General features: G+C 63.6%; 53 protein-coding genes and 2 pseudogenes. 32 read left to right on the top strand and 23 right to left on the bottom strand.

Annotated features, from left to right (window positions below; translation table 11 throughout):
• The coding region (locus K675_RS0123570; RefSeq protein WP_017905933.1) for a lipocalin family protein at positions 1–709 on the top strand (709 nt) is incomplete at its 5' end.
• A gap of 65 nt (positions 710–774) precedes the next feature.
• Positions 775–1,563 (top strand): class I SAM-dependent methyltransferase, encoded by a 789-nt coding sequence (locus K675_RS0123565; RefSeq protein ID WP_017905932.1) that lies wholly within the window; start codon positions 775–777, stop codon positions 1,561–1,563.
• Between the two features lie 69 nt (positions 1,564–1,632).
• Here K675_RS0123565 and K675_RS0123560 read toward each other — a convergent pair whose 3' ends face one another.
• On the bottom strand, positions 1,633–2,517 hold the full coding sequence (locus tag K675_RS0123560; protein ID WP_017905931.1) for a helix-turn-helix transcriptional regulator: 885 nt from the start codon (positions 2,515–2,517) through the stop codon (positions 1,633–1,635).
• A gap of 279 nt (positions 2,518–2,796) precedes the next feature.
• Between K675_RS0123560 and K675_RS0123555 the strand changes: the two genes are divergently transcribed.
• The 12 genes from K675_RS0123555 to K675_RS0123500 all read left to right on the top strand — a co-directional run bounded on the left by K675_RS0123555 (position 2,797) and on the right by K675_RS0123500 (position 13,076).
• The gene (locus tag K675_RS0123555; RefSeq protein WP_026145484.1) at positions 2,797–2,991 is read left to right on the top strand and encodes a Flp family type IVb pilin; all 195 of its coding nucleotides are present in this window, start codon (positions 2,797–2,799) and stop codon (positions 2,989–2,991) included.
• A gap of 155 nt (positions 2,992–3,146) precedes the next feature.
• A complete protein-coding gene (locus K675_RS0123550; RefSeq protein WP_017905929.1) occupies positions 3,147–3,341 on the top strand; it encodes a Flp family type IVb pilin in 195 nt (64 codons plus the stop codon).
• A 27-nt stretch (positions 3,342–3,368) separates the two neighbouring features.
• Entirely contained in the window at positions 3,369–3,899 is a 531-nt protein-coding gene (locus K675_RS0123545) for an A24 family peptidase (protein WP_026145483.1), read from the top strand.
• Between the two features lie 2 nt (positions 3,900–3,901).
• Positions 3,902–5,230, top strand: coding sequence for an ATPase AAA (locus K675_RS0123540; RefSeq protein WP_017905927.1), 1,329 nt, complete (start codon positions 3,902–3,904; stop codon positions 5,228–5,230).
• A gap of 15 nt (positions 5,231–5,245) precedes the next feature.
• Positions 5,246–6,064 carry a Flp pilus assembly protein CpaB gene (gene cpaB / locus K675_RS0123535; RefSeq protein ID WP_017905926.1) on the top strand — a complete coding sequence of 273 codons (819 nt, stop codon included), beginning with the start codon at positions 5,246–5,248 and terminating at the stop codon, positions 6,062–6,064.
• Between the two features lie 57 nt (positions 6,065–6,121).
• Entirely contained in the window at positions 6,122–7,453 is a 1,332-nt protein-coding gene (locus tag K675_RS0123530) for a Tad domain-containing protein (RefSeq protein WP_026145482.1), read from the top strand.
• Between the two features lie 8 nt (positions 7,454–7,461).
• Positions 7,462–7,941: a TadE/TadG family type IV pilus assembly protein gene (locus K675_RS0123525; RefSeq protein ID WP_017905924.1), complete on the top strand. Its 480-nt coding sequence runs from the start codon at positions 7,462–7,464 to the stop codon at positions 7,939–7,941.
• On the top strand, positions 7,941–8,435 hold the full coding sequence (locus tag K675_RS0123520; protein ID WP_017905923.1) for a TadE/TadG family type IV pilus assembly protein: 495 nt from the start codon (positions 7,941–7,943) through the stop codon (positions 8,433–8,435). The genes K675_RS0123525 and K675_RS0123520 overlap by 1 nt, the downstream gene beginning before the upstream one ends.
• A complete protein-coding gene (locus K675_RS0123515; RefSeq protein ID WP_017905922.1) occupies positions 8,429–9,649 on the top strand; it encodes an AAA family ATPase in 1,221 nt (406 codons plus the stop codon). The genes K675_RS0123520 and K675_RS0123515 overlap by 7 nt, the downstream gene beginning before the upstream one ends.
• Before the next feature lie 3 nt (positions 9,650–9,652).
• Positions 9,653–11,095, top strand: coding sequence for a CpaF family protein (locus K675_RS0123510; RefSeq protein ID WP_017905921.1), 1,443 nt, complete (start codon positions 9,653–9,655; stop codon positions 11,093–11,095).
• Complete coding sequence (locus K675_RS0123505; RefSeq protein ID WP_017905920.1) at positions 11,092–12,078, top strand: type II secretion system F family protein; 987 nt, start codon at positions 11,092–11,094, stop codon at positions 12,076–12,078. The genes K675_RS0123510 and K675_RS0123505 overlap by 4 nt, the downstream gene beginning before the upstream one ends.
• A 29-nt stretch (positions 12,079–12,107) precedes the next feature.
• Positions 12,108–13,076, top strand: a complete 969-nt coding sequence (locus K675_RS0123500) for a type II secretion system F family protein (protein WP_017905919.1) — start codon at positions 12,108–12,110, stop codon at positions 13,074–13,076.
• Between the two features lie 50 nt (positions 13,077–13,126).
• On the opposite strand, the gene K675_RS0123495 is transcribed toward K675_RS0123500, so the two are convergent.
• The 5 genes from K675_RS0123495 to K675_RS0123475 form a co-directional block, all read right to left on the bottom strand.
• Positions 13,127–13,393: a DUF3613 domain-containing protein gene (locus K675_RS0123495; protein WP_017905918.1), complete on the bottom strand. Its 267-nt coding sequence runs from the start codon at positions 13,391–13,393 to the stop codon at positions 13,127–13,129.
• 15 nt (positions 13,394–13,408) lie between these two features.
• Positions 13,409–14,116, bottom strand: coding sequence for a tetratricopeptide repeat protein (locus tag K675_RS0123490; RefSeq protein ID WP_017905917.1), 708 nt, complete (start codon positions 14,114–14,116; stop codon positions 13,409–13,411).
• Positions 14,113–15,354, bottom strand: coding sequence for a type II and III secretion system protein family protein (locus K675_RS0123485; protein ID WP_026145481.1), 1,242 nt, complete (start codon positions 15,352–15,354; stop codon positions 14,113–14,115). Before K675_RS0123485 ends, K675_RS0123490 begins: the two co-directional genes overlap by 4 nt.
• Positions 15,355–15,641: 287 nt before the next feature.
• Positions 15,642–15,989: a DUF7079 family protein gene (locus K675_RS0123480; protein ID WP_017905915.1), complete on the bottom strand. Its 348-nt coding sequence runs from the start codon at positions 15,987–15,989 to the stop codon at positions 15,642–15,644.
• 47 nt (positions 15,990–16,036) lie between these two features.
• Complete coding sequence (locus K675_RS0123475; protein ID WP_017905914.1) at positions 16,037–16,591, bottom strand: ankyrin repeat domain-containing protein; 555 nt, start codon at positions 16,589–16,591, stop codon at positions 16,037–16,039.
• 183 nt (positions 16,592–16,774) lie between these two features.
• On the opposite strand from K675_RS0123475, the gene K675_RS0123470 reads away from it, so the two are divergent.
• Together K675_RS0123470 and K675_RS0123465 are read left to right on the top strand one after the other, a co-directional pair.
• Positions 16,775–17,275, top strand: a complete 501-nt coding sequence (locus K675_RS0123470; RefSeq protein WP_017905913.1) for a GNAT family N-acetyltransferase — start codon at positions 16,775–16,777, stop codon at positions 17,273–17,275.
• A gap of 165 nt (positions 17,276–17,440) precedes the next feature.
• Positions 17,441–18,655: an aldose 1-epimerase family protein gene (locus K675_RS0123465; protein WP_017905912.1), complete on the top strand. Its 1,215-nt coding sequence runs from the start codon at positions 17,441–17,443 to the stop codon at positions 18,653–18,655.
• A 60-nt stretch (positions 18,656–18,715) separates the two neighbouring features.
• Here K675_RS0123465 and K675_RS0123460 read toward each other — a convergent pair whose 3' ends face one another.
• Genes K675_RS0123460 through K675_RS33145 form a run of 3 tightly spaced genes read right to left on the bottom strand, consistent with a single transcriptional unit; the run spans position 18,716 to position 21,090 of the window.
• Positions 18,716–20,110, bottom strand: coding sequence for a sensor histidine kinase (locus K675_RS0123460; protein ID WP_026145480.1), 1,395 nt, complete (start codon positions 20,108–20,110; stop codon positions 18,716–18,718).
• The gene (locus tag K675_RS0123455) at positions 20,088–20,771 is read right to left on the bottom strand and encodes a response regulator transcription factor (RefSeq protein ID WP_017905910.1); all 684 of its coding nucleotides are present in this window, start codon (positions 20,769–20,771) and stop codon (positions 20,088–20,090) included. Before K675_RS0123455 ends, K675_RS0123460 begins: the two co-directional genes overlap by 23 nt.
• Before the next feature lie 22 nt (positions 20,772–20,793).
• Positions 20,794–21,090, bottom strand: a complete 297-nt coding sequence (locus tag K675_RS33145) for a hypothetical protein (RefSeq protein ID WP_157383978.1) — start codon at positions 21,088–21,090, stop codon at positions 20,794–20,796.
• On the opposite strand from K675_RS33145, the gene K675_RS0123450 reads away from it, so the two are divergent.
• Positions 21,085–22,704, top strand: coding sequence for a glucan biosynthesis protein D (locus K675_RS0123450; protein ID WP_026145479.1), 1,620 nt, complete (start codon positions 21,085–21,087; stop codon positions 22,702–22,704). The two genes, K675_RS33145 and K675_RS0123450, sit on opposite strands and share 6 nt — an antisense overlap.
• Before the next feature lie 149 nt (positions 22,705–22,853).
• Here the strand turns inward: K675_RS0123450 and msrA are convergent, their stop codons facing one another.
• From msrA to msrB, 3 genes are all read right to left on the bottom strand, one after another.
• Complete coding sequence (gene msrA, locus K675_RS0123445) at positions 22,854–23,579, bottom strand: peptide-methionine (S)-S-oxide reductase MsrA (protein ID WP_017905908.1); 726 nt, start codon at positions 23,577–23,579, stop codon at positions 22,854–22,856.
• 20 nt (positions 23,580–23,599) lie between these two features.
• On the bottom strand, positions 23,600–25,414 hold the full coding sequence (locus tag K675_RS0123440; RefSeq protein ID WP_017905907.1) for a cytochrome c biogenesis protein DipZ: 1,815 nt from the start codon (positions 25,412–25,414) through the stop codon (positions 23,600–23,602).
• A 221-nt stretch (positions 25,415–25,635) separates the two neighbouring features.
• Positions 25,636–26,151 (bottom strand): peptide-methionine (R)-S-oxide reductase MsrB, encoded by a 516-nt coding sequence (msrB, locus tag K675_RS0123435; protein ID WP_017905906.1) that lies wholly within the window; start codon positions 26,149–26,151, stop codon positions 25,636–25,638.
• Between the two features lie 175 nt (positions 26,152–26,326).
• On the opposite strand from msrB, the gene K675_RS0123430 reads away from it, so the two are divergent.
• Together K675_RS0123430 and K675_RS0123425 are read left to right on the top strand one after the other, a co-directional pair.
• On the top strand, positions 26,327–27,043 hold the full coding sequence (locus tag K675_RS0123430; RefSeq protein WP_017905905.1) for a response regulator transcription factor: 717 nt from the start codon (positions 26,327–26,329) through the stop codon (positions 27,041–27,043).
• Positions 27,040–28,503 (top strand): sensor histidine kinase, encoded by a 1,464-nt coding sequence (locus K675_RS0123425; RefSeq protein ID WP_017905904.1) that lies wholly within the window; start codon positions 27,040–27,042, stop codon positions 28,501–28,503. The genes K675_RS0123430 and K675_RS0123425 overlap by 4 nt, the downstream gene beginning before the upstream one ends.
• A gap of 87 nt (positions 28,504–28,590) precedes the next feature.
• Here K675_RS0123425 and K675_RS0123420 read toward each other — a convergent pair whose 3' ends face one another.
• Both K675_RS0123420 and K675_RS31295 read right to left on the bottom strand, forming a co-directional pair.
• Positions 28,591–29,721, bottom strand: coding sequence for a patatin-like phospholipase family protein (locus K675_RS0123420; protein WP_017905903.1), 1,131 nt, complete (start codon positions 29,719–29,721; stop codon positions 28,591–28,593).
• Between the two features lie 239 nt (positions 29,722–29,960).
• A pseudogene (locus K675_RS31295) lies at positions 29,961–30,443 on the bottom strand (DUF899 family protein); the annotation flags it as partial.
• Between the two features lie 239 nt (positions 30,444–30,682).
• Here K675_RS31295 and K675_RS0123410 point away from each other — a divergent pair.
• Complete coding sequence (locus K675_RS0123410) at positions 30,683–31,108, top strand: YciI family protein (protein ID WP_026145478.1); 426 nt, start codon at positions 30,683–30,685, stop codon at positions 31,106–31,108.
• A 23-nt stretch (positions 31,109–31,131) separates the two neighbouring features.
• Positions 31,132–31,539 (top strand): VOC family protein, encoded by a 408-nt coding sequence (locus K675_RS0123405; protein ID WP_017905900.1) that lies wholly within the window; start codon positions 31,132–31,134, stop codon positions 31,537–31,539.
• A 142-nt stretch (positions 31,540–31,681) separates the two neighbouring features.
• Here the strand turns inward: K675_RS0123405 and K675_RS0123400 are convergent, their stop codons facing one another.
• The 4 genes from K675_RS0123400 to K675_RS0123385 all read right to left on the bottom strand — a co-directional run bounded on the left by K675_RS0123400 (position 31,682) and on the right by K675_RS0123385 (position 35,220).
• A complete protein-coding gene (locus K675_RS0123400; protein ID WP_017905899.1) occupies positions 31,682–32,611 on the bottom strand; it encodes an alpha/beta hydrolase in 930 nt (309 codons plus the stop codon).
• A complete protein-coding gene (locus K675_RS0123395) occupies positions 32,608–33,555 on the bottom strand; it encodes a choline ABC transporter substrate-binding protein (protein ID WP_026145477.1) in 948 nt (315 codons plus the stop codon). Before K675_RS0123395 ends, K675_RS0123400 begins: the two co-directional genes overlap by 4 nt.
• Before the next feature lie 153 nt (positions 33,556–33,708).
• Positions 33,709–34,320 carry a LysE family translocator gene (locus tag K675_RS0123390; RefSeq protein ID WP_017905897.1) on the bottom strand — a complete coding sequence of 204 codons (612 nt, stop codon included), beginning with the start codon at positions 34,318–34,320 and terminating at the stop codon, positions 33,709–33,711.
• Between the two features lie 51 nt (positions 34,321–34,371).
• Positions 34,372–35,220 carry an AraC family transcriptional regulator gene (locus K675_RS0123385; protein ID WP_017905896.1) on the bottom strand — a complete coding sequence of 283 codons (849 nt, stop codon included), beginning with the start codon at positions 35,218–35,220 and terminating at the stop codon, positions 34,372–34,374.
• A gap of 482 nt (positions 35,221–35,702) precedes the next feature.
• On the opposite strand from K675_RS0123385, the gene K675_RS0123380 reads away from it, so the two are divergent.
• The 11 genes from K675_RS0123380 (at position 35,703) to K675_RS0123330 (ending at position 51,182) form a co-directional block, all read left to right on the top strand.
• Complete coding sequence (locus K675_RS0123380; RefSeq protein WP_017905895.1) at positions 35,703–37,151, top strand: serralysin family metalloprotease; 1,449 nt, start codon at positions 35,703–35,705, stop codon at positions 37,149–37,151.
• Positions 37,152–37,433: 282 nt separating this feature from the next.
• On the top strand, positions 37,434–38,891 hold the full coding sequence (locus K675_RS0123375; protein ID WP_017905894.1) for a M10 family metallopeptidase C-terminal domain-containing protein: 1,458 nt from the start codon (positions 37,434–37,436) through the stop codon (positions 38,889–38,891).
• 292 nt (positions 38,892–39,183) lie between these two features.
• A complete protein-coding gene (locus K675_RS0123370; RefSeq protein WP_026145476.1) occupies positions 39,184–40,659 on the top strand; it encodes a serralysin family metalloprotease in 1,476 nt (491 codons plus the stop codon).
• Between the two features lie 30 nt (positions 40,660–40,689).
• Entirely contained in the window at positions 40,690–42,048 is a 1,359-nt protein-coding gene (locus K675_RS0123365) for a serralysin family metalloprotease (protein ID WP_157383977.1), read from the top strand.
• A 142-nt stretch (positions 42,049–42,190) separates the two neighbouring features.
• Entirely contained in the window at positions 42,191–42,817 is a 627-nt protein-coding gene (locus tag K675_RS0123360) for a calcium-binding protein (protein ID WP_080635388.1), read from the top strand.
• Positions 42,818–42,886: 69 nt separating this feature from the next.
• Positions 42,887–44,293, top strand: coding sequence for a serralysin family metalloprotease (locus tag K675_RS0123355; RefSeq protein WP_017905890.1), 1,407 nt, complete (start codon positions 42,887–42,889; stop codon positions 44,291–44,293).
• A gap of 134 nt (positions 44,294–44,427) precedes the next feature.
• Entirely contained in the window at positions 44,428–44,739 is a 312-nt protein-coding gene (locus K675_RS0123350; RefSeq protein WP_017905889.1) for a protease inhibitor Inh/omp19 family protein, read from the top strand.
• Between the two features lie 80 nt (positions 44,740–44,819).
• Complete coding sequence (locus tag K675_RS0123345) at positions 44,820–46,610, top strand: type I secretion system permease/ATPase (protein WP_017905888.1); 1,791 nt, start codon at positions 44,820–44,822, stop codon at positions 46,608–46,610.
• Positions 46,607–47,935, top strand: a complete 1,329-nt coding sequence (locus tag K675_RS0123340) for an HlyD family type I secretion periplasmic adaptor subunit (protein WP_017905887.1) — start codon at positions 46,607–46,609, stop codon at positions 47,933–47,935. Before K675_RS0123345 ends, K675_RS0123340 begins: the two co-directional genes overlap by 4 nt.
• A gap of 1 nt (position 47,936) precedes the next feature.
• Entirely contained in the window at positions 47,937–49,295 is a 1,359-nt protein-coding gene (locus K675_RS0123335) for a TolC family outer membrane protein (RefSeq protein ID WP_017905886.1), read from the top strand.
• Between the two features lie 48 nt (positions 49,296–49,343).
• A complete protein-coding gene (locus K675_RS0123330; RefSeq protein ID WP_026145474.1) occupies positions 49,344–51,182 on the top strand; it encodes a polyurethane esterase in 1,839 nt (612 codons plus the stop codon).
• A 167-nt stretch (positions 51,183–51,349) separates the two neighbouring features.
• Here K675_RS0123330 and K675_RS0123325 read toward each other — a convergent pair whose 3' ends face one another.
• The 5 genes and pseudogenes from K675_RS0123325 to K675_RS0123305 form a co-directional block, all read right to left on the bottom strand.
• Positions 51,350–52,945: an ArnT family glycosyltransferase gene (locus K675_RS0123325; protein ID WP_017905884.1), complete on the bottom strand. Its 1,596-nt coding sequence runs from the start codon at positions 52,943–52,945 to the stop codon at positions 51,350–51,352.
• Between the two features lie 168 nt (positions 52,946–53,113).
• Positions 53,114–54,481, bottom strand: coding sequence for a UDP-glucose dehydrogenase family protein (locus K675_RS0123320; protein WP_017905883.1), 1,368 nt, complete (start codon positions 54,479–54,481; stop codon positions 53,114–53,116).
• On the bottom strand, positions 54,478–54,885 hold the full coding sequence (gene arnF, locus K675_RS0123315) for a 4-amino-4-deoxy-L-arabinose-phosphoundecaprenol flippase subunit ArnF (RefSeq protein WP_017905882.1): 408 nt from the start codon (positions 54,883–54,885) through the stop codon (positions 54,478–54,480). Before arnF ends, K675_RS0123320 begins: the two co-directional genes overlap by 4 nt.
• A complete protein-coding gene (arnE, locus tag K675_RS0123310; protein ID WP_017905881.1) occupies positions 54,882–55,226 on the bottom strand; it encodes a 4-amino-4-deoxy-L-arabinose-phosphoundecaprenol flippase subunit ArnE in 345 nt (114 codons plus the stop codon). Before arnE ends, arnF begins: the two co-directional genes overlap by 4 nt.
• A pseudogene (locus K675_RS0123305) lies at positions 55,223–55,953 on the bottom strand (lipid IV(A) 4-amino-4-deoxy-L-arabinosyltransferase); the annotation flags it as partial. The pseudogene K675_RS0123305 and the gene arnE, both read right to left, overlap by 4 nt.

Below are 55,953 nucleotides of genomic sequence, written 5' to 3'. Positions count from 1 at the left end.
CCGGGCCGGGGTCGGTACGGCTGGGGTCGAGGCCGAGCCGTTGCATGCCTGGATCGACAACTGGCAACTGCGCGGCCTCTCATCGACCAACCAGGGCTTGGGGCAGATGTTGCTGACGGCCCATGGCAGCGATTTCGGCTACCGGTTGCACCTCAGTAGCGATCGGCCGTTGGTCTTGCAGGGTGACCATGGCTATAGCCTGAAGTCCGGCAAGGGGCAGGCCTCGTGGTACTACAGCCAGCCGTATTTCCAGGTGAATGGCAGTCTGCAGGTCGACGGGCGTGAGGTACAGGTCAGCGGCCAGGCCTGGCTCGACCGCGAGTGGAGCAGCCAGCCGCTGGCAGCGGAGCAGTCCGGCTGGGACTGGTTTTCCCTGCACCTGACCGATGGCTCGAAGGTCATGCTGTTCCAGGTGCGACAGCAGGGCGGCGAGGCTTACCGGGCCGGGACCTGGATTGGGGCGGACGGCCAGGCGCAGGTGCTCAAGGGCGACGATATCGTGCTGACGCCAGGACGGCAGGCCCGCATCGCCGGGCGCCAGTTGCCGGTGGAGTGGCGGTTGGAGATTCCGAGCAGGCAGTTGCGCATCGAGACGAAGCCGTTGCGGGATGATGCGTGGATGGGTAACACCTTTTCCTATTGGGAGGGACCGATCAGCCTGAGTGGCAGCCAACAGGGCGTGGGGTATCTGGAGATGACCGGGTATTGAGGCCGCTTCCAGATGGCCAGGTTGATATTCGCCTGACGGCAGCGTGCCCATATAGAGGATGATTTATGAGCACTGAACAAATCCGCTTCAATGATGGTGCCTCGTACGAGAGGTACATGGGCAAATGGAGCCAACTGGCGGGTGAGGCGTTCCTTGACTGGATAGCCCCGACACCGGGCCAGCGCTGGCTGGATATCGGCTGTGGCAACGGGGCCTTCACCGAAATGCTGATCGGGCGCTGCGAGCCGGTGTCGGTGGACGGCGTGGATCCTTCCGAGGCACAACTGGCCTATGCACGTACGCGATCGGCGCTGGGCTCCACCACGTTCCTGCTGGGTGATGCGATGGCGCTGCCCTACGACGAGGACGCGTTCGACATTGCAGTGATGCCGCTGGTGATTTTCTTCGTTCCCGAGCCGGCCAAGGGCGTTGCCGAGATGGCGAGGGTCGTGCGCCCTGGCGGCGTCGTTGCCGCCTATGCCTGGGATATGTACGGCGGTGGCTTCCCCTATGAGGCGCTGTTGTCGGAGATCCGCGGGTTGGGCATCGCAGTGCCGAAACCGCCCAGTCCGGAGGCTTCGCGGGTCGAAGACATGCGCAATCTGTGGGCGGCGGCAGGGCTGGTTGATATCCAGACCCGGGCGATCGAGGTGAGCCGCACCTTTGCCGATTTCGACGATTTCTGGGCGACCGCACGCGGTGCGCCGAGTGTAGGGGCGACGCTCGCCAGGATGGCGGGAGAGGATCTGGCCTCGCTCAAGGCTCGGGTGCATGAGCGTCTGCCGGCAGATGCCGAGGGCCGTATCACCTATGGTGCCCGGGCGAATGCAGTGAAGGGGCGTGTTCCCGGTTAGTTGCCTGGGCGTCTCGACTGCCCCGGGGCGGCGCTGCCAGTCACGGCAAGCCAGGCTTCCCGTTCAGTCTCAACCTTCCATTTTCTGCGCACCGAGGCTCTGCACCAGGTTATCCAGTATTTCGGTGGTCGTGTTGTCCGGCGCCGGCTGTATTGCTGCGCGTGCTCCGAACTGGCGTGTCAGGCGATATTCGCTCGGCGTGCAGTTGACCAACTGCTTGAACGCGCGTGCGAAGTAGGAAGGGTCCTTGAAGCCGGCTTCGTAGCCGATGCTGGTGATGGGCATCTGGCTGTTGTCCAGCAGCTCCTTGGCGAACTCCATGCGCTTGTTCAGGATGTAGTCGGTGAAGCCGAGCCCGAAGGTTTCCTTGAACAGGCGGCTGAAGCGAAAGGTGGTCATGCCGCTGCGTGCGGCCAGTTCCTTCTGGTCGATGCTGTCGCGAAAGTGCTGGTCGATGTACAACGGGACATGGCTCAGCGCCTGGTGCTTCTGATGGTCTGCCGTCATCCGGATGCTGCCTGGCAAGGTCGGGGAATGGTCGATCCGCGGGGTCTTGCGCTGCTCGTTGGTCGCACGACGCAGCTCGTGGAGCTGTAGCACTGCGGCCAGATAGCGATCCCTTTCGGCAACGCTCAAGGGCAGTACCATGTATTCCCAGACACACGAACGCATGGCCCATACGGCCAGTTCCTCGGAGTGTTGCACGGTGAACATGGTGATCGGGATGGTAGGGGCCGTGTGTTTGATCTCCAGCAGCATTCTGAGGCCCGGGGTATCCGGGCGGTCGAAGTGGATGCAGATCATGTCGGCGTGCAGCTTGCCCGGGAAATCGTGCTCTTTCGCCACTGTGCAGTCGCAAGCCTGCTCGAACGGCCTGATGAGTTCGGGGGTGCTTCGATCATGGGTTCGATCGAACCACAGCAGTGATGGTTTTCGGCTCACCTTCGACGTCATGCGCTCTGCTCTGAGGTTCGTTCGGCCATCCAATGAACAGTATTGCCAAAGTGGCATCGCCTTTTCAGATTGAATCTCGATAAAAAAAGCTGACCTCCGTTCTCTCTGTTCTATGTCCCCGTTGGGCCCACGGGTACCTGAAGTGCCTGTCCGCAAAAAAGTCCTAGGGATACGCAAAATCCTCCTAACCCTCCTGCAAGTGCCCTGACTAATGTAGCCACAAGCAGTTTGAAAAGAGCTGCTTCTGGGTAATAACAACAAGCGAATGAGGTGTGCGAAATGAATCTTCAAACAATCAAGGCTTCGGTAATGAAGTTCGCCAAGGATGAAGATGGCCTGACCATTGTGGAATATGCAGTGGCCGGTGGTTTGATTACCGTGTTGGTGGCTGCCGCATTCGTTCTTCTGGGCGGTGCCGTGAACACCAAGATCAGAGCGCTGTGCCAGGCCGTCAACAACAACGTCGCGTGCTGACTCTCCCGACTCTTTGCCGGGGCGGCACGGTTGTTCGTGGAATAACCGGTGATAACTGTCTTTATTGAAGTACCAACGGGTAACTCGATGAACTTCGAACTTTCCCTGGCGATGCAAGTTGCGGGTTGCATGAATGCTCAAGTGAGGTGTGCAAAATGACACTGCAAACAATAAGAGCGGCGATACGCCAGTTCAGCGCGGATGAAAATGGCCTGACCATCGTCGAGTACGCAGTGGCCGGTGGGCTGATCACCGTCGCGGTGGCAGCGGCATTCACGCTGTTGGGTGGCGCGGTGAACACCAGGATCCTGGCGCTTTGCCAGGCGGTGAACAACAACGTTGCGTGCTAACGACCCATCCCATCCGGGAGACGCGCCATGTCCACGGAACCGCTGTTTTCTACTGTTTTGCTGATAGGACTGCTTGGCGTGGCGGTGGCGAGCGACCTGCTGCGCCACCGTATTCCCAACACGCTGGTCCTGTTGGGACTGGCCCTGGGATGGGTCGGTCAATTCCATGCAGGGGGTCTCGGCGGGTTAGGCGATGGCCTGTTGAGCGTGCTGATCTGTTTTGCCCTGTTCATACCCCTGTATGCAATGGGCGGCATGGCGGCCGGCGATGTCAAGTTGATGGCCATGGTCGGCGGTTTTCTGCCTTTCCATGATGCCTTGTGGGCGGCGTTGTTCAGCCTGATCGCGGGCGGCCTGTGCGGTTTGCTGCTCGTGCTGATTCGCGGCCAGTTGTTCAAGACCCTGGGACGCTACTGGCTGATCATGAGAGCACAGGCCTATCTGGCACCCACTTCGGATGAAGTGGCCGGCAAGCCTTTCCCTTATTCGATCGCCATTCTGCTGGGCACCTTGAACACCCTCGGCTGGCAACTGTTTGCCAGTGGGTTGGGAGGTTAGTCATGCGCATCGTCGAGAGTGATCTTTATCACAGTGAACGAGAAGCGGTGCAACGGCTCGCTCCCCAACCGTGCACGATCAACGAGACGGGGCTGACGGACAGCTTTCTCGGTGACCTGGTCTGCAAGCACCTGCATGATGCCGGCGTGCTGGACATGCCACGGCTGGTGGAGCGCCTGGCGCTGACCGGCGCCGTGATGGAGGAGGTCCTGGCGTTTCTGCGCAAGGACGGCCGCGTCGAAGTGCTGGGCCAGGCGGGAGCACAAACCGGCGGACAATCGCTGCGTTATGGCCTGACCGAGCGCGGTCGCAGCTCCGCCCGCGATGCGCTGTCGCGCAGCGGCTACATGGGGGCGGCACCGTTCCCGGTGAGCACCTATCGCTCCCTGCTCAAGCTGCAGACCATCCACCACGGCAAGATCGGTGCGCACGACATGCGCATGGCGCTCGATGGCGTGGTGCTCACCGAGCAAATGCTCGATCAACTGGGGGTGGCGCTGAACTCCGGGCGGGCGCTGATGATTTATGGTCCGGCCGGTACCGGCAAGACCTATGTCAGCAGCCGGCTGATCCGGCTGTTCGCCGACCCCATCTGGGTGCCCCAGGCCATTGCGATCAATGAATCGGTGGTCGAAATCTATGACCCGCAGGTGCATCAGCGCCTGGATGACGAGGGGCAACCGAACAACCTGATGCTCAACAAGGGGGTCGATCGTCGACTGCTGCGCTGCAAGCGCCCGTTGGTCATTACCGGCGGTGAGTTGAGCATGGAGCAGCTGGACATCCGTTACGATCCCTTTACCCGCCAGTACCAGGCCGCTCTGCAGCTCAAGGCCGGCAACGGTCTGTTCATCATCGACGACATGGGCCGCCAGCGCATGGCGCCCGCCGAGCTGTTCAACCGCTGGATCGTGCCGATGGAAGAAAAGCGCGACTTTCTCAACCTGGGCGGCGGGCGCCATTGCGAGCTGCCGTTCGACCTGATCCTGGTGTTCTCCACCAACCTCAATCCCCTGGAATTGGCCGACGAGGCTTTCCTGCGGCGCATTGGCTACAAGCTGCAATTCGGTTACCTGAAGCCCGACCAGTACGAACGGATCTGGCGGCAGGAGTGCGAGCGCCTGGGCATCCGGCATGACCCGATGCTGGTGCGCCATGCCCTGCAGAAACTCTACGCCGTCGAAGGCATGCCGCTGGTGCCTTGTCACCCGCGCGACCTGCTGAACATGGCGCTCGATCGCCAGCGTTACCAGGGCGGCAGCGGGCCGCTGTCACCGCAGGAACTGGACTGGGCCTGGCGCAACTACTTCGTCCAACTCGACTTTCTTTGAGTGGGAGATACACACATGAGCTCTCGTACTGCAACCCTGATTGGCATTTCCCTGGTCATGGGCCTGGGTGCCGCGTGGATGGCCAACGCCTGGTTGAGCGCACGGCTCAATGCCAGCCCGGACGATCACCTGCGAAACGTGGTGGTCTCCACGGTCGAGATTCCGTTCGGGCAGATGGTCGAGGCCCAGCAGGTCACGACCGTGCGCATGCCCATCGAGGCGATCCCGGACGATGCCCTGGACACCCCTGAAAAGGCCGTGGGCAAGATCGCCACGTTCGACATCCTGCGCGGCGACATCGTCCGTGGCGCCAGGTTGAGCGAGCACCTGGGCGGCAGCACCCTGGCCTCGCTGATCGCACCGGACAAGCGGGCCATTTCGGTCCGGGTGGACGACGTGGTCGGCGTGGGCGGGTTCCTGCTGCCGGGCAACCGGGTCGATGTGCTGGCGACGAAGCACACCGATGGCAACAGCAACAAGGCGGTGTCCAGGACCATCCTCGAGAACCTGCGCGTGCTGGCGGTGGACCAGACCGCGGGCACCGACAAGACCCAGCCGGTGGTGGTGCGTGCGGTGACCCTGGAAATGACCGCCGCCGAGGCCGAAAGCCTGGTCACGGCACAAACCGAAGGCAAGTTGCAACTGGCCTTGCGCAACCCGCTGACCGTGGACAAGAAGCCGCTGGCCAGCGCGCCCGTGGCACCTGTCGAACCGCCGGTGACCGTCGCCAGTGCCGCGCCGCCGCCCAAGCCCGTCGCGCCCCGCCGCAATAGCGGTGGCGGGACCATTACCGTGATCCGTGGCATCGAAGCCCGCGTGGTCAACGTGCAGTGAGCGGGCCCCCGGTGGGGCAGGCGATCCGATTCAGTGACGGCAAGTGAGGGACTGACGATGTGTCCTCGAATTCAACTGCGGTTATCGCTGATGCCACGGCTCCAGCGCGGCTCGGTAGCCGTTTTGATGGTGATCGCCCTGGCGGCGATTACCCTGCTGGCAGCCCTGGCGCTGGACGGCGGGCACATGCTGCTGAACAAGACCCGCCTGCAGAATGCGGTGGACGCCGCGGCCCTCAGTGGCGCCAAGACCCTCAGCCAGGTCAGTGGCGGCACCGGCATTGCCGCCACCACGCGCGCTGCCGCACTGAGCACGCTGACACTCAATGCCGATGCCGCCGGCAACAGCGAACTGGCGGCGGCCATCGGCGGCAATGCGGCGGGCTTCGCGGTGGTGGAACTGGCCAACAGTGTCTACGGGCCGTTTTCCTATCCCGGGCCAGCCGATGCCACCTATGTGCGGGTCACGGTGCCCAGCTACAGCCTGAGCGGATTTTTCTGGAGCTTCGTGCAGTCAATGGGCAGCGCCGGCCTGGGTGGCAAGAAGGTGGTGGCGATGGCCACCGCCGGACCAAGCCCCACCAGCCCGTGCGATCTTGCGCCGTTGATGGTGTGCGGCGACCCCACGCAGTACAACCCTGGCGCGGGCAATTTCTGGGGTTATCGCTTTGGCGACCTGCAGGATCTGAAGACCGGTTCGGGCACCTCATCCGCCATTGGCCCGGGCAACTTCCAACTGCTCGATTTCGGCTCGGGTGGCAGCGCGGTCCGGGAGGACCTGGCCGGCGGCGGCTCGGTCTGCCGCAGCGTCGGGGAAAATGTCACGACTTCGCCGGGCAACAAGGTCGGCCCGACCTCCCAGGGCCTGAATACCCGCTTCGGTCAGTACACCGGCGGGATGAGCGCCACGGACTATCCGCCCGACCTGGTGATCAGCTACAGCACGCCGATGATCAGCGACAATTCGGGAACCCTGCAGTACAACGGCCAGACCGTCACCTCGAGCAACGGCTCGCTCACCGCCGGCGGCCAGGCACTGCTGGACTACAACGACTGGCGGGCGAGCATGGCGGCCTGTGTCGCCGGTTCCGGCAGCGGCTGCCAGAGCGGCGGGGTCTTCGAGCGGCGGATGCTCAAGGTGGTGATCGGTGACTGCACCGGGAAAAACAACGGGGCCACTTCGATTCCGGTACTGGGCTTTGGCTGCTACTTCGTCGTGCAGCCGGCCGGTGGCAGCGGGAGCACGTCGGAGATCTTCGGCCAGTTCGTCAGCGAGTGCGAGGGCGATAACGTGCCGGGGCCCAATCCTTCGGGAGACACCGGTCCGCTGATCATTCAACTCTACAAGACCTATATCAATGGCAGTGGCACCCCGAGCAACGACTCGTAGGAGGCGTCATGGGACTTCATGCGTTCAGACCGCCCAGGGACCAGCAAGGCCTGGCCCTGATCGAATTCACCCTGGTTCTGCCGTTGTTGCTGCTGTTGCTGCTGGCACTGGGTGAATTCGGCCGGATGCTGTTCCAGTACAACACCCTGTTGCAGGCCACTCGCGATGCCGGGCGCTACGTCGCCGGCCAGGCCTGGAACCCGACACTGGGGACCGTCGTGCTGAGCAGCTCACTACAGACCCAGACGCAGAACGTGGCGGTCTACGGTGTGCCGAGCAATACCGGGAATGCCGTGGTGTCGGGGCTGACGACCGCCAATGTGACGGTCAGCGCTCTGGGCAGCAACCATGTGCAGGTCAGCATCAACTACACCTTCTGCCCGGTGATCGGTGGCGGCGCCTGCAGCGGCTCGCTCAGCGGTTTTTTCCCGACGCCGATCGCGCTGAGCATTCCCCTGGTCGCTACCACCGTCATGAGGGTGCTGTGATGAATCGCCAACAGATGCGTGGGCTCTACACGGTGGAATTCGCCATTGTCGGCCTGCTGGTCTTCATCGTGTTGTTTGGCGTGCTGGAAATGGGCCGCCTGTGCTTCACGGTCAATAGTCTCGATGAGTCGGTGCGGCGCGGCGCGCGCCTGGCGGCGGTGTGCAATATCAGCGACCCGGTGGTGCTGCAGCGGGCGATATTCAATGCCGCAGGCAACACCGGCCCGAGCACGCTGATCACCAACCTGAACACCACGAACCTGGTGCTGAGTTACCTGGACGCTAGTGGCGCGGTGGTGGCCAATCCCAACGACACCACCAGTACCACGGGATTTCGCGCCATCCGTTATGTCCAGGTGAGCCTGTCGGGCTACGTCTTCAACCTGTTCATTCCCGGCCTTGGCGTGGCCATTACCTTGCCCACCTTCAGGGCGATCCTGCCACGCGAGGCCCTTGGGCATCACTCCGAATCGGGGGAGGTCACGCCATGCTGAACATCAAGGAAACCCCGTTGAACCTGGCGACCGGCAAGTCCGGGCTGCGCCTGCTGGTCAGCAGTCGCGATGCCACGGCGCTACGTGATCTGCAAGGTGTCTGCCAGCGCATACCCAGCCTGGAAGTCAGCACCCGCCTGGTGAGCAACGGGCATGTCGACCCGCTCCATGGCCTGGAGCGGATGCCCGATCTGCTGTTGTTGCGGGTCAGCCACCTGTGGCGCGAGGAGTTGGCGGCACTGCTCCAGCGCCCGTCCCATGAACGCCCCGCGCTGCTGGTGTGCGGATTGTTGAACGAGCAGGACGCCATGCGCCTGGCGATGCAGGCCGGTGCCCGTGACGTGCTGCCGGAGCCGATCGCCGAGACGGAATTGGTTGCCGCGCTCAATCGGCTGGTCGCCGAGGCCCGGGCCAGCATCGGTGCGCAAGGCAAGCTGATCGCCGTGATGAGCGCCAAGGGCGGCTCCGGCGGGACCCTGTTGGCCTGCAACCTGGCCCATCAGCTCAGCCTGAGGAGCAGCAACACCCTGTTGCTGGACATGGACCTGCAATTTGGCAGCGTCGCGCATTACCTGGAGGTGGCGCAGTCCCACAGCCACCTGGAGGTGCTGCAGCAGGTCGATGGCATGGACAGCGTGGCGTTGCGTGGATTCTGCAGCCATTTCAGCCCGACCTTGCATGTCCTGGGCGGGCGGGCCGGTGAGTTGTGCCTGGCCCAGGATGCCCAGCCGGAACAGGTCGATACCTTGCTGCAACTGGCCCGCGCCAGCTACGACTGGGTGGTGGTCGACCTGCCAAGGCAAATCGACCACCTCACCGGTTCCGTGCTGGAGCAGGCGGACCGGGTCTACGTGGTGGTGCAGCAAAGCGTCTGCCACCTGCGTGATGCCAGTTCGCTGATGCGGATTCTTCGCGAAGACCTGGGCGTGCGCGGGGACCAGTTGCAGGTGGTGGTCAACCGCTACGACAAGGCCGCGCCTGTCAGTCTCAAGGACATTGGCGAGGCGTTGCGTTGCGTGAACCTGCTGAAACTGCCCAACGACTTCGGCCTGGTCAACCAGAGCCAGAACTCCGGCGTGCCGCTGGGACTGCAGGCACCGCGTGCGCCGATCACCGTGGCGATGCGCGAGATGACCGGACAATTGTTCGGCAGCCCGATGGTCGGGAACAACGGCCTGTTCAAACGCGCCTTCAACCGCATATTCAAGGGGTGAGCCATGATCAGTGAATTTCGTAACCGCTTGCGCAGGCAGTCCGGCAAACCCCTCGTGGCACTGGCCGGCCAGCAGGGCGATGAGCCGCAGGTCCCCGTCGAGCAATTGATGGCCTGGGAGCGCGCCGCGCCGGATATCCCGTACGAGACCAGGAGCCAGGTGACCCCGGTGGAAGCCGAATGGCGGGAAAGGATCTATCAGCAATTGCTCAAGGTGATGGACCTGTCGCTGCTCGACGCCCTGGAGCCGGCCGAGGCCGCTCGGCAGATCCGCGATATCTGCCAGCGCCTGCTGGAGGAGCATTCGGCGCCGGTCAGTTCGGCCAGTCGTCAACTGATCATCAAGCAGATCACCGACGAGGTGCTCGGCCTCGGCCCGCTGGAGCCGCTGCTGGCGGACCACAGCGTGTCCGATATCCTGGTCAACGGCCACGCCTCGGTGTATGTCGAGCGGTTCGGCAAGTTGCAGAAGACCGATGTGCGCTTTCGCGACGATCAGCACCTGCTGAACATCATCGACCGCATCGTCTCCAGTCTGGGGCGGCGTATCGACGAGTCCTCGCCGTTGGTCGACGCCCGGCTCAAGGACGGTTCGCGGGTCAACGCGATCATTCCGCCGCTGGCCATCGACGGGCCGAGCATGTCGATCCGCCGCTTTGCCGTGGACCTGCTCAACACCGACAGCCTGATCCAGGTCGGCACCCTGACCCCGGCCATCGCGCTGCTGCTCAAGGCGATCGTTCGCGGTCGCCTGAACGTGCTGATCTCCGGCGGCACCGGCAGCGGCAAGACGACCCTGCTCAATGTGCTGTCCAGCTACATTCCGCTGAATGAGCGGATCGTCACCATCGAGGACTCGGCCGAGCTGCAACTGCAGCAGCCCCATGTGGTGCGCCTGGAAACCCGGCCCTGCAACATCGAGGGGCGTGGCGAGGTGAGCCAGCGCGAGCTGGTGCGCAACAGTCTGCGCATGCGACCTGACCGTATCGTCATCGGCGAAGTGCGTGGCGTCGAGGCCCTGGACATGCTCACGGCGATGAACACCGGACACGACGGCTCGTTGACCACCATCCACGCCAACACCGCGCGCGACGCGCTGGGGCGCATCGAGAACATGGTGTCGATGACCGGGGCCACGTTCCCGATCAAGGCCATGCGTCAGCAGATCGCCTCGGCCATCGATGTGGTGATCCAGCTCGAGCGCCAGGAGGATGGCAAGCGGCGCCTGGTCAGCGTGCAGGAGATCAATGGCATGGAGGGCGAGATCATCACCATGAGCGAGATTTTCTCGTTCGTCCGCAGTGGCGTGGGGGAAAACGGCGAAGTGCAGGGCGATTACCGGCCCAGCGGGATGATCCCGGCCTTTCGCGAGGTGCTGACCAAGCGCGGTATCGAGCTGCCGCTCGCGCTGTTCCGGCCCGAGTGGATGGAGGGGCGCCAGTCATGAACCACCTATCCGCCGAATTCATCCTGATCTTCCTCGGCATGGTGTTCACCGCCGCCTTCCTCCTGGCCCAGAGTGTGGTGGTGCCGGTGTTCGGTGAGGCGAGCAGGATGCGCAAGCGCATCCGCAACCGCCTGCATGTGTTGGAGAAGGCCAATAACCTGCCGAACATGCAGACCGTGCTGCGGCAGAAATACCTGACCCGTCTGTCGCCTCTGGAAGCGGCGCTGGAGCAACTGCCGTTCATGGCGGATCTGACGCAATTGATCGAGCAGTCCGGACATGAATACCGGGCCTATCGGGTGCTGCTGATCGGGATCGGCATGGGCGCAGGGGCGGGCGCGTTGGCGCTGCTGATGGCGTCCTCCTGGTGGCTGGCGCTGCTGGTGGCACTGCTGGTCGCCAGCCTGCCGCTGCTGAAAATCTTCCGGGACCGCAGCCGGCGTTTTGCCGCTTTCGAGGCGGGGCTGGCCGATGCCCTGGATGCCATGTGCCGCGCGTTGCGCGCCGGGCATCCGTTCAACGACACCCTGCGCCTGGTCTGCGAGGATCAGAAGGGCCCGGTGGCCCATGAGTTCGGCCTGACCTTCGCCGATATCAACTATGGCAATGACGTGCGCCGGGCCATGCTCGGCCTGTTGGAACGGATGCCGAGCATGACGGTGATGATGCTGGTGACGTCGATCCTCATCCATCGCGAGACCGGCGGCAACCTGACCGAGGTGCTGGAGCGCTTGAGCCGGTTGATCCGCGGACGCTTTCGCTTTCAGCGCAAGATCAGGACCCTGTCGGCCGAAGGGCGCATGTCGGCCTGGGTGCTGGTTTCCATCCCCTTCGTGCTGGCGGCGGTGATCCTGGTCACCACCCCCAGCTACCTGCCGGTGCTGATCAATGATCCGGTCGGCCACAGGATGATCATTGGCGCGTTCTGCGCCATGTTGGTCGGGATTCTCTGGATACGCAGAATCATCCGCATTCAGGTGTAGGCGGTTCTCAACCTGTGGAGGGGCGCGTCATGGATTATCTGCTCGGGGTGTTCAGTCGGGTGACGGAGAATGAGGCGCTGGCTCGCCTGTTGTTCGTCAGCGCGATCGGTTTGAGCACGGTGCTGGCGGTGGTCACCGTCATCCTGTTGTTGATGGGGCTTCAGGATCCGATGCGGCGCCGTCTGGCATCGATCAAGCGCGGGCACATCGGCACCACGGTGGGGCCGCACGTGCCGGGTGGCCTGCAAATGTTGCTGGAGCGGGTAGGGCAGCAGTTCGGTTCGACCGAGACCGCGCAGGCATCCGCCACTCGACTGCTGTTGATCCATGCCGGGTATCGCTCGTCTTCGGCGGTACAGGTGTATTGGGCGGTGCGCCTGCTGCTGCCGTTGCTGCTGCTGGGGCTCGGGGTGCTGCTGTTGCCGCTGATTCCCAGACTTTCCCTGGCCGTCGGCCTGCTGTTGCTGGTCCTGGTGGCGGGCCTCGCCTGGTTGCTGCCGGCGCTGTACGTCGGCAAGCGCAAGCAACGGCGGCAGCGGCGGCTGCGAGTGGCTTTTCCGGATGCACTGGATCTGATGGTGGTTTGCGTGGAATCGGGCCTGGCCTTGCCGACGACCATCGAACGGGTGGCCGAGGAGATGGCGCTCAGCCAGGTCGAACTGGCCGAGGAACTGGCGCTGGTCAATGCGCAGATCCGTGCCGGAGTCAGCAACACCGAGGCGCTCAAGCAACTGGCCGTGCGCACCGGGCTGGAGGATGTGCAGGGGTTGGTCAGTCTGCTGGCACAGAGTATACGTTTCGGTACCAGCGTGGCCGAAACCCTGCGTATCTATGCCGACGAGTTCCGTGACCGGCGTACCCAGGCGGCCGAGGAGGCAGGCGCGAAAATCGGCACCCAGCTGATCTTTCCGCTGATTTTCTGCCTGTGGCCAAGCTTCTTCCTGATTGCGATCGGCCCGGCCATGATCGGGGTGTTCCAGGCCTTCGGCAGTCCGTGAGCCCGGGGGGGCGGTTCAGGACGAGGCGCGGGCCAGGCCCCGCGGCTGGCTCATTTGCCGCTGATGTTGCCCGATTCCTTCTGCTGGTAACGCTCGGGGATCGGGTAGTTGAAACTGTTGAGCCAGCGTTGCATGGCCAGATCGCGTTCGGCGGCCGAGGCGGTCTGCGGTTTGGGCGAGGCCACCACGCCGCGGACCTGCAGTTGCAGCCACTGTTCGGTACCTTGCTGCTGCTCTGACGAGGGGCCCGGATCGATAGCCCAGGCGGACGTGGACAGGCAGGCCAGGGACACCATCAACAGCCTCTTGGTATTCATCTCGACTCCTCATCTCTACTTGATCGCACTGTCGGCAGAGGCATCGGCGGCCGGACGCGCACCCTCGGCGGCCGCCACGTTCCGGGCCTGGCCCTTGAGTTTCTCGGCCCGGGCTTGCGCCTCGCTGACCTGCCTGGGGCCCAGATTGGCGCGGCTCGCCAGTTCCGCGGCCTGCTTCCAGTTATCCTCGTAGATCAACAATGTCACCAGGTTGAAGGCGGCCAGCGAGTCGGACTGCTTGAGTTCCAGGGCGGTCAGGAACTCGAAGCGGGCGTCGTTGATCCGCCGTTGGTTGAGGTACACGACTCCCAAGTCATTGCGGATCTTTTCATCGGTGGGTGACATTCTCGCTGCCCGCTCGAGGTGTGCCAGGGCCGTCGCATTGTCGTTGCGGGCCGCCGCCAACTGACCCAGGCCATGCTCGCCTTCCGCCGCCAGGCAAGTGCCCAGAAGGCCCCGGTACAACGGTTCGGCGTCATTGCGACCGAGCAGGCGCAGGATGCGGGCCTTGCGCAGGCGCACCTGAACCAGATTGTCGGGTAGGCCTTCCAGGTTCGCCAGGCTGGCGTATAGACGACCATCGTTGATCATTTCGTCGGCCAGATTCAGGGTCAGTTGTTGATCCGAGGCGGGAGGCGTGCAACTGGCCGGTCGGGAGGACAGGGCATTGCCGGCACAACCGGTGAGCAGCGCTGTTGCCGCCAGCGCCACGACCGCTTTCATTGCGAGAGCCCCATGCGGTTGTCGAAGTCGCCGCTTTCGAGGAAGTACATGCGATAGAAGTTCGGGTCGTAGTTGCGCAGTTGTTCGCCTGGCAATGAAGGCAGCTTGGCATTGGCCGCCAGTGGTTGAACCAGGTGCGGCGTAACGATCATCAACAACTCGCGCTCATCGCGGTTGAGGGTATTGTTGCGAAAGAATGCGCCGAGCACCGGGATATCGCCCAGCCCCGGAAACTTGTTCACCTGGGCGGTGTTGCGGCTGCTGATCAGGCCGCTGATGACGAAGCTTTCGCCATCGGCCAGGGAAATGCTGGTGTCGGTACGCCGCACGGTCAGTGCCGGAACCACGATGCCGGAGATCTGCACGCCGTTGCTGTAGTCCAGTTCGCTGACTTCGGGGGCCACCTTCAGGGCAATGCGCCCGCTGCCGATGATGGTCGGGGTGAGGGTCAGGCGGACACCGAACTCCTTGTACTCGATGGAGATGGTATCGCTGCCTGAGCTGGGCACCGGAATCGGCACCTCGCCACCGGCCAGGAAGCTTGCACTCTGACCGCTGAGGGCCACCAGGCTCGGCCGTGCCAGGGTGTAGGCGAAGCCGCTGCCTTCCAGGGAGTTGATCAGCCCCAGTACATTGCCGCCGCCGATGCCGATATTGAACGAGTTGTTGTTGAGCGGGATATTGGGCGCCAGGTTGCCAAGTCGGCCGGGGGTCACCGTCACGCCGGGGACCGTGCCCGGCGAGCCGAACAGGAAGTTGCCGCTCTTGCCGAAGATCGAGGTGCTGGCCTCTTTCAGTTTGCTGCGGCTGACTTCGACGAAGCGAATGTCGGTCTGCACCTGGCTCGGCAGCAGCGGGTCTTCGGACGGGACCGTCGACCCGCTGGTCAACGCGGCGGTGGCCTTGCCCTTGACGAATACCATGCTCTGGCGGGGTGTCGGCGAACAGGCGGTCCAGACCATCAGGCTGGTGGCGCCGGGTGCCATGCCGGTGAGAATGAAGGCGCTGCCGCCGCTGGTCTGCACGTCGGCGATTTTCGGGTCGCCCACGGCCAGTTGGGTAATGGGAACCGGCATGCGCAGTTCATCCTGAAGCCCCTGGCCCACCTCGTGAACCGTGGGCAGGCTGGCCAACTGCGCACAGTTTCCAGTCGCGGCCTGGGCTGCTTCCATTCCCAGGCCCATCCATAGCAGGCCATGAACCATTGTCTTGAAAACAGGCACGCTACGATACGTCATGATAGGTACACCCTCGCCGAGCAGACCGTCCGTGGGCTGACTGGGCTATCCCAGAACTGCCCTCCACACCAACCACCAGTGATTCCAGCGATATCCTCGACACCGCGCACGATCAGGGGAGCAGGCCTGGCTGCTTCGCCGACCGATCGTTGAGAACGACTTGGGGTGATACAAGCCGCAATGGCTCGTTCCTTGTGTGAAAAGGTAGTTCAATCAAAGCAAAGCGCCATGATCGAAAGGAAAAACTTTCACTGCCCGGGAATGGCCGTTCGGCCCGGCAATCGGAGTCAGGTACGACCCGATACTCTCGATGCGACATGCTCCCAGCATGTCGCGATCTCCCTGGCGATGGCGCCACGGCGTTTGCCGGTCACCGGCTTGTCATTCGCCTCGAGGTGCTGCGCAAGCCAATCATCCGACCAGCCGGCCCATTCCCCGGCAACACACCTGAGGTTCGCTTCCAGAACCGGAAAGACTTCGTTCCACAGGATGCGATGCACTTCTTCCGTTGGGTAACCGGATTCAAGCACGGTACGCGCAATGTAGTCGTAGGTCAGTTCGTCGATCTCGGTATCGAGAAACAGGGACGAGAGGGCTTGCCAGATCTTCAGGCGGCTGCTTTCAACGGATCCCATCCATGACGCTCCTTCAGTGGATGTTCGGCGTGCATTGTCAGCGCGGGCTAGACGCCGGTCAGGATCGATTCGCCGTCCATCCCGCAAGGCGGATCATAAGTGCCGTGCCAGCCCACCAGGGTGCGCTCGAACGAGTCCGTAAAGTAGCGGTCGCCCTTGGCAATCCTGACCACGCCACCGGCATAGGCCACCAGTATCGCTTCCTGCGCACGATGTTCCCTGGCTTCGCTCCAGGCGTTGCTGCTGGGCAGCAGGTCCGGATCATTCGGGCTGACCCAGAGTGATTCGCTGTGCCGCGAGGCCCGTTGCAGAAGCTCGGCCAGCAGGGGATGCCCCTGGTTCCGGGCGATATCCGCCGCCGTCTGCTCCTTGTAGGTCACGCTGTCGAGCGAGGCGCCCGCACGGATCAGTGCGCGGCAGGCGACTTCATGGCCGAAGTAGGCGGCCTGGTGCAGAAAGGTCCAGCCGGAAGAGGCTTTCTGGTAATGGCAGCAGCGTCGGGCAAGCGGCGGCAGCTCGTTCCATTCGGACAGAAGTTGATCCCACTTGCCATGCTTGGCCTGCTCGTAGGCCTGTTCAACGAGACTCTGCAGTGCGCTCATGTCGTTCCGCTCATGAGGGGTGAATAGGCACTATAGCGTGGTCGGCCGTGGTGGAAAACGCGGACCGGGGCAGGGTGGCGGGTGCATGTGGAACTGGCCGGTTCATCCGGTTCGACATGCTGGGTAGAATCCGGCGCTGGTACCGGCCAACAACGCTGTTGCGCAACAGGGAGAAGACGATCAATGAGTTCATTCAGAGTACGCAGGCTGGAAGCCACCGATGTCCAGGCCTTGCTGGCATTCGAAACCCTCAATCGCGAATGGTTCGAGTCCCGGATCGATGCGCGTGATCCGGCCTTTTACTCGATACAGGGCGTCGCCGAGCATATCGAACGCTACCTGTCCGGTTTTGCCGACGGCACCTGGCATCCGTTCGTGATTGAGGACGAGCGCGGGCACATCGTGGGGCGGGCGAACCTGAAAGACATCGGGGTGTCCGCGGGCACCGCTGAAGTCGGCTACCGGGTGGGGCACGACGTTGGCGGGCAGGGGCTGGCAACGCTGGCCTTGAGGCATCTGATTCAGCAGGCCCGGCAGCACTGGAAGCTGACGCAGTTGGTTGCGTATGTCTACAGGGACAATATCGCCTCGAGAAAGGTACTGGATCGTTGCGGATTCCGGGTCGAGCAGGCGCCGCCGGAGGAGGCCGTGAACGACCGGCAACGAATGGTGCTGTCGATCTAGCCGATCCGTCGGGTGCATCTCGAGAGGGGCTATCCGCTTTTGTCTGTCGTGGCGGCAATCCACGGGGGGCGCCCGGAGAACCTGTCGTCGCGGGTTGATTTGATGGGCTTGCTGAATCGTTTCACTGGCGCTATAAACGTCGAACAATTCCAACAAGGACAGCCCATGAACACCCTCCGACTGCTTTTCGGCGTCACCGCCCTGACCACCGCCTCCCATGCCATGGCCTGGGACTATGTGCTGCTCGACAGCGACACGCCCGCGCAGAACCGCCAGATCACCAGCGAGCAACTGGGGATCAAGACCGCCAAGCCCTTCTCCGTCACGATGCGCACCTTGCATGGCGGTCGCCAGGAAGGGGTCAGCATCATCGATATCGACAACGGCACGATGAAGCTCTCTGTGGTACCGACGCGGGGCATGAACGTTCTGCGGGCCTCCGTGGGCAATGTCCGCCTGGGCTGGGACTCGCCGGTCAAGGAGGTGGTCAACCCGGCCTTCATGGAACTCAACGGTCGTGGCGGCCTGGGTTGGCTGGAGGGTTTCAACGAGTTGGTGGTGCGTTGCGGCTATGAATGGGTCGGGCATCCGGGGCTGGATAACGGCGAACTGCTCACCCTGCATGGGCGGGCGGCGAATATTCCGGCCAACAAGGTCACCCTGCATATCGACGAGCAGCCGCCTTACACCATTCGCCTGCAGGGCGAGTTGAAGGAACAGGCGTTCAAGAAAGTCGATTTTTCCGTGGCCACCGAGTTGTCGACGCTGCCCGGTAGCGTGAGCTTCGCGATCAATGACACGCTGACCAACAACGGCGACTATCCGAAGGAATACCAGGCGCTGTACCACAACAACTTCAGCACGCCGTTCCTGGAGCAGGGCGCGCGTTTCGTCGCGCCGGTGAAGCAGGTGTCGCCGTTCAACGACAAGGCCAAGGGCGACCTGCCCGACTGGCAGACCTACCGCGCGCCAACCAGGGACTACGACGAGACGGTCTACAACGTCGTGCCCTACGCCGATGCCAAGGGCGATACCCTGGCGGTGTTGCACAACAAGGCCGCAAACCTCGGGGTTTCGGTCGGCTTCAACACGCAACAGTTGCCGGTGTTCTCCCTGTGGAAGAACACCGACACCCAGGGCCAGGGTTACGTGACCGGGCTGGAACCGGGCACCAGCTTCTCCTACAACCGCCGTTACCAGCGCCCGCTGGGACTGGTGCCGACCATCGGTGCCGGGCAGAAACGCCAGTTCCAGGTCAGCTACAGCCTGCTGGCGGACAAGACGGCGGTGGATGAGGCGGTGCAGCGGGTGGCGCAGATCCAGGACGGGCGCAAGACGGAGGTGCGGGGTACGCCGTTGGTGGATCTGAGCAAGGAATGATCCCGTCTTCCCGCACCGGATCCCCAAAGACGGTCACGGTACGTTCCGCAGCCTCACCGGCTAGTCGACGGCGATCAGGCTGTCCCGGCATTCCAGAATCAGCCGGGCGCCTGTTCGCTCGCCGGTGCCGATCTTCAGGTTGAAGCCATGCAGGCTGATGATCGCCGCGACGATCGATAGGCCCAGGCCGAAGCCGCTGTGCTGGTTGCCGTCATCGCAGCGGTAGAAGCGCTGGAACACCGCATCGCGTTCCGAGGGCGGGATGCCCGGGCCGGTGTCGATCACCTCGATTCGCGTGCTGCCCTGGTCGTTGGCCGCCAGCAACACCACTTCGCCGCCCGGCGGGGTGAACTTGATCGAGTTGCTCAGCAGGTTCGCCAGGGCCTCGAAGAGCAGGGCGCGGTCGCCCGTGATGGGCGGCAGCATCGGCGGCACCTCCAGGCGCAGGCTGATTTGCGCTTCCTCGGCCAGGGGCAGGTAGAAGTCATGCAGCTCGCGCAACAGTGGCAGCGGATCGAGCACCACGAAGCCGGAGCGGCGCTGGTGGTCTTCCAGCTCGGAAATCCGCAGCAGCCCCTTGAAGCGTGCCATCAGGGTGTCGGTTTCGGCGATCACACCGTCCAGTTGCAGCGACTCGGGCGAGTCCTGCGGGGCCTGCTGCTGGATGCGGTAGAGCTGCGCGCGCAGGCGGGTCAGCGGCGTGCGCAGGTCGTGGGCGATGTTGTCGCAGACGCCCTTGACCTCGTTCATCAGCCGCTCGATGCGGTCGAGCATGGCGTTGACGATGGCCGCGAGCATGTCCAACTCGTCGCGACGGTTGGACAGGGGCAGGCGATGACCGAGGTCGCCGGCGACGATGGCTTCGGCACTGGCCTGGATCGCCCGGATGCGACGGATCGGTCGGCGCCGCAGCAGATGCCAGCCGGCGATACCCGGCAGGATGGTCAGCGACACCGCCCAGAACAGGGCATGGAGAATGATCCGCGTCACACCGAACAGCGAACCGTTGTCGCGTACCAGCAGCAGCCAGCGACCGTCGTGGGTCTGGGTGGCGACGGCGTCGCAACTGTCCTGCGGCAGGTTGGGGTCGTCGGAGTCGATGCAGTTGGCGAGTTCGTGGATGCGGCCGTCCATGATCAGGTCCGGCGGCATTTCCATGATCGGCCCGCTCAGGTGCACTTTCTGTTCGTTGAACAGGCCGTAGGCATCCACGCCACGCATGTCGAAGGTCATGCTGGTGGTCAGGGCGTCCACCAACTGCTGGCCCTGGAAGCGCGAGAACAGGTGCTGGCGCTGCATCAGCGAGTGGCGCGCCAGGGTGTCGAGGTAGCCGGAGACTTCGTAGTAGAGCACGCCCATCAGGCCGCAGCTCCAGGCGACGAAGAGAAAGCTGTACAGCGCCAGCAGGCGGCTGGCGGACGAGCGCCAGCCCTTAGAGGGGTTCGGCAATGACATAACCCGAACCCCGTACCGTGCGGATCAGCGGTGGCAGGCCTGGCGTGTCGATTTTCTTGCGCAGGCGGCCGATGTGCACGTCGATCAGGTTGGTGCCCGGGTCGAAGTGATAACCCCAGACTTCCTCGAAGATCATCATCCGCGAGAGGATCTGCCCGGTGTTGCGCATCAGGAACTCAAGCAGCTTGTATTCGGTGGGCAGCAGGCTGAGCAACTGGTCGGCGCGGGTGGCCTCGCGGCTGATCAGGTTCAGTTCCAGGTCGGCGACCCGCAGCGAGGTCTCGAACTCCCGTGCCGGGCTCTTGCGCCGCAGCAGTACTTCGACGCGGGCGGCCATCTCATCGGAGGCGAACGGCTTGGTCAGGTAGTCGTCGCCACCGGCGCGCAGGCCACGTACACGCTCGTCGACATCGGAGAGGGCGCTGATCATCAGGATCGGCGTGGCGACGCCGATGGTCCGCAGGGTGGTGACGATGGCCAGGCCATCGAGTTCCGGCAGCATGCGATCAAGGGTGATCAGGTCATAGTCGCCGCTCACGGCGCGTACCAGGCCTTCGCGGCCATTGTCCACCCAGTCCACTTCAAGCCCATGGCTGCTCAATTCAGCCACGATTTCCTTGGCGGTTACAGCATCGTCTTCAATGGTCAGGATGCGGGTCATTGCAGTTGCCTCGTACGGACCTTCACAACAGGTGTGGGATTTTGCCAACAAACCCGTGAAAGCTTTCTGAAGAAATATTCACGTCTGTCTGGCGGTCGTTAAGGGGGCGCCCCGAAATCGGATCAAGGCTTGAAACATCTAGCCACACCTTTGCTGAATAAAGGCTGTCATCAAGTTTTCCAAAGAGATTGCGAACGATCATCGGGATTTGGTATCTGTTGCTTGCAGCCGTCGACAGTGCGTGGCGGCTGATTCTCCTGTCTGGCACCTTGCGTTTTCCGGTGTCCGGATCGTCCTCAGTACAGGTCTTTTTATGCATCGCCGTAATCTCCTGAAAGCTTCCATGGCCCTGGCGGCCTATACCGGCCTGTCGGCCAGCGGTCTGTTCGCGGCACGGGCGCTTGCCGCCACCGCGGACGGTGACATCGAACATTTTGATTTCGAGGCGTTGCAGGCCCAGGCGAAGGGACTCGCGGGCAATCCTTATGTCAGTACCCGGCAGGTTCTGCCGCCGACCCTGGCGAACATGACTCCGCAGCAGTTCAACGCGATCCAGTACGACGCCCGGCATTCGCTGTGGAATGAGCTCAAGGGCCAGTTGGATGTGCAGTTTTTCCACGTCGGCATGGGTTTCAAGCAACCGGTGCGCATGTACAGCGTCGACGCGAAGACCCGCCAGGCCCGGGAAGTGCATTTCCGTCCACCGCTGTTCAACTATGCCAGCAGCGGTATCGACCAGTCCCAGCTCAAGGGCGACCTGGGGTTTGCCGGTTTCAAGCTGTTCAAGGCGCCGGAGATCGACCGTCACGATATCGTCTCGTTCCTCGGCGCCAGCTACTTCCGCGCGGTGGACAAGACCGGCCAGTACGGGCTGTCCGCGCGCGGGCTGGCCATCGACACCTATGCGCACAAGCGTGAGGAGTTTCCGGACTTCACCAAGTTCTGGTTCGAGACCCCGGCCAAGGAAAGCACCCGTTTCGTGGTCTATGCCTTGCTCGACTCGCCGAGCGCCACCGGTGCCTACCGTTTCGACATCGACTGCCAGGCCGAGCAGGTGGTGATGAGCGTCGAAGCCCATGTCAACGCCCGGGCGGATATCGAGCAACTGGGCATCGCGCCGATGACCAGCATGTTCAGTTGCGGCACCCATGAGCGGCGCATGTGCGACACGATTCACCCGCAGATCCATGACTCCGATCGCCTGGCGATGTGGCGCGGCAATGGCGAGTGGATCTGCCGGCCGCTGAACAACCCGGCCAAGCTGCAGTTCAACGCGTTTGCCGACAAGGACCCCAAGGGTTTCGGCCTGGTGCAGACCGACCACGAGTTCGCCAGCTACCAGGACACGGTGGACTGGTACAGCCGCCGGCCGAGCCTGTGGGTCGAGCCGACCACGCCGTGGGGCGAGGGCTCGGTGGACCTGCTGGAGATCCCGACCACCGGCGAAACCATGGACAACATCGTCGCGTTCTGGACCCCGAAGCAGCCGGTCAAGGCCGGCGATTCGCTGACCTACGGCTACAAGCTGTACTGGAGCGCACTGCCCCCGGTGGGCACGCCGCTGGCACGGGTGCACGCGACGCGCTCGGGCATGGGCGGTTTCACCGAAGGCTGGGCGCCGGGCGAGCACTACCCCGAGGTCTGGGCCCGGCGTTTTGCCGTGGACTTCAACGGCGGCGGGCTGGAGCGCCTGGCCGAAGGGACCGGGATCGAGCCGGTGGTCAGCGCGTCCAATGGTCAGGTGAAGGATTTCAGTGTCCTCAAGCTCGATGAGATTGGCGGATATCGGGTGCTCTTCGACTGGTACCCGACCAATGACAGCGTCGATCCGGTGGAGCTGCGGATGTTCATTCGCAGCGGCGAGCGGACGTTGAGCGAGACCTGGCTGTACCAGTACTTCCCGCCAGCGCCGGACAAGCGGCGTTATCCTTGAGCCTTGGGGCACCGCCTTGAAAGAGGTGGTGCCTGTTCCGGCTCGTTCGCGGATGAATCCGGCCCCCATGGTCTTGTGTCGTTCGCGGACATTGCGATCACCGCCAACCCTCTGTGGGAGCCGGACTCATCCGCGAAAAACCTCCGCCATCACTGCGCGGCCGGCACCAGCACCGGATCCTCCCGGTACAACTGCGGCTCCATGCGCTTGAGGTTTTCCACCTTCGGCAAGTCATTGATGGCGATGTAGGGCACGTATGGATGCAGCGTCAGATAGTTCTGGTGATAGCCCTCGGCCGGGTAGAAGACCTTGTTGTCCTCGATCCGGGTGACGATTTTCGCCGGGAACACCTTGGCCCCATCCAATTGCTCGATGTACGCCTGGGCCACTTTTTCCTGCTCGGCATTCACCGGGAAGATCGCCGAACGGTACTGCGTGCCACTGTCCGGCCCCTGGCGGTTGAGCTGGGTCGGGTCGTGGGCCACCGAGAAGAACACCTGCAGCAGCTTGCCGTAACTGACCTGGCTCGGGTCATAGGTGACCTGCACCGCTTCGGCATGGCCGGTATCGCCGCCGCCGACCTGCTCGTAGTGCGCGGTGGTCGCCGCGCCGCCGGCATAACCGGACACGGCGTTCTGCACCCCGCGTACATGCTGGAACACGCCCTGCACACCCCAGAAGCAGCCGCCGGCAAACACCGCCGTGGCTTGTCCGGTCGTGGCCGGTTCATCCAGCGCCGGCGGGGCGATCTGCACCACCGGTTCGGCGGCAAAGGCAAAACGCTGGACCAGCAGGACCGACAGGGCCAGGCCGGCCACTGCGGCGATCGTCAACAACGGCGAGGCGGATTTTTTCTGCATCACGGATTTGCTCATTTCAGACATCCTCTTGGCAATCAACCGAAAGTGAAGGCGTAGGCCTGGACACCAGGGTCGAGAAATTCGATGGAGAAGGTGTGCTCGCCGACGTCACCGGCCTGGCGCACCAGTTGATAGAGGCGCTGCTCGGTCACCGTGCCCTGGCCGCTGGCGTCGGTGTCGGTGCCGTGGTTCGCCGCGGGCGCCTGGCCGTCGATCAGCACCTTGAAGCGCACGGGTTGGCCATTGGCGGAAGGACCGAGCACCAGGTGCAGGTCGCGGGCATGGAAGCGAAAGACGATGCCGCCTCCCGCCTGGTTCAGCGCGGCCCGTTCCGCACCCACGGTCCAGTTGCCGGCCAGACCCCACTGGTTCAACAGCGGTTGCTGCGGTGCGCTGTAGAGCTTCGGTTGGTCGGCTGCCTGCTGGCCAGGAGAAGCGAAGTGCTCGGCACGGTCATAGCCGATGTAGGTTTCCGGGGATTGCACTTCGGCCTCGTCGGCTGCCTGCATCACGCCGCTGGCCTGCGCGGTGACCACGCCGCCGGCGACGTTGCGGTTGCCGGCTTCGGCCAGCAGTTGCTGGATCACCCGCTCGGAGCCGGCATAGTCGCCCTCGCCGAAATGGTGGTAGCGCACGCGGCCCTGGGCGTCGACGAAATAGTGCGCCGGCCAGTACTGGTTGTTGAAACCGCGCCAGATCGCGTAGTTGTTGTCGATCGCCACCGGGTACTGGATACCGAGCTTGGCCACGGCCCGGCGCACGTTGTCGATGTCGCGCTCGAAGGCGAACTCCGGCGCGTGCACACCGATCACCACCAGGCCCTGGTCATGGTACTTCCGCGCCCAGGCATTGACGTAGGGCAGGCTGCGCAGGCAGTTGATGCAGGAGTAGGTCCAGAAGTCGATCAGCACCACCTTGCCCTTGAGTTCGGCGGCGTTCAGCGGTGCCGAGTTGAGCCACTGCACGGCGCCGGACAGGTCGGGCAGGGTGCCTTCCACCGGCAGGGCGCGGTCGGTGGCGGCCGTCTTGGCGGCCATCGCCATCATGCTGCCGGCCGGTTGTTCGTCGTGGACAGTCGCGGCCATCATCGCGCCACCCTGCATCATCATGGCGTTCTGTTGCGGGGCAGGATTGAGGGTATCCAGCAGTTTCTGCTCGATACCGGAGGTGGCGACCGTCGACACGCGGGTCAGCAGGCCGGTGTCCAGGCCCAGGGCAATGGCCGCCACGCCGGCCAGCATCGCCGCGCCGAGACCACGGCGCAGCCATTCGCCCGTACCCAGGTTACGCTTCATCGCGGCAAACACCCGGCCACCCACCAGCAGCGCGCCGGCCAGGGACGTGGCGGCGCCAGCGGCGTAGGCCAGCAGCGACAGCGTGGTGCCGATATTGGCGCCTTGCAGGGCCGCGCCGGTGAGGATCAGACCGAGGATCGGCCCGGCGCACGGTGCCCACAGCAGGCCGGTGGCGATACCGAGGACGAAGGACGAGCGCATGCTGGGTTGCCCGCTGCCGTCCTGGGCCGAGCGTGACAGCCGATCACCGGCCGACACCAGTGGCCGGGCCAGGCGATCGGCCAGGTGGGGGAAGAGCAGGGTAATGGCGAAGAACGCCATCAGCGCCATCGCCAGCCAGCGTCCGTACTGGTTGGCCCGCACCACCCAGCCACCGCCGACGGCGGCAAGGGTGGCGACCAGGGCGAAGGTCAGGGCCATGCCGCACAGCAGCGGCAGGCCGCTGCGGCGCAACGATTCGCCGGAGCGGGCGAACACGAACGGCAGCACCGGCAGGATGCACGGGCTGAGGATGGTCAACAGACCGCCCAGATACGCCAGGATGAGTAGAAGCATGATGAAAATCCTCGTAAGTTGGAGCGTTGCCAGCGCGGGACCCCGCTGAAACAGGGGCCTTTGGGAGCAGGGCTGTTTGTGGGGCGGGCTTGCCCGCGAAGCTTTTGGCGTCCTTGAAGGCCTATTCGCGGGCAAGCCCGCTTCCACAGGGGGCCCTCTGCTCAAGCTGGTCACACAGAGAAGGCCTCTATTCAGGCTGGTCCCACAGGGGAACCCTCTGTTCAGGTCGCACCCGCACTCGGCGTAAACGTCATCGCCACGCCATTCATGCAGTAGCGCAATCCGGTCGGCGCCGGGCCGTCGGGGAACACGTGGCCCAGGTGGCCGCCGCAGCGATGGCAGTGCACTTCGGTGCGTACCATCCCCAGCGAACCGTCGCGGCGGGTACCGACGGCGTTCTCCAGTGGCGCGGTGAAGCTCGGCCAGCCGGTGTGGCTGTCGAACTTGGCCGCCGAGGAAAACAGCGCCTGCTGGCAACCGGCACAGGCGAACACGCCGTCGCGGTGCTCGTCATTGAGGGGGCTGCTGTAGGGGCGTTCGGTGCCTTCCCGGCGCAGCACCTGGTATTGGCTGTCGTTCAGAAGGGCGCGCCATTCGGCGTCGCTGCGGCTGACTTCGAAGGTTTCATCCGGGTCGCCGTTGCCAGCCATCGTGGCGGCGACTGCGCGCCAGTCGACGAAACCGGCGGCGAGCAGGGCGGCGGCACTGGAGAACAGAAAGCGTCTTCGGGTGGACATGGCGTTACTTCCATGGCAATTGATCAGGCTTTCAGTGTCCGGCGGCAACGGTCGCCAAATCCTCCCGTAAAGTTAAATTAATTGTGAACATTGCGTTGATGCCGATTCGGCACAATGCGGCGGACGTCATATGCTGTGAACGTCACGGATAATTCACCTGCAGGAACGCCACCCCATGGATTCACCCAAACGCATTCTGATCGTCGAGGACGACCTGCACCTGGCCGGGCTGCTGAGCCTGCACCTGCGTGACGAGGGCTACCAGGTCACCCACTGTGCCGACGGCAACCTGGGCCTGGCGCAACTGGAAAAGGGCGGCTGGGATGCGCTGATCCTCGACCTGATGCTGCCGGGCGTCGATGGCCTGGAAATCTGCCGCCAGGCCCGGGCCATGGCGCGCTACACGCCGATCATCATCACCAGTGCCCGTTCCAGCGAGATGCATCGGGTGCTGGGCCTGGAACTGGGCGCCGACGACTACCTGGCCAAGCCGTTCTCGATGCTCGAACTGGCGGCGCGGGTCAAGGCCCTGCTGCGGCGGGTCGATGCCCTGGCCAGGAGCCTCAAGGTCGATGCCGGCAGCCTCGAACTCAACGGCCTGAGCCTCGACCCGCTGACCCGCGTGGCGACGGTCGACGGCCAGGAACTGGACCTGACGCCACGGGAGTTCGACCTGCTGCACTTCTTCATGAAGAACCCCGGCACGGTCTATTCGCGCCTGGACCTGCTGAACCAGGTCTGGGGCTATCAGCACGACGGCTACGAGCACACGGTCAACACGCATATCAACCGCCTGCGGGCGAAGATCGAAGTCGATCCGGCGCAGCCCGAACGGATTCTCACGGTCTGGGGCCGCGGTTATCGGTTCGCTCCAGCGGGGCGCGCCGAATGAACCTGACCCTGTCCCAGCGCCTGTCCGTGGTCTTTGCGGTGCTGCTGCTGGCCTGCTGCGGTGCCTCGGTCTGGCTGCAGGTGCGTGCCAGCGACATGCACGAAAAGGAAGTGGTGCAGGGGCTGTCCCGCGACCTGGCCCGCAGCATCGCCCTGGAGAACCGCCTGGTGGGCACCGAGGGCCTGACCATGGAAGGCGTACGGGCGCTGTTCGGCCAACTGATGAACGTCAACCCCAGTGTCGAGGTCTACCTGCTCGACCCGAGCGGGCGGATCACCGGCGATGCCGCGCCACAGGGCCATCTCAAGCGTGACCAGGTCGACCTGGAGCCGATCCATCGCCTGCTGGAGGGCCAGCCGCTGCCGATTCTCGGCGACGATCCGCGCAGTAGCGACGGGCGCAAGGTGTTCAGTGCCGCCGCGCTGCACGGCGGCGGCAAGGAACTGGGCTATCTCTACGTGGTGTTGCAGGGCGAGGAGCATGACCGGCTGGCGGCGCGGGTGAGTGCCAGCTCGGTCCTGCGCACCACGCTGTGGGCGATGAGCCTGGTGGCGTTGCTGGGCCTGATCGCCGGCCTCGTTGCCTTTCGCCTGATCACCCGGCCATTGCGCCGGTTGACCGCGACCATGCGCGATTTCGACACCGATGCCGCGCCGGCCAATCCGCCGACGCTACCCCTCGCGGGCTCGGGCAGGGGCGATGAGATCGAGGTGCTGGAAGCCAGTTTCGTCCAGATGGCGGCTCGTATCGGCGAACAGTGGCGGGCCCTGACCCGCCTCGATCAGGACCGGCGCGAACTGGTGGCGAACATTTCCCATGACCTGCGTACGCCGCTGGCCTCGCTGCATGGCTATCTGGAAACGCTCTCGCTCAAGGGTGAGCTGCTGGCGCCGGACGAGCGCAAGCGTTACCTGGGCATCGCGCTGGCGCAGAGCAACAAGGTCCGGCAGCTGGCCCAGGCGCTGTTCGAACTGGCGCGCCTGGAGCATGGCGAGGTGCGCCTGGAACGCGAGGATTTTTCCCTCAGCGACCTGATCCAGGACGTGTTCCAGAAGTTCGAGCTGATGGCCGAGACCCGCCACTCGAAGCTGCTGGCGGTCTTGCCGCGTGGCGCGTCGATGGTCAGTGCCGACCTGGGCATGATCGAACGGGTGCTGACCAACCTGATCGACAACGCGCTACGCCATACCCCGGAGGGCGGCAGTATCGAAGTGGCGCTGGTGCACGAGCCTGGCAAGGTCCGGGTGACCGTCAGCGATACCGGTCCGGGCATCCCGCCCAGGCTGCTGGACAACCTGTTCCGGCGTCCCTTCAGCCAGGATGGCGATCGCCGCAGCGGCGGCCTGGGCCTGCTGATCGTGCGGCGTATCCTGCAGTTGCATGACAGCCAGGTCCGCCTGCTGTCGGTGCCTGGCAAGGGCGCGGTGTTCTGTTTCGAGCTGGCGGCGGCGGGCGAGTGATTCACGCGCCGGCGATAGGGGGGCTGGACCAGCCGATGGTGCCCTTGCAGTTCGCTGGCACTGCGCGGGTGGCGCCTTGAACGCCCCTCAGGCCGGTTCGTGGGTGAGAGGCGTCGCCGCTCCCGTGGGTAGCAGCCCATGCTGCTGGTCAGTGACTCGCGCAACCGCGTAGCCGTGCCCGGCGATACGGTCGAAGGCCTCGTGGGACAGGCGATCCAGGCTGGTGGGGACGTTCGCCGCGAAGGCCGCATCGCTGCCCGCCGACGCCTCGATCAGCGCGCTGGTGATGCCCAGATAGCTGCCGCGCCCGGGGGCCTGGTTGAGGTACTCGACGAAACCGCGTATCCGCAGGGCCCGGGACTGGTCGGACATGATGTCGGCGATGCGCTTGAGCCGCCAGGGGCTCAGGACCCCGGCCCGGAAGCCCGGTTTGAGCGGTGCCCCGGCGTCAGAGGCGATGATCGGGTATTCGTAGCGCTTGCTGCGGCCGGTGGCCGCGTCGAAGAACGGCTCCAGGCCCAGGTTGTCGTAGACCCCGCCGTCATACAGGTGCAGTCGGCTGAACGGCAGTTTCGTTTCGACCGCCGTATTCAGCGGCGCGTCCCAGCCGCGCTGCATCCACTTGAACCGCCGACTGTCGAGCACCAGTGGCCCGATTCCGCCGGGAAACGCCGCCGAGACCGCGAGGGCTTCGGCCAGCGGCATGTCACCGGTGGCGGCGTAGCCGATGGAATAGTCGCCCATGTTGCTGCGCTTGAAGCGAAAGCGCTTGCCGTTCTCGGCCGTGGTGCCATTGATCGACCAGTCCGGCCGGGCGTCGATCTGTGACAACAGCCCATCGACCCCCCACTCGTTGCGCAGCCCCAGGGCCAGCAGGTTGGCCCGCGATAGCAGGAATCGCCAGTTCAGCGGGTTGAACAACTGGCGCAGCCCGCTCAGCAGCAGGCTACGGGAGCAGAGCTTTTCGCGCAAAGCCGGATACAGCTGTTGCAGGAACGGCGCCGAGCCGGGCCATTGCCCGTCGTGCTCATGCAGCAGCAGGCCCACCAGCAGGCTGCCGCCGGAGACGGTCGACAGCTGGCTGACCCGCTCCAGCGCGTCCTGTTCGGCCAGGTAGCGGAGTACCCCCAGATGAAACGCCATGGCCCGGACGCCGCCGCCGGAAAGGGCCAGGGCGAAATCCGAACGTTGACCAAGCGAGATGGCGGCAGAATCCATTGTTCCTCTCTGATTAGGGGCTGATGTCGAAAAAGGTGCAGTAGTAGCTTTTCGATATTAACTGCTTTGCCGGCGAACCGTCGTGCCCCGTGTGCCCAGCCCCGGACTTTCGACCGGGGTGGGAGCACAGCATCAGTATGTTTTGTAGGACTGTTCTGAATTGTTTGCGGCGGGTACGCCCGGCATGAACTTGTCAGCGTATGCGGATCTTATGACGGACGTTGCAGCGGACCGGTTGATTATTTATCGCCAGTGGATCCGCAGCAGGAGTGCGGGGAGTTGTCGGAGTAACGGTCATGGAACTTGACCCAGTCCATGATCGGCCCTTCGTTGCGGCCCTTGGGTGTCAGATCAAGGAAGTGGTGAGCGCCGATGAGGCTGTCCAGGCCTCGTGCATAGGTTGAGTAGGTATGGAAGATCTTACCTTCGCTGTCGCGGTAAAACACACTGAGCCCGGGCATTTCCTCCGCGCCGCCGTCGAGTGGCTGGTAGTTGTAGTGAATCGGGCCGGCGGCCAGTTCCTCGGGCGTGAAGCTCACGCCGAAGTCAGAGTTGAAGTCGCTGCCGGCCGAGGACAGCCATGCGAAGCGCCAACCCATGCGCTGCCTGAACGCCTGGAACTGGGCCCATGGCGCGTGGGAGATGGCCACGAACGAGACGTCGTGGTGGGCCAGGTGCAGGTCGGCGCCGTCGAAGTGGTCGGCCAGGAACGAAACGTTGGGCGGGTTCATCACGAGGTTTCCTTGTTGTCGGTGCCGCCTGGCGGCAGCTATCGGGGTAGAACTCTATGCTTAGTCGATTGGCCCCTCGCTTTCTCGACAGTCACCTGTAGGCAGCGTCTGAGCCGGACCGGCGGCACGTCGGAAAATATTTTCAGCGACCTGTCGATTCCGCTCGCGGCCGTTCGATTAACCCGTAGAGCCGCCACAGGGATGGCTCACTCACCCTCAGGAGAACAGACATGCGATTTATGGTGATCGTCAAGGCCAGCCCGGAATCGGAAGCCGGGGAAATGCCCAGCGCACAACTGCTGGCCGCCATGGGCGCCTACAACGAAGAGCTGGTCAAGGCCGGGGTGATGCTCGCCGCCGAGGGCTTGCACCCCAGTTCCAGGGGCGCACGCGTGCGCTTTTCCGGCAAGCAGCGCACCGTCGTGGATGGCCCGTTCATCGAGACCCGGGAGCTGATCGCCGGCTACTGGATATTCCAGGTCCAGTCGCTGCAGGAGGCCATCGACTGGGTCAAGCGCTGCCCGAACCCGATGGTCAGCGACAGCGACATCGAGATTCGCCAGATCTTCGAAGCCGAGGATTTCGGCGAATGCCTGACCCCCGAGTTGCGTGAGCAGGAAGAACGCCTGCGCGCGCAGTTGTCCGGCCAACCGTGAAACCTGACCACAGGAGATCCACCATGAAAATCATTCCGTACCTGAGCTTCGACGGAAACTGCAAGGAGGCCTTTGCGCTGTATCAGCGGGTGCTGGGCGGCGAGCTGTTTTCCCTGTCCTTCGCCGACGCGCCGGCGGAGGCCGAAGTCCCCAGGGACAGTGACAAGATTCTGCACGCCTGCCTGACCGTGGGCGCATTCAGTCTGATGGCTTCGGACTGCCCATCGGGCCAGCCGTTCCAGAAACCACAGGGGGTATCGGTGTCCCTCAACGTCGACAGCGCTGCGCAGGCCGAGCGACTGTTCAAGGGTTTGAGCGAGGGTGGCAAGGTCATCATGCCGCTGGCGAAGACTTTCTGGGCTGAACGTTTCGCCATGTTCGAGGATCGTTTTGGTGTGACCTGGATGGTCAACCATGAGGGAGTCAAGTAACCCTGCACATCCATGGCTGCTGGAAACCGTGGAAGCCATGAGGCCTGTGGCAGCCGGCTTGCTGGCGATAGCGGTCTGCCCGGCAATACTTCAGTGTCTGACCCGGCGCTATCGCCAGCAGGCCGGCCCCCGCAGGGACGACTCAAGGGTGCAGGTAGCGCCGTAGCTGCGCCAGCAGCTTTTCGTACAGCAGGTCCACCTCCGGGGCCATGCCCCGAGCCCGCAGGCAGCCGTGCACCAGGCCCAGGCCAAGGTGCAGGGTGGCGCGGCCACCGGCCTTTTTCAGCCGTTCGAAATAGCAGACACCGTCGTCCCGCAAGGGGTCGTGTTGCGCCACGGCAATGAAGGCTGCAGCCAGGTTCTGGAAGTTCGCCGCCCGCAGTGGCATTGCATAGGCGTCGGGCCTGTCGGTGTGTGCCAGGTACCAGGCGTGATAGCTGCGCACATCGTCGCTGCTGAGCAATGGAGCGTCGGCGCATTCGCTACGCGAAGGCAGGCCGTCGCTGCCACCCAGGCCCGGATAGATCAGCGCCTGCAGCAGCGGTTGTGGCTCCTCGGCATCGCGCAGTGCCAGGCATACGGCGGCGGCCAGGTTGCCGCCGGCACTGTCGCCGGCTATGGCCATCCGCCGCGGATCCACCTGCCAGGTGCCGGCCTCGGCGCGCAAGTCGCGCCAGACCGCCAGGCAATCGTCGAATGCGGCTGGGTAGGGGTGTTCCGGCGCCAATCGGTAGTGCGCCGCAATCACCACGGCCTTGAGCCGCGAGGCCAGTTCGGCGGTGATGAAGTCGTGGGAGTCGAGATCGCCCACGACCCAGCCGCCACCATGCAGGTAGACCACGCAAGGCCAACCATTGGCCGGGCGAGGTGAGGTCGGGCGATACACGCGTATCGGCACTCGACCGATGCGTTGCTCCTCGACCTCGATATCGGCCGGACGGGGTGGGGTGAAGGCCTGGCACATCCGGCTGTAGCGGTGACGCATGCCCTGGATGCTGCTGTCCGGACCGGAGAAGCCGAGCGTCTTGCTGACGAAGGCGCTCATGCCGGGGGAAAGGGGATAGTCGGTCATTGCGGCTCCAGGCTGGCCTGGACCGTTACCATGCCATCCCGGCCGTCGACGCTGGTGACGCCCGCCAGCCAACGCCTGAGATCCTCGGGATGGTCGCGCAGCCATTGCCGGGCCACCTCCTGGGGAGCCTGGCGCTCCATGATCGGTACCATCAGCTGGCTTTCCTGGGCCGCGCTGAAGGTCAGATTCTCCAGCAGCCGGTTCACGTTCGGGCAGCGTTGCGCATAGTCCGGGGCGGTCACGGTGGAGACGGTGGCGGCACCTTCGTTGGGCCCGTAGACGTCCTCGCTGCCGGTCAGGTAGGTGATCTTCATGTTGATGTTCATCGGGTGCGGGGTCCAGCCGACGAAGACCACGAACTCCTTGCGGTTGATCGCCCGCTGCACGGCGGCCAGCATTCCGGCCTCACCCGACTCCACCAGCTTGAAACCCTTGAGCCCGAAGTGGTCGGTGTCGATCAGAGTCTTGATCGTGGTATTGGCGCCGCTGCCGGGTTCGATACCGTAGATGGTGCCCTTGAGCTGGTCCCTGAACCTGGCGATGTCGCCGAAGGTCTTGAGCCCGGCGTCCGCCACGTACTGCGGTACCGCGAGGGTCGCCTGGGCGTCGGCCAGGCTGGGGCTGGCCATGACCCTGACCTGGTTGGCGGTGACGAAGGGCCCGATGTTCTTGTCCATCGCCGGCTTCCAGTAGCCGAGGAAGATGTCCAGGCGCTTGTCGCGGATGCCGGCGAAGATGATCTGCTGCACGGCGCTGGTCTGCCTGCTTTCATAGCCCAGGCCGTTGAGCAGCACATCGGCCACTGCGCTGGTGGCGATGACGTCGGTCCAGTTGACCACGCCCATGCGCACGGTCTTGCAGGACGCGTCTTCGGCCGCGGAGACCGGGTTGCCGAGCAATGCGCTGGCGCCGAGGAGCAGACAACCGTTGAACAGTCTTTTCAGGTTCGGGGTTTTCATGAGCGCTGTGTCTCGCGGCAGGTCGTTATTGTCGTGGCCGGTGTCTTCTTGCACCGTTCGACTACGTTACGCAGCCGTTGCCTGCCAAAAGCGCACCAGGGCGACCGGCTTTTGCACTATGGCGACCCGTACGCCTGCTCAGGCCAGGACACTTAGCCACGCCGAAGCCAGCAACAGCAAGGCCATGCAGCGGTTGAATCGGCGCATCGCCACAGGTGAGCGCAGCAACCGGGCCGAGCCGACACCCAGCATTGCCCACAGGCCGACGCAGGGAAGCGAAACGAAGAACAGTACCAGCGACAGCGCCGTAACGTGGAGCTGGCGTTCGGCACCCTGTCCGGCGAACACGCCCACCACCGCCAGTGCCACCAGCCAGACCTTGGGATTGATCACTTGCAGGCTGGCTGCTCCCAGCAAACCGAGGTGCCTGGACGGGTCGCTGCCGGCCCCGATATCGTCGACCGGCGCGTTGAAGATCTGCCAGGCCAGATAGCTCAGCCAGGCGATCCCCAGCCATTGCATGGCGGTTTGTACGCGGGGCAGGTCGCTCAGCGACTGGCCGACCCCACTGCCGACCAGCAGCACAATCAGCGCAGTGCCGGCGCAGGCGCCGAGAATGATCGGCAGTGTTGCCGTCAGGCCATGTCGGGCGCTGTTGCTCAGTACCAGGATGTTGTTCGGCCCGGGGGTGATCGAGGCGACGAAGGCGAACAGTGCGAAAGGCAGCAGGTTCGGGATAGTGGACAGCATGGATGACAACTCCGCGAGTGGATCGATGTGACGATCTTCGCGGCTGTCGGCTCAGGCGTCTGGAAGGTTTGAGCAGCGTTTGCGGTAGGCCGCCGGCGTCAGGCCATAGGCACGGACGAACCAGCGTCCCAGGTGACTCTGGTCGGAAAAGCCGAGGTTCATCGCCACCGTTGCCGGCTGCTCGCCCCGTGCCAGCAACTGCCGGGCCCGGGCCAGGCGCAACTGCACCAGGTAGGCGTGGGGCGGTAGGCCATAGGCCGACTTGAAGGCGCGGGTCAGGCGGAAACGGTCGACACCGGTCACCGTGGCCAGGTCGTCCAGGCTGACGTCCTGTTGCAGGTGAGCGTGCAGGTATTCCCGGGCCCGTTGCGCCACCCGGGGCAGGCGTGGGTCTTCGCGGTAGCGGGTACGCCAGTAAAGATGGCGGGTGAGGGCATCGAACATCTGGTCCAGGGCACTTTGCTGGACAATCCGCAGCTCCGAGCTGTGGATCGCCTGGAAGGCCGCGTTGGTGGCCAGGGCCAGGCGGCTGTCGCCGGTCGTCAGCGGCTGGGCGAAGGACAGTTGACTGTTGGCCGGCGCCTCCTGGAACAGCGCGCCCAGTTCGCGTTCGAGCCAGTGCGGCTCAAGGTACAGGGTGCTGTAGGTGAAACCGCCCTCGGTCGGGGCGTCGCCGTCGTGAATCTCCCCGGGCTCGAGCATGAATACATTGCCCGGCGTGCTGTGGTAGCGGGCGCGCCGGCAATTGAATTGCTGGACACCCTGTTCGGTGACACCTATCAGGTAGGTGTCGTGCCAGTGGGCGTCATAGGCGTGCCCCTTGAAGTGGGCGCGGAGGGTTTCGATACCGGTATCGCGATCCTGAGTCAGGTCGATCCAGTTGTCGGCGTTGCTGGACATGCTGTACCTGGAACATAGCTCAATCGTGCAGGGTGACAGTAGGCACCGTCATGCCGGGACAAGTCTAGAACATCTGTGCACGGCTCCCCGGCTTCGCAGGTGTTCGCGCGGCGTCCACTGGTGGAATTGTCCTACAGAACTAAGCGAGAGAAAACAGCAATAAAACCCGCAAGTTCATAAGTGACTGATCGGTCATTTATCGATGCGCGCCGCTTATGAGTTTTCCCGATTTGAATATTCTGGATGTCCTGCTTATAGGATTAGGAAAGTTCTGTCGGAAAATATTTTTAGAGACATAGGCAATGTTTACGGGATCTTGCCGGATTTTGGCGTTTTGATATCAAAAAAAGCGCTGGACGGTTGATTTCAAAATGTGTCAGTTTCTCGCTGCCTTCAAAAAGGGCGAGTGATAGGATGATCTCGCCAAGAGATTGTCGCTATCGGACAAAAACTGTTTCACTTGTAAACAAGGAAGTGTGTTTATGTCGAAAGTCAAAGCGAAAGCTATTGTCTCGGTAGAGTCGGCTCTGGCGGCCAACGGTACAAGTTCCGCCTTCAACCAGATCGATAGCTTCAGCCATCAGTATGACCGTGGTGGTAATCTGACGGTCAATGGCAAACCCTCCTACTCTGTCGATCAGGCCGCCACGTACCTGTTACGTGACGGTGCCGCGTGGCACGACCTGAACGGCAGCGGCAAGATCGAGCTGACCTATACCTTCCTGACGTCCCCGACCTCGAATTTCAGCGGTCTGGGCGTCACCGGCTTCAGTCAGTTCAGTGCCCTGCAGAAGTCGCAGGCGGTGCTGGCCATGCAGTCCTGGGCCGATGTCGCCAACGTGACCTTCACCGAGGCGGCGAGGGGCGGAGATGGTCACATGACCTTCGGTAACTACAGCGGCGGCCAGGAAGGGGCGGCGGCATTCGCCTTCCTGCCGGGGACCGAGCCTGGTTACGACGGCCAGTCCTGGTACCTGACCGGTAGCGGCTACAACGTCAACAAGACGCCTGGCCTGAACAACTACGGGCGCCAGACCCTGACCCACGAGATCGGCCACACCCTGGGCCTGTCCCACCCCGGCGACTACAACGCCGGCGAGGGCAACCCGAGCTACAAGGATGCGACCTACGGGCAGGATACCCGCGGCTACAGCATCATGAGCTACTGGAGTGAAAGCAACACCAGCCAGAACTTCAGCAAGGGTGGGGTGGAAGCCTATTCGTCCGGCCCGCTGATGGACGACATCGCGGCGATCCAGAAGCTCTATGGCGCCAACTACAGCACCCGTGCCGGTGATACCACCTACGGTTTCAACTCCAACGCCGGACGCGACTACCTGAGCGCCACCTCGTCTTCGGACAAGCTGGTGTTCTCGGTCTGGGACGGTGGCGGCAATGACACCCTGGACTTCTCCGGTTTCACCCAGAACCAGAAGATCAACCTGCATGCCGGTTCGTTCTCCGATGTGGGGGGCATGGTCGGCAACGTCTCGATCGCCCAGGGCGTCACGGTGGAGAATGCCATCGGCGGTTCGGGCAACGACCTGCTGATCGGCAACGACGTCGCCAACGAGCTGCGCGGCGGTGCCGGCAACGACATCCTCTACGGTGCCGGCGGTGCGGACAAGCTGTGGGGCGGTGCGGGCAGCGATACCTTCGTGTTCGCCGCGGTTTCCGATTCGACACCCAAGGCGGCCGACCGGATCATGGATTTCGTCAGTGGCCAGGACAAAATCGATCTGTCCGGCATCACCCATGGTACGGGCCTGAACTTCGTCAACGCATTCACCGGACATGCCGGCGATGCGGTGTTGACCTATGCCGCGGGTACCAACCTCGGCACCCTCGCGGTGGACTTCTCCGGGCACGGCGTGGCCGATTTCCTGGTCACCACGGTGGGCCAGGCGGCGGTCACGGATATCGTGGCCTGAGTCGATGAAACGGGGGGTGGCGTTCGCGCCGCCTCCTCGCATCGGCAATTGTCGGGTGTTGATTGAATATCGATAGATTTTGAGTGGAGAGCCTGCTGTCGGAAGCATCCCATCGACTTCCCCAACGGGTGTCGGCGACTTTTTCAATGGGGCTGCGTTCAGTCGTCAAATGAGCGCTATTTGCAGGAATCATCGGATAGGGAGGCGTCAAATGCGCGCCCTCGTGGCCGAACAGTTACCTGCGCGGGTACGTTTTTCCCTGTCTCAAGGATTTGCATGACAATGAGTGATATCAACACAGAGGAGCCCCGGGATTCGGTGTATCGGGACTTGCCTTCACAGCCATTCCCGCCTGCCGATGGCAAACCGTCCTATTCCCAGGAGCAGGCGGTAGAGCAGATCATCCGTTCCGGCAGGGTATTGAAAGACCAGGACAACAATCAGACGATCGAGTTGACCTACGGTTTTCTGACCTCTGCACCCAGGAATTTCAGCAAGATAGGTGTCAGCGGCTTCGGCGAGTTCAGCGACCAGCAAAAAGCACAGGCGGTTTTGGCCATGCAAGCCTGGGCCGATGTCGCCAACGTGACGTTCACCGAGGCGCCGCGGGGCAAAGAGGGCTACCTGAGCTTTGGCAACTACAGCGCCGGCACGAATGGGGCGGCGGCATTTGCATTCATGCCGGGCTCCGGGCCCTTGAAGGATGGCCAGTCCTGGTACAAGACCAGCTCGCTCTACAGCGTCAACAAGACGCCCGAACTGAACAGCTATGGGCGCCAGACCCTGCTTCACGAGATTGGCCATAACCTGGGCCTGAGTCACCCCGGAAGCTACAACGGCGCCAATGGCCGACCGAGCTATGACTATGCCACCTACCGAGAGGACACCCGTGGCTACAGCGTCATGAGCTATTGGAGCGAAACCCACACCGGCCAGGCGTTCGGCGGTGCGTATGCGTCAGGCCCGCTGATGGACGATATCGCGGCCATCCAGAAACTGTATGGCGCCAACGAGAATACGCGCACCGGTGATAGCGTCTATGGCTTTGGCTCCAATACCGGTATCGACTACCTGAGCGCCAGATCCTCGTCGGACAAGCTGGTGTTCTCGGTCTGGGACGCCGGTGGCAATGACACCCTGGACTTCTCGGGCTTTACCCAGGACCAGGAGATCAACCTCAATGCCGGGGCTTTTTCCTCCGTGGGAGGACTGGTGGGGAACGTGTCGATCGCCAAGGGCGTCACGCTGGAAAACGCCGTGGGGGGCTGCGGCAATGATTACCTCCTGGGTAATGAGGTGAGGAACTGGCTCCATGGTGGCCTTGGCGACGACGAACTGGATGGCGGTGCCGGCAATGACATGCTGTTCGGCGAGGGCGGAAACGACTCGTTGACCGGCGGCACCGGCGATGACTATCTCGACGGCGGCAGCGGAGCCGACTGGTTGTCTGGCGGGGAAGGACGCGACACCTTCGTGTTCCAGGCGGCATCGGAATCGACGCCGGATGAACCCGACCTGATCATGGATTTTTCCAGTGGCGAGGACCGGATCGACTTGACCGTCATGAGCCAGGGAGCGGGCCTGAGCTTCGTCGAGGCCTTTACCGGGCAGGCCGGTCAGGCGGTATTGAGCCAGAAACTGCATCATTGGACTTTGCAGGTCGACTTGCTGGGCGATGGTGTGGCCGATTTCCAGGTCAATATCGTGGGTCAGGTCCAGGCCGCGGATGTCATTGCATGAGTTGATGAAACAGAGGTGGCGTCCGCGCCACCTCCAAAAGTCGCGTCGGGAAGTTGCCGTTACTTGAGCAGCAGGGAAATCCCGGGTGGACAGTCTGGATAATGTAACTGTCTTGTCGAATTTTCCGCTCGCTGCTGAACACGCTTCAGATAGCTTTTTCAAAAGTTGTGCGTTGAAACGATGGATGAGCGTTATTTGCAGGAGGCTACTGGCAAGGAGAAGTCCAATAGGTTTGCTCGTTATCGGCAAGTTGCCTGTTCGAGCAAGTTTCTCCATGCCTTAAGGATTTAGCATGACATCTCTTAGTTCCAATACAGCATCCCATGGACAAGCGCCGTCGGACCCATATCAATATAGTTTGCAGGCTCCCGGAAAACCTTCCTATTCGGTGGACGAGGCCGCGCAGCAGATTGCCCGTGCCCGCGAGGTATGGGAGGACCAGGACGGCAATGGCCGAGTGGAACTCACCTACGAGTTTCTCACCGCGCCGAACCTGCTTTTCGCCTGGAAGCTCAAGGGGTTCAGTGAGTTCAACGCTCAGCAGAAAGCCCAGGCGGTTCTGGCCATGCAATCCTGGGCGGATGTGGCCAATGTGACGTTTACCGAGGCTGACAGGGGAAAAGGGGAAGGGCACCTGACCTTTGGCAACTTCAGTGAAGGCCTGGAGGGCATGGCGGCGTTCGCATTCCGGCCGGGTGTCAACCCCTACCTGGACGGCCAGTCGTGGTACCGGATTCCCACTGACGACAGTTGGTCCGGTTGGCTGCAGGGCAGAAGTGGCACAATCGACGGCCCCAACAGCCTGCCGATGCTGAACAACTATGGCCGCTCGACCCTGACCCACGAGATCGGCCATACCCTGGGCCTCAATCATCCCGGTCGTTACAACGCCGAAGCGCCGGGCTGGTTCGACTGGTTATGGGACCTGTTCAGTGCGGACGATGGCTACGCCAATAAGGCCGCCTACATCGAGGACTCCGCCACCTACAGCGTGATGAGCTATTGGAGCGAGACCAACACGGGCCACAACTTCACCAAGGACGGTTCGCAAGCCTATCCCGCAGCGCCGCAGCTGCACGATATCGCCGCGATCCAGGCGCTGTACGGCGCCAACTACAACATCCGGGCCGATGACACCGTCTATGGGTTCAACTCCAACAGCCAGCGTGACTACCTGAGTGCCCAGTCGCCTACTGACCAGCTGATCTGCTCGATCTGGGACGGTGGCGGCAATGATACCCTGGACTACTCCGGCTTTACCCAGGACCAGGAGATCAACCTGAATGCCGGTTCGCTCTCCAATGTTGGCGGCATGCGCGGCAATGTCTCGATTGCCCAGGGCGTCAGCATCGAGAACGCCATCGGCGGTTTGGGCAACGACCTGCTGGTCGGCAACGAACTGGACAACGAGCTGCGCGGTGGTGCCGGCAACGACGTGCTCAAGGGCGGCGGCGGCGCGGACACGCTGTGGGGGGGCGAGGGCAAGGACATCTTCATCTTCTCCGCCGTTTCCGATTCGAAGCCGCTGGCGGCCGACCGGATCATGGACTTCGTCAGTGGCGAAGACACCATCAGCCTGGCCGGCATGACCCGCGGAGCGGACCTGAAGTTCGTCACCGAGTTCACCGGCAATGCCCGGGAGGCAGTGGTGAAATATGACGAGGCCACCAACCAGGGCAGCCTGGAAGTCGATTTCGCAGGATTGGGCGTGGCGGATTTCCAGATCACCACGGTCGGTCGGGTAGCGGCCACGGATATCGTGGCCTGATGCCCTGTGCTCCCTGCTTGAGGATTTCGCGTGACAACTAACCCTTCCGGTTCCGCAGGCGACAAGCCGAACTACACCGTGGACCAGGCGGCACGGCAGATCGCCCGTGGCGCCCAGCCCTGGAAAGATGAGGACGGCAGCGGTGCGGTCGATCTGACCTATGCCTTCGCGGACGTGCCGCCCTCGAACTACATCCAGCTGAAGTTCGACCTGGGCGTCGGCGATTTCGGCCAGTTCAACGAGTTGCAGAGGCAGCAGGCGGTCAAGGCTCTGCAGGCCTGGGCGGATGTCGCCAACCTGCGTTTCACCGAGGCGCACAGTGGTGGTGAGGGGCATCTGCTGTTCGGCAACTACAGCGACGGCTCATCGGGTGGTTCGGCGTTCTCGTTTCGCCCTGGCTCCGATCCGGAGTTCGACGGGCAGTCCTGGTACCTGGCCAACAGTCGCTATGACGCCAATACGACACCGGCTCCGGGCAATTTCGGGCGCCTGGCCTTGGTTCACGAGATTGGTCATGTCCTGGGCCTGTCTCACCCCGGCGACTATTCCGCCAGCCGGGGTGAGCCGGGTTACAAGGACGCCAGCTATGCGCAGGATTCGCTGGGCTTCAGCGTCATGAGCTACTTCAGCGAAAGGCATACCGGGCAGAGCTTCGTCAGCAATGGCGTCGAGACCTGTGCATCCGGTCCGTTGCGCGACGATATCGCGGCGATCCAGATGCTCTATGGTGCCAACTACGCCACCCGTGCCGACGACACCGTCTATGGGTTCAACTCCAACACCGAACGTGACCACCTGAGTGCCAGGTCACCTTCGGATGCCCTGGTGTTCGCGGTCTGGGACGGAGGCGGCAATGACACCCTGGACTTCTCCGGCTTCTCGCAGAACCAGGAGATCAACCTGCAGGCCGGTTCGTTTTCCAATGTGGGGGGCCTGGTCGGCAACGTCTCGATTGCCAGGGGCGTCACGCTCGAGAACGCCATTGCAGGCTCGGGTAACGACTATCTCGGCGGCAACGAGGTGACCAACGAACTGCGTGGCGGTGCCGGCAACGACATCCTCTATGGCGGCGGTGGCGCGGACAGGCTGTGGGGTGGGGAGGGCAATGATCTTTTCACCTACGGGGCCATTTCCGATTCGACGCCGCTGGCGGCCGACCGGATCATGGATTTCGTCAGTGGCGAAGACCAGATCGGCCTGGGCGCGATCACCGGGGGCTCGGGACTGAACGTCGTCAAGGCGTTCAGCGGACGGGCTGGCGAAGCGCTGTTGAGCTACGACGCGCAGACCAACCAGGGGACCCTGGCGGTCGATTTTTCCGGGCGGGGCCAGGCGGACTTCCAAATCACCACGGTCGGCCGGATGGCGTTCACGGACATCCTGGCCTGACTTCGTCAAGGGGAGCACGCATGCAAAACACAACACGGCCGGTATTGATGGATGACGGTATGCAAGCGTCAGCCCGATACAGCCTTGATTATCGAACAGTTGCTGTTCGCCCGGTTATTCATATTTAAGGAAACCATTCAAAATGACGACTATCACTTCCTTCGCACTGAAACCTATTATCCAGGCAAAAGGCGCTCCTCAGGAGCAGGCCGTCGACTTCATGGGCACGCCTGGCCATGATTTCATCGTCGGCAATGCCCTGGACAACCATATTGTCGGTGGCGGCGGCCACGATGTGCTGCGTGGCGGTGCGGGTAACGACACGCTGGAGGGCGGCGATGAGGACAGCGCACTCTACGGTGGCGATGGCGACGACCGGCTGATCGGTGGTCGCGGCAACGACCATCTCAACGGCGGCAATGGCGAAGACACCCTGAAGGGGGGCGACGGCGACGATATGCTCGAAGGTGGTGCCGGGCTCGACTGGCTGGAGGGCGGAGCGGGCCGGGACACCTTCCTGTATCGCAACGTTTCGGACTCGACACCCGAGCATGCCGATTGGCTCGTGGACTTCGTCAGCGGCCAGGACAAGATCGACGTGACCGGCATCACCGGTGGATCGGGCCTGACGTTTGTCGAGCAGTTCAGCGGACGTGCCGGTGAGGCGGTACTCGGATACGACCTGACGATCGACTTCACCGGCAACGGCATGGCCGATTTCCGCGTCATGACCGTGGGGCAGGCGGTGCTCACGGATATCCTGGCCTGACCGAGTGACACGGGAGGTGGCGCGAACGCCGCCTCCCCGATAGCGTTCTCCCTGTCTTAAGGAGCGAGCATGACAACTTCCCATGGCCATGGCGCCATCCCGGCGCGGCCGGCATCGGCCACCGATCGCCCCGAACCCGTCGAGCGTGGCGGGCAGGCCTTGCTCAATGGCAAACCCTCCTACACCTCGGAGCAGGCGGCGCAGCAGATCATCCGTCACGGGCATGCCTGGCTGGACCGCAACGGCGACGGCAAGATCGACCTGACCTACAGCTTCCTCAGTGCACCGAACCAGGCCTTCATCAAGATGGGGCTGCGCGGTTTCAGCGAGTTCAGCTCGTTGCAGAAGGCGCAGGCGGCACTCGCCCTGCAGGCCTGGGCCGATGTCGCCGACATCGCCTTCACCGAGGCGCAAACGGGCGGTGACGGTCACCTGACGTTTGGCAACAGCCAGTCGGCGCAAGAGGGTGTCGCGTTCGCCTTCCAGCCGAACATCAACCCCATCTACGACGGCCAGTCCTGGTATCTGGTCGACGACACGACTGCCCAGGCGCCAGGCCTGAACAACTTTGACCGCCAGACCCTGGTCCATGAGATAGGCCATAACCTGGGCCTGTCCCATCCCAGCGACTACGATGCCGATACATCGGGGATCAGCTACGCGAAAGCCGAGTACGCGCAGGACACCAGGGCTTACAGTGTCATGAGTTACTGGAACGAAAGTCACAGCGGCCAAAGTTTCACCCGGAACGGCGAGCGGGCCTACGCCTCGGCTCCTCTGATCGACGATATCGCGGCGATCCAGAAGCTCTATGGGGCCAATCACGCCACCCGTACCGACGACAGCGTCTACGGTTTCAATTCCAACACCAATCGCGACTTCCTGAGCGCCAGGTCCTCCACGGACAAGCTGGTGTTCTCGGTCTGGGATGGCGGCGGCAACGACACCCTGGACTTCTCCGGCTTCAACGAAAACCAGAGAATCGACCTCAACGCCGGTGCGTTTTCCGACGTGGGCGGGCTGGTGGGCAATGTCTCCATCGCCCACGGTGTGATGATTGAAAATGCCATCGGCGGCTCGGGCAACGACCGGCTGATCGGCAACGATCTGGTCAACGAACTGCGTGGCGGTGACGGCAGCGATATCCTGCGCGGTGCCGGCGGCGCCGACAAGCTGTGGGGCGCAGCGGGCCGGGACACCTTCGAGTTCCGGGCGATATCGGATTCGAGCGTGGCGGCTCCCGACCAGATCCTCGATTTTTGCAGCGGCCAGGACCGCATCGACCTGACCGCCATCACCCGGGGCGCGGGCCTGAATTTCGTCAAGACCTTTACCGGGCAGGCCGGCCAAGCGGTATTGAGCTATTCCCCACGGTTCGACGATGGCGCCCTCGAGGTCGATTTCACCGGCAACGGTGTCGCCGACTTCCGGGTGTTGACGGTGGGGCAGGTGCGGGCCACGGATATCCTGGCCTGATTGAAGATTGACCGGCAGCGCAGCCGCGCTGCCTTCCTGTGAGGTGGCGAGGGCTCATGATCGGCAGATTCATCCCCCGTGTATCGATGGTGTGGCTGCTGGCCGCATCGATGTTTTTTACTGGAGAACAGTGTATGGCACGAAGCTTGATCCTCCCCAGCCCCGAGACACTGGCCGGTGACTGGCAGTTATATCCCCAGGAGGACCGCGCCGGGGCCTGTGAACTGCAACTGTCGGCCCAGGCGCCGGCCCTGGCGGGTGATCTCGATTGTGCGGCGGCTTGGCTGGGGCAGCGGCCGACCCGCTGGGAGCCGACCCCGGATGGTATCTGGTTCTATGGCGCCGAGGGCGTCGGAATCGTTCACCTGAACCGGCAGGAGGAGGGCCTTTACGAAGCTCGCCTGCAAGATGGCAGGACGCTGGTGCTGTTGCGCAAGTCGCAGTGAACGACTGGCGGCCTGGGTGACAGCGTGGCGGTCGCCCAGGCCCCGGGATTTTTTGGAATCGGTAGGATCAGGGACGATAGATGAAGTCGTTGAAAATGATGGCCGGCACACCGTTGTTCCGTGTGCTCGGCGAGTACAGGAACACGTTGATCAGCGTTGGTTGTTTCACCGCCCTGATCAACGTGCTGATGCTGGTGCCGTCGATCTACATGCTGCAGGTCTACGACCGGGTGCTGACCTCGCAGAACGAAACCACCCTGGTGATGTTGACGCTGATGGTGGTGGGCTTTTTCGCCTTCATCGGCCTGCTGGAAACCCTGCGCAGTTTTATCGTGATCCGCATCGGCAGCCGGCTCGAACGGCAGTTCAACCTGCGGGTCTACCAGGCGGCGTTCGAGCGCAACCTGTTGCGTGGCGAGGGCCATGCCGGGCAGGCCCTGGGCGACCTGACCCATATCCGCCAGTTTCTCACGGGGCCGGCGTTGTTTGCGTTCTTCGACGCGCCCTGGTTCCCCCTCTACCTGCTGGTGATTTTCCTGTTCAATCCCTGGCTCGGGGTGTTTGCCAGCGTCGGGGCGGTGTTGCTGATCGCGCTGGCCTGCCTCAACGAATGGCTGACCCGCAAGCCGTTGGGCGAAGCGAGCGGTTACTCGCAGAAGTCCAGCCAGTTGGCCACCAGCCATCTGCACAATGCCGAGACCATCCAGGCCATGGGCATGCTGGGAGCCCTGCGGCGCCGCTGGTTCCAGGTGCACTCGCGGTTTCTCGCCCGGCAGAATCAGGCCAGCGACACCGGCGCGGTGGTCACTTCGCTGAGCAAATCCTTGCGGCTGTGCCTGCAATCGCTGGTGCTGGGCCTGGGCGCCTTGTTGGTGATCAAGGGTGACATGAGCTCCGGGATGATGATCGCCGGCTCGATCCTGATGGGCCGGGTGCTGAGCCCTATCGATCAGTTGATCGCCGTCTGGAAGCAGTGGAGCGCGGCCCAGCTGGCCTATCGGCGGCTCGACGCGTTGTTGCGCGAGTTTCCCCAGGGCGAGCCGTCCATGAGCCTGCCCGAGCCGAAGGGCCAGGTGGCGTTCGAGCAAGTCAGCGCCGGTCCGCCGGGCCGCGGCGGGGCGACCCTGCACCACGTCAGCTTTGCCATCGAGGCCGGTGAGGTGCTCGGCGTGCTGGGGGCGTCGGGGTCCGGCAAGTCCACCCTGGCGCGGGTACTGGTGGGCGTCTGGCCGACCCTGGCGGGGGTGGTGCGTCTGGATGGCGCGGATATCCATCGCTGGAACCGCGATGAGCTCGGCCCGCACATTGGCTACCTGCCGCAGTCGATCGAACTGTTCAGTGGCACGGTTGCCGAGAACATCGCCCGTTTCAGCGAGGCCGATCCGCAAAAGGTCGTGGCCGCCGCGGTTCAGGCCGGGGTGCATGAATTGATCCTGCGTCTGCCCCAGGGTTATGACACTCCGTTGGGCGATGATGGCTGTGGCCTGTCCGGTGGGCAGAAACAACGGGTTGCCCTGGCTCGGGCACTGTATGGCGGCCCCCGGCTGGTGATCCTCGACGAGCCGAACTCCAACCTCGATGCCGTCGGCGAAGCGGCACTCACCGCCGCCATCGTTCAGCTCAAGGCGCAGGGCAGCAGTGTGATTCTGGTGACCCACCGGACCTCGTCGCTGGCCCAGGCCGACAAGCTGCTGGTGCTCAACGAGGGCCGGGTGCAGGCATTCGGGCCGAGCGCCGAGGTGCTCAAGGCCCTCGCCGGTGGCGTACAGCCAGCGGCGGCGCCCCCGCCCTCGCGCGAGCCGGCCCCAACCCCCGCCGGCCTCAGCCTGAGCCGGCAATACGGTGCAACCACACGCAGGAGCGGAGCATGAGCCAGGACAGCCTGATGCAATACGACGAACCGGGCGAGCGCCAGGAGCGCGATGCCGGCTTTTTTGTCCGCGCCGGCTGGTGGCTGGCGCTGCTGGGCGCCGGCAGTTTTTTTGCCTGGGCGGCCCTGGCGCCGTTGGACCAGGGCATCGCGGTGCAAGGCACCGTGGTGGTGTCCGGCAAGCGCAAGGCGGTGCAATCTCTCGGCGGTGGCGTGGTCGAGCGGATCCTGGTGCGCGAGGGGCAGGTGGTCCGCCAGGGCCAGCCGCTGTTTCGCCTCGACCAGACCCAGCGCTCGGCCGATGTCCAGTCCCTGCGCGCGCAGTACCGGGTGGCCTGGGCCAGCCAGGCACGTTGGCAGAGCGAGCGGGACAACCTGGCGCGGGTCAATTTCCCCGATGAACTGACCGCCGATACCGATCCGCAACTGGGCCTGGTGCTCGAAGGTCAGCGGCAGCTGTTCAGTAGCCGGCGCGAGGCGTTTGCCCGCGAGCAGGCTGGCATCCGTGCCGCCATCGAGGGGGCCGGCGCGCAACTGGCCGGCATGCGCCGGGCCCGCGCCGACATGACCGCCCGGGCCGACTCGCTGCGTCGTCAGTTGCAGAACCTGCGGCCGCTGGCGGAGAACGGCTACATCCCGAGCAATCGCTTGCTGGAGTACGAGCGGCAACTATCCCAGGTGCAGCAGGACCTGGCACAGAACACCGGCGAAAGCGGGCGGGTCGAGCAGGGGATTCTCGAGTCACGCCTGAAGCTGGCGCAGCACGCCGAGGAGTATCAGAAAGAAGTACGCAGCCAACTGGCCGAGGCCCAGCTCAAGACCCTGACCCTGGAGCAGCAACTGACGTCTGCCCGATTCGAATTGCAGCACAGCGAGATCAGCGCGCCGGCCGAAGGTATCGCGGTGAACCTGGGGGTGCATACCGAAGGTGCGGTGGTCCGTGCCGGCGACACTCTGGTGGAGATCGTCCCGCAGGGCGAACGCCTGGAAGTGGAGGGGCGGCTGCCCGTTCACCTGGTGGACAAGGTCGGCACGGCATTGCCCGTGGACATCCTGTTCACCGCGTTCAACCAGAACCGTACGCCGCGGGTCAGCGGTGCGGTGAGCCTGATTTCCGCCGACCAGTTGCTCGATGAAAAGAGTGGCACGCCGTATTACGTACTGCGCAGTTCGGTCAGTGACCGGGCCCTGGAGAAGCTCAACGGCCTGGTGATCAAGCCGGGGATGCCGGCGGAGATGTTCGTGCGCACCGGCGAGCGGTCGTTGCTCAACTACCTGTTCAAGCCCCTGATGGATCGTGCGGGCTCTGCTTTGACCGAGGAGTAGTATGTTGCGCCTGATGAAGAAGCCGCTGTGCCTGACCGCGGCGTTGCTGTCGTTTTCCCTCGATTGCCAGGCCATGGGGCCGTTTCAGGTCTATGAACAGGCGCTGCGCAACGACCCGGTGTTCCTCGGCGCGCTCAAGGAGCGCGATGCCGGCCAGGAGAACCGTGCCATCGGCCGGGCCGGCCTGCTGCCACGGCTGTCCTACAACTACAACCAGGGGCACAACGACTCCCGGGTCACCTATCTCACCGAGCGTGGCAATCTCCACGAGGACCGCAACTACACCAGTTCCGGCTCGACCCTGACGCTGCAGCAGCCGCTGATCGACTACGAGGCCTACGCCAACTATCGCAAGGGCGTGGCCCAGGCCCTGTTTGCCGACGAGACCTTTCGGGGCAAGAGCCAGGAGTTGCTGGTGCGGGTGCTGACCTACTACACCCAGGCGCTGTTCGCCGAGGACCAGATCCAGATCGCCCGGGCCAGGAAAAAGGCCCTCGACGAGCAGTTCCGACAGAACACCCAGCTGTTTCGCCAGGGCGAGGGCACCCGTACCGATATCCTCGAGTCCGAGTCGCGCTATGAACTGGCCACGGCCGAGGAGATCGAGGCCCGTGACGCACAGGATGCGGCGTTGCGCGAACTGGGGGCGCTGATCGGCGTGCCGACGGTCGATGTCGCCGAACTGGCACCGCTGGGACAGGGGTTCGAGTCGTTTCCACTGGAACCGGCCAATTTCGCCACCTGGCACGAACTGGCCCTGAGCAACAACCCGACACTGGCGTCCCAACGCCAGGCGGTGGAGGTGGCGCACTACGAGGTGGAGCGCAATCGCGCCGGGCACCTGCCCAAGCTCAACGCCTACGCCAGCCTGCGCAAGAGCGAGTCCGACAGCGGCAACACCTACAACCAGCGCTACGACACCAACACCGTCGGTTTCGAGGTCAGTGTGCCGCTGTTCGCCGGTGGCGGGGTTTCCGCTTCGGTACGCCAGGCCAGCGCCAACCTGGAGCAGGCCGAATACGAACTCGACGGCAAGACCCGCGAAACCCTGATCGAACTGCGGCGCCAGTACAACGCCTGCCAGTCGGGGGCGAGCAAGCTGCGCGCCTACCGCAAGGCGCTGGCCTCGGCCGAGTCGCTGGTGCTCTCCACCCGACAAAGCATCCTCGGCGGCGAACGGGTCAACCTCGACCTGCTCAACGCCGAGCAACAGCTCTACAGCACCCGTCGGGACCTGGCGCAGGCGCGCTACGACTACCTGATGGCCTGGACCAAATTGCATTACTACGCCGGCACCCTGCGCGAAACCGACCTGGCCAGGGTCGATGAAGCCTTTGTGGCGCAGGCGGCCGTTCACTGACTCCGTTGCACGCTTTCTCGACAACTTCAACAACAGAGAGGCAATACCATGGGTGTTTTTGACTACGAAAATGCAGGCTCCGCAGTCTCCAAGGGACTCTACGGCGACGCAATGGCGATCACGCTGTACGCCTACCACAACATCGACAACGGCCTGGCTGTCGGCTACCAGCAACACGGCTTCGGCCTCGGCCTGCCGGCGACGCTGGTCAAGGCGCTGATCGGCGGTACGGACGCCCAGGGCGTCATTCCCGGCGTGCCCTGGAACCCCGACTCCGAGAAGGCCGCGCTGGAGGCGGTGAAGGCGGCCGGCTGGACGCCGATCAGTGCCAGCCAGTTGGGTTACACCGGCAAGACCGATGGCCGGGGCACGTTCTACGGCGAGAAAGCCGGCTACACCACCGGGCAGGCTGAAGTGCTCGGCAAGTACGACGCCGAAGGGCACCTGACCTCCATCGGCATTGCATTTCGCGGCACCAGCGGCCCTCGGGAAACGCTGATCAGCGACACCATCGGTGATGCGATCAACGACCTGCTGGCGGCCATCGGTCCCAAGGACTATGCGAAAAACTATGCGGCCAATGCTTTCGAGGGCCTGCTCGCCAGCGTCGCGGCCTTTGCCGCGGCCAACGGCCTGGGCGGCAAGGATGTGCTGGTCAGCGGCCACAGCCTGGGTGGGCTGGCGGTCAACAGCATGGCGGACCTGAGCGCTGGGCACTGGGGTGGTTTCTACCGGGACGCCAGCTACATCGCTTTCGCCTCGCCGACCCAGAGCGGCGCGGGCACCCACGTGCTGAACATCGGCTATGAAAACGACCCGGTGTTCCGCGCGCTCGACGGCTCAAGCCTGACCCTGGCGACCCTGGGCGTGCACGATGGCGACAAGGCCTCGGCGACCAACAATATCGTCAATTTCAACGACCACTACGCGTCCGATGCCTGGAACGCCATGCCGTTCTCCATCGCTAACATCGCCACCTGGCTGTCGCATCTGCCGACCGCCTATGGCAACGGCATGCAACGGATAGTCGATTCGGCGTTCTACGACTTGACCGACAGGAACTCGACCATCGTGGTCAGCAACCTGTCGGACCCGGCGCGAGACAAGACCTGGGTGCAGGACCTCAATCGCAACGCCGAGGCCCATACCGGTACCACCTTCATCATCGGCAGTGAAGCCAGCGACCTGCTCAGGGGCGGGCGAGGCAACGATTACCTCGAAGGCGGTGGCGGCGATGATACCTTCCGCGATGACGGTGGCTACAACATCATCCTGGGCGGCAAGGGACATAATACCCTCGACCTGCACAAGCCCCTGGACAGTGTCGAGATCGCCAATGACGGCCAGGGCACGCTGTACATTCGCGATGCCCAGGGGGGGATCACCATTGCCAAGGATATCGGCACGCTGGTCAGCAGCGAGCCCTATCTGGTGTTCCTGAACCGGGATGTGGCCCATCAGGTCGGCAACCACAGCCTGTCCGGCGGCCAGTATGTCGCTTCGCAGGTCGGTGGCGCGGGAGCGGATACACTGACCGCGAAGGCATCCGGTGAGTGGCTGTTGGGCAATGCGGGCGACGATCACCTGGTCGGCGCGGCCAAGGGCGGCAACCTGTTCATCGGTGGCTCAGGCAACGATCTGATGGAGGCGCGCGGTGGTGGCAACACCTTCCTGTTCAACGGAGCCTTCGGCCAGGACCGCATCACCGGGTTCCAGGCTTCGGACAAGCTGGTGTTCATGGGCTATGCCGATACGCAGGGGCACAATATTCTCGATCATGCCAAGGTGGTGGGTAGCGATACTGTGCTGAGTTTCGGTGCCGATTCTGTGACGTTGGTCGGGGTAGGGCTCGATGCCCTGAAGGGAGCCGGCGCAGTGATTGCCTGAGTCCTGTTGGGCTGATGCTGACTGGCCGCCTGCCGCGGTTCGCGGGCAAGCCACGCTCCTACAGAGGTTGATGTCGTACACGGAACCAGCGTACGACGCGATCCACCGTAGGAGCCGGGCTTGCCCGCGAACCGCGGCAGGCGGCCAGGCGGCCAGGCGACCTTGTCTCAAGGCTGCTTCAACAGCACGAAATCGTTCTTGTCGAACCGCCCACTCAGGACTGGCACCAAGGCGCCAGCCGGCGTGCCCTGCAGCTTCTGGTAGTCCTGCTTGTCCATCACCAGCCACGCCGCGCCGGTCACGGCCTGGAGCTGCTCCGGTGTCCCGGTGAACACCGGCTGCAGATCTTCATCGAGGTTGACCATGAACTTGATCGCCTTGGCGTCCTTGCCCATGGCGTGCAGGACCACGGGAGCTGGCGCCGCGTGGATCAACTGCCGGGCGGCCCGGGTGAAGGTGCGGGTGTCATAGGCGGTGCGCTCGATCGGCTCGACGATCAGGATATAGCTCGCCCACATTGCCAGCACCGCACAGGCCGCCAGGCCCGGGGCGCGCCAGCGGGCCTGAAACAGCGCAAGCACGGCGATGATCTGCAAGGCCCCCACCAGCCAGGGCGCAACCCCCAGCGTTGGCAGCTCTTCGGGGAAGCGCCGATGCAGCAGGATCATCCCGCCGATCAGCAGTCCCGGTAGCAGCAGCCAGATGCCTTGGGTCAAGCCACGCAGCCAGGTGAACAGTCGTCCCTGGCTGGCCTGGAACGGAAAGGCTGCGACGATGGCAATCATGGGGATCATCGGCAGGATGTAACGCGCCTTCTTCGCCTGCGGCACCGACAGCCCTAGCATCACGATCAGGCCGGCGGCCAGGCAGTAGAGCGTCAGTTGCAATGCCGGGCCACGCTGCTGGCGACCACCGGCGAGCAGCGCCGCCACCACCAGGACCGCCAGCGGATAAGCCAGGGCGTAATTGCCGAACGAGCTGCTGAAGTAATAAAGCACGCTGCTGGAGCCTTCACTGCCGTCCATGCGGCCGGTGAACTGCATGCGGATCACTTCATGGAGAAAGGTGCCGCCGCCCTGCAGCCAGGCCAGCCACAGCAGTACGCCGATGCAGACCGCCAGCAGGCCCAGGGCCTGGAAGCCGAAGACGAAGAATCTCCGCCACTGGCCCCCCAGCAGGTAGTAGCCGCACAGCATGCCGGTGGGAATCACCAGGCCGATCGGTCCGCGAATGGCGAAGCCCAGCACCAGCAGGGCGAGGATCCAGGCCTGGCGCTTGGGCGCGGCGAAATGTTCGGCGGCGTATCCCAGGTAGAACACCGAGAAACCGACGGCGGCCAGCAGCAGGTCCAGCGAGACGGCACGGGTTTCGGTGATGAAGGTATTGCTGAGCAGCAGCAGGGCAATGCTCAGCAAGGCCCAGCGTCGGGAATAGGGCGCGACCAGGCGGTACATCAGCACCACGATCCAGCTCGCTGCCAGCGCACTGGGCAACCACGCCGCCAGGGCATTGACCGTGCCGAAGGGCAGGGCGAACAGCCAGACCAGCAGGGTCGAAAAGGCCGAGTAGTCGGGGTAGGGCTCGCCGTAGGTGGTGGGGAAGAAGCCCGGGCCATGGCGCAGCATTTCCTGGGCGAACAGCACGAAGCGTGAATCGAAACCGATGGCGGCCTGCTGATGGACCCCGGCCAGGCACAACAGCAGGGCGAGCAGGCCCAGGCCGAGGGATTGACGATTGAGGGTGTCGGGAGAGGTCAATGTCACAACGAAGTCCTTGTGAAAGGAGGATGACACCGTTTTGAGGGCGCGAAGGCGTTCTGTAGGAGCGCGGCTTGCCCGCGAACCGCCGCCAGGCGGCCATTCAATGACCGCACAGGGGGCTTTTGGACCGCTATCGCCAGCAAGCCGGCTCCTACAGAGGCACGCCGGGGATCAGGCTTCTACCAGGCCATGGCGGGTCACTGGCAGGTCCAGCGACGCGCCGCGACCGATCGCGAAGTAGGTGAACCCCTTGCGCTGCATGCGGTTGGCGTCATACAGGTTGCGGCCGTCGAAGATCACCGGGGCCTTGAGGCGCTGCTGGATCCGCTCGAAGTCCGGCGCCTTGAACTGCTGCCACTCGGTACAGATGATCAGGGCATCGGCGCCGACCAGGGCCGCCTCCGGGGTGCCCATCAGCGACAGGCCCGGCTCGTCCGGGTACAGGCGCTGGGTTTCCTGCATGGCTTCCGGGTCAAAGGCGCGGACCTGGGCACCAGCGGCCCACAGCGCTTCCATCAGCACACGGCTGGGCGCGTCGCGCATGTCGTCGGTATTGGGTTTGAACGCCAGGCCCCAGAGGGCGAAGGTCTTGCCCTTGAGGTCGCCCTTGTAGAACGCGTTGATGCGGTCGAACAGCTTGTGTTTCTGCCGCTCGTTGATCGCCTCCACCGCTTGCAGCAGGTCGCTGGAGCAGTTGGCTTCCTGGGCGCTGTGGATCAGGGCGCGCATGTCCTTGGGGAAGCACGAGCCGCCGTAGCCGCAGCCCGGGTAGATGAAGTGATAGCCGATGCGCTGGTCGGCGCCGATGCCCATGCGCACGGCCTCGATGTCCGCGCCCAGGTGTTCGGCCAGTTCGGCGATCTGGTTGATGAAGCTGATCTTGGTCGCCAGCATGCAGTTGGCGGCGTACTTGGTGAGTTCGGCGCTGCGCAGGTCCATGAACATGATGCGGTCATGGTTGCGGTTGAACGGTGCGTACAGGTCGCGCATCACGTCGCGCACTTCCTCGCGTTCGCAGCCGATGATGATGCGGTCCGGGCGGCGGCAGTCGTCGACCGCCGAGCCTTCCTTGAGGAATTCCGGGTTCGAGACGATATCGAATTCCAGACTGCGACCGGCTTTGTTCAGGCCCGCTTCGATGTGAGCGCGCAGGGTGTCGCCGGTGCCGACCGGCACGGTGGATTTTTCCACCAGGATCAGCGGCTCGAAGCGATGGCGGACCACGGCGTCGCCGACCGACAGCACGTACTTGAGGTCGGCCGAGCCATCCTCGTCCGACGGCGTGCCGACTGCGATGAACAACACCTGGCCGTGTTCGATGGCCAGTTTTTCATCGCTGGTGAAGTGCAGGCGGCCACTTTCCAGATTGCTCTTGACCATGGTTTCCAGCCCTGGTTCGAAGATCGGGATATGGCCCTTGCGCAGCAATTCGATCTTGTTCTGGTCAACGTCCATGCACACGACGTCATGACCGACTTCGGCCAGAACAGTCGCTTGTACCAGGCCTACATAACCGCTACCAATTACGCTGATTTTCATACGGAGTCTCTAGGACAGGGTATACGTGGAGAATTGATCGTAAGAACGCCCAGGATGACCAGCGCCACCCCCAGGGTCTTGGAAAGACTGAAGCTCTCGTTGAAGAACGGCAGACCGGCCGCCAGCAGGTAGACCAGCGCATAGCTGACACTGAGCAGCGAGTAGGCGCGGCCCAGCGGCACGTCACGCAAGGCCATCAGCCAGCAGAGCATCGACAGCGCATAGGCGAGAATCGAAGCCGCTACGACGGCCAGGGCCACCAGCGAGACGTTGCCGGTCATCAGCGCGTCCAGCCACTGGCTTGGCTCGGGCAGGCGCGTCATGCTCCAGCGCATGCCCAACTGGGCGCTGCTGACCAGCACCACGCTGCCGCTGGCGAAGGTGAAACCGCGTGCCAGGCTCATAGATGCAACCCCAGCAACACCACGCCGGCCATGATCAGGGCGACGCCCAGCCAGTGGCGGCGGTCGATCGATTCCTTGAACAGGTAGTGCGCCACCAGGGTGATCAGCACGAAGTTGAGGCTGAGCATCGGATAGGCGATCCCGACCTCCAGTCTCTGCAGTACCAGCAACCACACCAGCAGGCCGAGGCCGAGGCTGGCCAGGGCCAGCCACAACCAGGGCGAACGCAGCTTGTCGAGCGCGCCCGGGGAGGTTTCGCGCCAGCCTTCGACGGCGAACTTCTGGGCCACCTGGCCCAGGCACGTCAGCAGGCAGGCGCTGAGGAGGAGGATCAGGGTCATGGAGCGCTCTGCGGGAAAATCAGGATCACGATGTTGCCCTCGTCGTAACGCTTGTAGTCCTTGGGCAACTTGTCGATTTCACGCAGCTCTTCGTCGTCCTTGACGCGCATCACCACACCGACCTGGCCTTCACTGCGGGCCTGTTCCATCCAGGCCTGGATCTGGTCCAGGTCCCGGGTACGCTGCTCGGCTTCCGGGTAGGAGAGGCCGTACTTCACCTCGCCTTGGGTGTTGTAGAGGGTGATATCGGTACGTTTCACTCGCCAGGCCAGGGCCGAGGCGGCACCGAGGTCGTTGCTCAGCAGATGGCGGCTCTGGCTCAGTTCCTGCTCGTGATCGGCAATGAACTGGTCGGGCATCTTGTTGTGCACGATGACGTTCGGCATCGCTGCCGGCAGCAGCGCGATCAGCAGGCCCATGCCCACTGCCGGCAGCGCCCACAACTGCAGCGGCTTGAACACGGTCAGGGTGTTGAACAGGATCCAGCCAGCGATCACCACGCACAGCAGGGTCAGGTGCAGCGGTTCGTTGTCGTAGAACGGCTTCTTCAACTGGAAGAACACCACGGCAGCCAATGCCACCACGCCCAGCAGCAGGTTGAGCAGGCCATTGAGGCGCGAAACCCCGGCCTGGGCCTGGTTGAGGCGTTCCATCAGCGAGTGGCCCATCAGCAGCGCCAGCGGCATCAGGCACGGCATGATGTAGGTCGGCAGCTTGCCGCGGCTGA

It is taken from the genome of Pseudomonas fuscovaginae SE-1 (assembly GCF_000364705.1).
Classification (GTDB): Bacteria; Pseudomonadota; Gammaproteobacteria; order Pseudomonadales; family Pseudomonadaceae; genus Aquipseudomonas; species Aquipseudomonas fuscovaginae_A.
The sequence above is the reverse complement of the archived record's forward strand: the minus strand, read 5'-3'. Positions and strand labels throughout refer to the sequence as shown.

Bases quoted from the DNA above. Each gene is read 5' to 3' on its own strand.
- K675_RS0123565 (WP_017905932.1), top strand. From the start codon at position 775: ATGAGCACTGAACAAATCCGCTTCAATGATGGTGCCTCGTACGAGAGG.
- K675_RS0123560 (WP_017905931.1), bottom strand. From the start codon at position 2,517: ATGACGTCGAAGGTGAGCCGAAAACCATCACTGCTGTGGTTCGATCGA.
- K675_RS0123555 (WP_026145484.1), top strand. From the start codon at position 2,797: ATGAATCTTCAAACAATCAAGGCTTCGGTAATGAAGTTCGCCAAGGAT.
- K675_RS0123550 (WP_017905929.1), top strand. From the start codon at position 3,147: ATGACACTGCAAACAATAAGAGCGGCGATACGCCAGTTCAGCGCGGAT.
- K675_RS0123545 (WP_026145483.1), top strand. From the start codon at position 3,369: ATGTCCACGGAACCGCTGTTTTCTACTGTTTTGCTGATAGGACTGCTT.
- K675_RS0123540 (WP_017905927.1), top strand. From the start codon at position 3,902: ATGCGCATCGTCGAGAGTGATCTTTATCACAGTGAACGAGAAGCGGTG.
- cpaB (WP_017905926.1), top strand. From the start codon at position 5,246: ATGAGCTCTCGTACTGCAACCCTGATTGGCATTTCCCTGGTCATGGGC.
- K675_RS0123530 (WP_026145482.1), top strand. From the start codon at position 6,122: ATGTGTCCTCGAATTCAACTGCGGTTATCGCTGATGCCACGGCTCCAG.
- K675_RS0123525 (WP_017905924.1), top strand. From the start codon at position 7,462: ATGGGACTTCATGCGTTCAGACCGCCCAGGGACCAGCAAGGCCTGGCC.
- K675_RS0123520 (WP_017905923.1), top strand. From the start codon at position 7,941: ATGAATCGCCAACAGATGCGTGGGCTCTACACGGTGGAATTCGCCATT.
- K675_RS0123515 (WP_017905922.1), top strand. From the start codon at position 8,429: ATGCTGAACATCAAGGAAACCCCGTTGAACCTGGCGACCGGCAAGTCC.
- K675_RS0123510 (WP_017905921.1), top strand. From the start codon at position 9,653: ATGATCAGTGAATTTCGTAACCGCTTGCGCAGGCAGTCCGGCAAACCC.
- K675_RS0123505 (WP_017905920.1), top strand. From the start codon at position 11,092: ATGAACCACCTATCCGCCGAATTCATCCTGATCTTCCTCGGCATGGTG.
- K675_RS0123500 (WP_017905919.1), top strand. From the start codon at position 12,108: ATGGATTATCTGCTCGGGGTGTTCAGTCGGGTGACGGAGAATGAGGCG.
- K675_RS0123495 (WP_017905918.1), bottom strand. From the start codon at position 13,393: ATGAATACCAAGAGGCTGTTGATGGTGTCCCTGGCCTGCCTGTCCACG.
- K675_RS0123490 (WP_017905917.1), bottom strand. From the start codon at position 14,116: ATGAAAGCGGTCGTGGCGCTGGCGGCAACAGCGCTGCTCACCGGTTGT.
- K675_RS0123485 (WP_026145481.1), bottom strand. From the start codon at position 15,354: ATGACGTATCGTAGCGTGCCTGTTTTCAAGACAATGGTTCATGGCCTG.
- K675_RS0123480 (WP_017905915.1), bottom strand. From the start codon at position 15,989: ATGGGATCCGTTGAAAGCAGCCGCCTGAAGATCTGGCAAGCCCTCTCG.
- K675_RS0123475 (WP_017905914.1), bottom strand. From the start codon at position 16,591: ATGAGCGCACTGCAGAGTCTCGTTGAACAGGCCTACGAGCAGGCCAAG.
- K675_RS0123470 (WP_017905913.1), top strand. From the start codon at position 16,775: ATGAGTTCATTCAGAGTACGCAGGCTGGAAGCCACCGATGTCCAGGCC.
- K675_RS0123465 (WP_017905912.1), top strand. From the start codon at position 17,441: ATGAACACCCTCCGACTGCTTTTCGGCGTCACCGCCCTGACCACCGCC.
- K675_RS0123460 (WP_026145480.1), bottom strand. From the start codon at position 20,110: ATGTCATTGCCGAACCCCTCTAAGGGCTGGCGCTCGTCCGCCAGCCGC.
- K675_RS0123455 (WP_017905910.1), bottom strand. From the start codon at position 20,771: ATGACCCGCATCCTGACCATTGAAGACGATGCTGTAACCGCCAAGGAA.
- K675_RS0123450 (WP_026145479.1), top strand. From the start codon at position 21,085: ATGCATCGCCGTAATCTCCTGAAAGCTTCCATGGCCCTGGCGGCCTAT.
- K675_RS33145 (WP_157383978.1), bottom strand. From the start codon at position 21,090: ATGCATAAAAAGACCTGTACTGAGGACGATCCGGACACCGGAAAACGC.
- msrA (WP_017905908.1), bottom strand. From the start codon at position 23,579: ATGAGCAAATCCGTGATGCAGAAAAAATCCGCCTCGCCGTTGTTGACG.
- K675_RS0123440 (WP_017905907.1), bottom strand. From the start codon at position 25,414: ATGCTTCTACTCATCCTGGCGTATCTGGGCGGTCTGTTGACCATCCTC.
- msrB (WP_017905906.1), bottom strand. From the start codon at position 26,151: ATGTCCACCCGAAGACGCTTTCTGTTCTCCAGTGCCGCCGCCCTGCTC.
- K675_RS0123430 (WP_017905905.1), top strand. From the start codon at position 26,327: ATGGATTCACCCAAACGCATTCTGATCGTCGAGGACGACCTGCACCTG.
- K675_RS0123425 (WP_017905904.1), top strand. From the start codon at position 27,040: ATGAACCTGACCCTGTCCCAGCGCCTGTCCGTGGTCTTTGCGGTGCTG.
- K675_RS0123420 (WP_017905903.1), bottom strand. From the start codon at position 29,721: ATGGATTCTGCCGCCATCTCGCTTGGTCAACGTTCGGATTTCGCCCTG.
- K675_RS0123410 (WP_026145478.1), top strand. From the start codon at position 30,683: ATGCGATTTATGGTGATCGTCAAGGCCAGCCCGGAATCGGAAGCCGGG.
- K675_RS0123405 (WP_017905900.1), top strand. From the start codon at position 31,132: ATGAAAATCATTCCGTACCTGAGCTTCGACGGAAACTGCAAGGAGGCC.
- K675_RS0123400 (WP_017905899.1), bottom strand. From the start codon at position 32,611: ATGACCGACTATCCCCTTTCCCCCGGCATGAGCGCCTTCGTCAGCAAG.
- K675_RS0123390 (WP_017905897.1), bottom strand. From the start codon at position 34,320: ATGCTGTCCACTATCCCGAACCTGCTGCCTTTCGCACTGTTCGCCTTC.
- K675_RS0123385 (WP_017905896.1), bottom strand. From the start codon at position 35,220: ATGTCCAGCAACGCCGACAACTGGATCGACCTGACTCAGGATCGCGAT.
- K675_RS0123380 (WP_017905895.1), top strand. From the start codon at position 35,703: ATGTCGAAAGTCAAAGCGAAAGCTATTGTCTCGGTAGAGTCGGCTCTG.
- K675_RS0123375 (WP_017905894.1), top strand. From the start codon at position 37,434: ATGAGTGATATCAACACAGAGGAGCCCCGGGATTCGGTGTATCGGGAC.
- K675_RS0123370 (WP_026145476.1), top strand. From the start codon at position 39,184: ATGACATCTCTTAGTTCCAATACAGCATCCCATGGACAAGCGCCGTCG.
- K675_RS0123360 (WP_080635388.1), top strand. From the start codon at position 42,191: ATGACGACTATCACTTCCTTCGCACTGAAACCTATTATCCAGGCAAAA.
- K675_RS0123355 (WP_017905890.1), top strand. From the start codon at position 42,887: ATGACAACTTCCCATGGCCATGGCGCCATCCCGGCGCGGCCGGCATCG.
- K675_RS0123350 (WP_017905889.1), top strand. From the start codon at position 44,428: ATGGCACGAAGCTTGATCCTCCCCAGCCCCGAGACACTGGCCGGTGAC.
- K675_RS0123345 (WP_017905888.1), top strand. From the start codon at position 44,820: ATGAAGTCGTTGAAAATGATGGCCGGCACACCGTTGTTCCGTGTGCTC.
- K675_RS0123340 (WP_017905887.1), top strand. From the start codon at position 46,607: ATGAGCCAGGACAGCCTGATGCAATACGACGAACCGGGCGAGCGCCAG.
- K675_RS0123335 (WP_017905886.1), top strand. From the start codon at position 47,937: ATGTTGCGCCTGATGAAGAAGCCGCTGTGCCTGACCGCGGCGTTGCTG.
- K675_RS0123330 (WP_026145474.1), top strand. From the start codon at position 49,344: ATGGGTGTTTTTGACTACGAAAATGCAGGCTCCGCAGTCTCCAAGGGA.
- K675_RS0123320 (WP_017905883.1), bottom strand. From the start codon at position 54,481: ATGAAAATCAGCGTAATTGGTAGCGGTTATGTAGGCCTGGTACAAGCG.
- arnF (WP_017905882.1), bottom strand. From the start codon at position 54,885: ATGAGCCTGGCACGCGGTTTCACCTTCGCCAGCGGCAGCGTGGTGCTG.
- arnE (WP_017905881.1), bottom strand. From the start codon at position 55,226: ATGACCCTGATCCTCCTCCTCAGCGCCTGCCTGCTGACGTGCCTGGGC.